The organism is Comamonas denitrificans, from assembly GCF_042654745.1.
Lineage (GTDB): Bacteria > Pseudomonadota > Gammaproteobacteria > Burkholderiales > Burkholderiaceae_C > Comamonas > Comamonas denitrificans.
In genome coordinates, this window is record NZ_JBHSEY010000002.1 from 1 (window position 1) to 54903 (window position 54903).

The 54903-nt window shown below is 56.0% G+C and carries 62 protein-coding genes and 1 pseudogene (1 of these 63 only partly in view); 44 read left to right on the forward strand and 19 right to left on the reverse strand.

The genetic code is table 11. The features are described 5' to 3' along the window. On the forward strand, positions 1 to 67 hold a 67-nt coding region (locus ACFO24_RS00855), incomplete at its 5' end, for a DUF1010 domain-containing protein (RefSeq protein ID WP_377736406.1). A gap of 5 nt (positions 68 to 72) precedes the next feature. Here ACFO24_RS00855 and ACFO24_RS00860 read toward each other — a convergent pair. After that, complete coding sequence (locus ACFO24_RS00860; RefSeq protein WP_377736252.1) at positions 73 to 471, reverse strand: C2H2-type zinc finger protein; 399 nt, start codon at positions 469 to 471, stop codon at positions 73 to 75. Between the two features lie 136 nt (positions 472 to 607). Here ACFO24_RS00860 and ACFO24_RS00865 point away from each other — a divergent pair, with 136 nt between their 5' ends. From ACFO24_RS00865 to ACFO24_RS00980, 24 genes are all read left to right on the forward strand, one after another. Continuing rightward, positions 608 to 883, forward strand: a complete 276-nt coding sequence (locus ACFO24_RS00865) for a DUF1010 domain-containing protein (RefSeq protein ID WP_377736410.1) — start codon at positions 608 to 610, stop codon at positions 881 to 883. Continuing rightward, on the forward strand, positions 856 to 1329 hold the full coding sequence (locus ACFO24_RS00870) for a PDDEXK family nuclease (protein ID WP_377736254.1): 474 nt from the start codon (positions 856 to 858) through the stop codon (positions 1327 to 1329). Before ACFO24_RS00865 ends, ACFO24_RS00870 begins: the two co-directional genes overlap by 28 nt. Before the next feature lie 72 nt (positions 1330 to 1401). After that, a complete protein-coding gene (locus ACFO24_RS00875; protein ID WP_377736256.1) occupies positions 1402 to 1650 on the forward strand; it encodes a hypothetical protein in 249 nt (82 codons plus the stop codon). Positions 1651 to 1827: 177 nt separating this feature from the next. Further along, positions 1828 to 2079 carry a DUF1010 domain-containing protein gene (locus ACFO24_RS00880; protein WP_377736258.1) on the forward strand — a complete coding sequence of 84 codons (252 nt, stop codon included), beginning with the start codon at positions 1828 to 1830 and terminating at the stop codon, positions 2077 to 2079. Continuing rightward, entirely contained in the window at positions 2048 to 2344 is a 297-nt protein-coding gene (locus ACFO24_RS00885; protein ID WP_377736261.1) for a helix-hairpin-helix domain-containing protein, read from the forward strand. Before ACFO24_RS00880 ends, ACFO24_RS00885 begins: the two co-directional genes overlap by 32 nt. A 135-nt stretch (positions 2345 to 2479) precedes the next feature. Further along, entirely contained in the window at positions 2480 to 2677 is a 198-nt protein-coding gene (locus ACFO24_RS00890; protein WP_377736263.1) for a DUF1010 domain-containing protein, read from the forward strand. A 20-nt stretch (positions 2678 to 2697) separates the two neighbouring features. Next, positions 2698 to 2943, forward strand: a complete 246-nt coding sequence (locus ACFO24_RS00895; protein WP_377736266.1) for a DUF1010 domain-containing protein — start codon at positions 2698 to 2700, stop codon at positions 2941 to 2943. 19 nt (positions 2944 to 2962) lie between these two features. After that, positions 2963 to 3262, forward strand: coding sequence for a DUF1010 domain-containing protein (locus ACFO24_RS00900; RefSeq protein ID WP_377736268.1), 300 nt, complete (start codon positions 2963 to 2965; stop codon positions 3260 to 3262). A 31-nt stretch (positions 3263 to 3293) separates the two neighbouring features. Next, the gene (locus tag ACFO24_RS00905) at positions 3294 to 4028 is read left to right on the forward strand and encodes a sulfite exporter TauE/SafE family protein (RefSeq protein WP_377736271.1); all 735 of its coding nucleotides are present in this window, start codon (positions 3294 to 3296) and stop codon (positions 4026 to 4028) included. A gap of 117 nt (positions 4029 to 4145) precedes the next feature. After that, a complete protein-coding gene (locus ACFO24_RS00910; protein WP_377736274.1) occupies positions 4146 to 4436 on the forward strand; it encodes a DUF1010 domain-containing protein in 291 nt (96 codons plus the stop codon). A gap of 19 nt (positions 4437 to 4455) precedes the next feature. Then, the gene (locus tag ACFO24_RS00915) at positions 4456 to 4755 is read left to right on the forward strand and encodes a DUF1010 domain-containing protein (RefSeq protein ID WP_377736276.1); all 300 of its coding nucleotides are present in this window, start codon (positions 4456 to 4458) and stop codon (positions 4753 to 4755) included. Between the two features lie 16 nt (positions 4756 to 4771). After that, positions 4772 to 5053 carry a DUF1010 domain-containing protein gene (locus tag ACFO24_RS00920; RefSeq protein ID WP_377736279.1) on the forward strand — a complete coding sequence of 94 codons (282 nt, stop codon included), beginning with the start codon at positions 4772 to 4774 and terminating at the stop codon, positions 5051 to 5053. Further along, positions 5054 to 5284, forward strand: coding sequence for a LapA family protein (locus ACFO24_RS00925; RefSeq protein ID WP_377736282.1), 231 nt, complete (start codon positions 5054 to 5056; stop codon positions 5282 to 5284). A 149-nt stretch (positions 5285 to 5433) separates the two neighbouring features. Next, on the forward strand, positions 5434 to 5709 hold the full coding sequence (locus ACFO24_RS00930; protein WP_377736284.1) for a DUF1010 domain-containing protein: 276 nt from the start codon (positions 5434 to 5436) through the stop codon (positions 5707 to 5709). Between the two features lie 47 nt (positions 5710 to 5756). Then, positions 5757 to 6104: a hypothetical protein gene (locus ACFO24_RS00935; protein ID WP_377736286.1), complete on the forward strand. Its 348-nt coding sequence runs from the start codon at positions 5757 to 5759 to the stop codon at positions 6102 to 6104. A gap of 78 nt (positions 6105 to 6182) precedes the next feature. After that, positions 6183 to 6581, forward strand: coding sequence for a hypothetical protein (locus ACFO24_RS00940; RefSeq protein WP_377736288.1), 399 nt, complete (start codon positions 6183 to 6185; stop codon positions 6579 to 6581). Further along, positions 6559 to 7230, forward strand: a complete 672-nt coding sequence (locus ACFO24_RS00945; protein WP_377736291.1) for a hypothetical protein — start codon at positions 6559 to 6561, stop codon at positions 7228 to 7230. Before ACFO24_RS00940 ends, ACFO24_RS00945 begins: the two co-directional genes overlap by 23 nt. A gap of 96 nt (positions 7231 to 7326) precedes the next feature. Continuing rightward, the gene (locus ACFO24_RS00950) at positions 7327 to 7695 is read left to right on the forward strand and encodes a NirD/YgiW/YdeI family stress tolerance protein (RefSeq protein ID WP_377736293.1); all 369 of its coding nucleotides are present in this window, start codon (positions 7327 to 7329) and stop codon (positions 7693 to 7695) included. An 87-nt stretch (positions 7696 to 7782) separates the two neighbouring features. Then, the gene (locus tag ACFO24_RS00955; RefSeq protein WP_377736296.1) at positions 7783 to 8499 is read left to right on the forward strand and encodes a hypothetical protein; all 717 of its coding nucleotides are present in this window, start codon (positions 7783 to 7785) and stop codon (positions 8497 to 8499) included. 15 nt (positions 8500 to 8514) lie between these two features. Next, a complete protein-coding gene (locus tag ACFO24_RS00960) occupies positions 8515 to 8634 on the forward strand; it encodes a DUF1010 domain-containing protein (RefSeq protein ID WP_377736411.1) in 120 nt (39 codons plus the stop codon). Between the two features lie 964 nt (positions 8635 to 9598). After that, positions 9599 to 10078, forward strand: coding sequence for a hypothetical protein (locus ACFO24_RS00965; protein ID WP_377736299.1), 480 nt, complete (start codon positions 9599 to 9601; stop codon positions 10076 to 10078). Between the two features lie 85 nt (positions 10079 to 10163). After that, positions 10164 to 11081: a hypothetical protein gene (locus ACFO24_RS00970; RefSeq protein ID WP_377736301.1), complete on the forward strand. Its 918-nt coding sequence runs from the start codon at positions 10164 to 10166 to the stop codon at positions 11079 to 11081. A gap of 20 nt (positions 11082 to 11101) precedes the next feature. Next, a complete protein-coding gene (locus tag ACFO24_RS00975; RefSeq protein ID WP_377736303.1) occupies positions 11102 to 11617 on the forward strand; it encodes an ankyrin repeat domain-containing protein in 516 nt (171 codons plus the stop codon). An 11-nt stretch (positions 11618 to 11628) separates the two neighbouring features. Next, positions 11629 to 11964, forward strand: a complete 336-nt coding sequence (locus tag ACFO24_RS00980) for a 5-carboxymethyl-2-hydroxymuconate Delta-isomerase (RefSeq protein ID WP_377736306.1) — start codon at positions 11629 to 11631, stop codon at positions 11962 to 11964. Between the two features lie 110 nt (positions 11965 to 12074). Here ACFO24_RS00980 and dapF read toward each other — a convergent pair whose 3' ends face one another. Both dapF and ACFO24_RS00990 read right to left on the reverse strand, forming a co-directional pair. Continuing rightward, complete coding sequence (gene dapF / locus ACFO24_RS00985) at positions 12075 to 12782, reverse strand: diaminopimelate epimerase (protein ID WP_377736412.1); 708 nt, start codon at positions 12780 to 12782, stop codon at positions 12075 to 12077. Between the two features lie 435 nt (positions 12783 to 13217). Further along, a complete protein-coding gene (locus ACFO24_RS00990) occupies positions 13218 to 14774 on the reverse strand; it encodes a Fic family protein (RefSeq protein ID WP_377736308.1) in 1557 nt (518 codons plus the stop codon). Between the two features lie 179 nt (positions 14775 to 14953). Here ACFO24_RS00990 and ACFO24_RS00995 point away from each other — a divergent pair, with 179 nt between their 5' ends. Continuing rightward, positions 14954 to 15850, forward strand: a complete 897-nt coding sequence (locus tag ACFO24_RS00995) for a LysR family transcriptional regulator (RefSeq protein WP_207575045.1) — start codon at positions 14954 to 14956, stop codon at positions 15848 to 15850. 61 nt (positions 15851 to 15911) lie between these two features. Here ACFO24_RS00995 and ACFO24_RS01000 read toward each other — a convergent pair whose 3' ends face one another. The 5 genes from ACFO24_RS01000 to msrB all read right to left on the reverse strand — a co-directional run bounded on the left by ACFO24_RS01000 (position 15912) and on the right by msrB (position 19139). Beyond that, the gene (locus ACFO24_RS01000) at positions 15912 to 16736 is read right to left on the reverse strand and encodes a type IV pili methyl-accepting chemotaxis transducer N-terminal domain-containing protein (RefSeq protein WP_377736311.1); all 825 of its coding nucleotides are present in this window, start codon (positions 16734 to 16736) and stop codon (positions 15912 to 15914) included. Between the two features lie 109 nt (positions 16737 to 16845). Continuing rightward, entirely contained in the window at positions 16846 to 17637 is a 792-nt protein-coding gene (locus tag ACFO24_RS01005; protein ID WP_377736313.1) for a peptidylprolyl isomerase, read from the reverse strand. 66 nt (positions 17638 to 17703) lie between these two features. Continuing rightward, positions 17704 to 18009: a BolA family protein gene (locus ACFO24_RS01010; protein ID WP_377736315.1), complete on the reverse strand. Its 306-nt coding sequence runs from the start codon at positions 18007 to 18009 to the stop codon at positions 17704 to 17706. Further along, a complete protein-coding gene (locus tag ACFO24_RS01015; protein WP_377736317.1) occupies positions 18006 to 18551 on the reverse strand; it encodes a septation protein A in 546 nt (181 codons plus the stop codon). The genes ACFO24_RS01010 and ACFO24_RS01015 overlap by 4 nt, the downstream gene beginning before the upstream one ends. Before the next feature lie 132 nt (positions 18552 to 18683). Then, positions 18684 to 19139 (reverse strand): peptide-methionine (R)-S-oxide reductase MsrB, encoded by a 456-nt coding sequence (msrB, locus tag ACFO24_RS01020; protein ID WP_207575040.1) that lies wholly within the window; start codon positions 19137 to 19139, stop codon positions 18684 to 18686. A gap of 305 nt (positions 19140 to 19444) precedes the next feature. Here msrB and ACFO24_RS01025 point away from each other — a divergent pair, with 305 nt between their 5' ends. The 3 genes from ACFO24_RS01025 to ACFO24_RS01035 all read left to right on the forward strand — a co-directional run bounded on the left by ACFO24_RS01025 (position 19445) and on the right by ACFO24_RS01035 (position 24533). Continuing rightward, a complete protein-coding gene (locus ACFO24_RS01025) occupies positions 19445 to 21688 on the forward strand; it encodes an NADP-dependent isocitrate dehydrogenase (RefSeq protein ID WP_377736323.1) in 2244 nt (747 codons plus the stop codon). A 162-nt stretch (positions 21689 to 21850) separates the two neighbouring features. After that, positions 21851 to 23206, forward strand: coding sequence for an alanine/glycine:cation symporter family protein (locus ACFO24_RS01030; protein WP_207575038.1), 1356 nt, complete (start codon positions 21851 to 21853; stop codon positions 23204 to 23206). An 85-nt stretch (positions 23207 to 23291) separates the two neighbouring features. Continuing rightward, positions 23292 to 24533 carry a PLP-dependent transferase gene (locus ACFO24_RS01035; RefSeq protein ID WP_377736326.1) on the forward strand — a complete coding sequence of 414 codons (1242 nt, stop codon included), beginning with the start codon at positions 23292 to 23294 and terminating at the stop codon, positions 24531 to 24533. 96 nt (positions 24534 to 24629) lie between these two features. Here ACFO24_RS01035 and ACFO24_RS01040 read toward each other — a convergent pair whose 3' ends face one another. Beyond that, positions 24630 to 25697 carry an FAD:protein FMN transferase gene (locus ACFO24_RS01040; RefSeq protein WP_377736329.1) on the reverse strand — a complete coding sequence of 356 codons (1068 nt, stop codon included), beginning with the start codon at positions 25695 to 25697 and terminating at the stop codon, positions 24630 to 24632. A gap of 58 nt (positions 25698 to 25755) precedes the next feature. Further along, a complete protein-coding gene (locus ACFO24_RS01045; RefSeq protein WP_377736331.1) occupies positions 25756 to 26235 on the reverse strand; it encodes a c-type cytochrome in 480 nt (159 codons plus the stop codon). A 245-nt stretch (positions 26236 to 26480) separates the two neighbouring features. Between ACFO24_RS01045 and nosZ the strand changes: the two genes are divergently transcribed. From nosZ to purL, 11 genes and pseudogenes are all read left to right on the forward strand, one after another. Continuing rightward, on the forward strand, positions 26481 to 28403 hold the full coding sequence (nosZ, locus tag ACFO24_RS01050; RefSeq protein ID WP_377736333.1) for a TAT-dependent nitrous-oxide reductase: 1923 nt from the start codon (positions 26481 to 26483) through the stop codon (positions 28401 to 28403). A 96-nt stretch (positions 28404 to 28499) separates the two neighbouring features. Next, positions 28500 to 31136, forward strand: a complete 2637-nt coding sequence (locus tag ACFO24_RS01055; RefSeq protein ID WP_377736335.1) for a 4Fe-4S binding protein — start codon at positions 28500 to 28502, stop codon at positions 31134 to 31136. Between the two features lie 107 nt (positions 31137 to 31243). Beyond that, entirely contained in the window at positions 31244 to 32467 is a 1224-nt protein-coding gene (locus ACFO24_RS01060; protein WP_207575082.1) for a nitrous oxide reductase family maturation protein NosD, read from the forward strand. After that, the gene (locus ACFO24_RS01065; protein WP_377736337.1) at positions 32442 to 33371 is read left to right on the forward strand and encodes an ABC transporter ATP-binding protein; all 930 of its coding nucleotides are present in this window, start codon (positions 32442 to 32444) and stop codon (positions 33369 to 33371) included. Before ACFO24_RS01060 ends, ACFO24_RS01065 begins: the two co-directional genes overlap by 26 nt. A gap of 32 nt (positions 33372 to 33403) precedes the next feature. Continuing rightward, the gene (locus ACFO24_RS01070) at positions 33404 to 34219 is read left to right on the forward strand and encodes an ABC transporter permease (protein ID WP_377736340.1); all 816 of its coding nucleotides are present in this window, start codon (positions 33404 to 33406) and stop codon (positions 34217 to 34219) included. After that, complete coding sequence (locus ACFO24_RS01075; protein ID WP_377736343.1) at positions 34216 to 34758, forward strand: nitrous oxide reductase accessory protein NosL; 543 nt, start codon at positions 34216 to 34218, stop codon at positions 34756 to 34758. The genes ACFO24_RS01070 and ACFO24_RS01075 overlap by 4 nt, the downstream gene beginning before the upstream one ends. Positions 34759 to 34777: 19 nt before the next feature. Beyond that, positions 34778 to 35416, forward strand: coding sequence for a nitrous oxide reductase accessory protein NosL (locus tag ACFO24_RS01080; RefSeq protein ID WP_377736345.1), 639 nt, complete (start codon positions 34778 to 34780; stop codon positions 35414 to 35416). Positions 35417 to 35554: 138 nt separating this feature from the next. Next, positions 35555 to 36205, forward strand: a complete 651-nt coding sequence (locus ACFO24_RS01085) for a PAS domain-containing protein (protein ID WP_377736347.1) — start codon at positions 35555 to 35557, stop codon at positions 36203 to 36205. Then, positions 36094 to 37026 (forward strand): diguanylate cyclase domain-containing protein, encoded by a 933-nt coding sequence (locus tag ACFO24_RS01090; protein WP_377736413.1) that lies wholly within the window; start codon positions 36094 to 36096, stop codon positions 37024 to 37026. The genes ACFO24_RS01085 and ACFO24_RS01090 overlap by 112 nt, the downstream gene beginning before the upstream one ends. 139 nt (positions 37027 to 37165) lie before the next feature. Then, positions 37166 to 37908, forward strand: a pseudogene (locus ACFO24_RS01095) (putative bifunctional diguanylate cyclase/phosphodiesterase); the annotation flags it as partial. 173 nt (positions 37909 to 38081) lie between these two features. Next, positions 38082 to 42095 carry a phosphoribosylformylglycinamidine synthase gene (gene purL / locus ACFO24_RS01100; protein ID WP_377736349.1) on the forward strand — a complete coding sequence of 1338 codons (4014 nt, stop codon included), beginning with the start codon at positions 38082 to 38084 and terminating at the stop codon, positions 42093 to 42095. Positions 42096 to 42194: 99 nt separating this feature from the next. Here the strand turns inward: purL and ACFO24_RS01105 are convergent, their stop codons facing one another. Beyond that, complete coding sequence (locus tag ACFO24_RS01105; RefSeq protein WP_207575026.1) at positions 42195 to 42416, reverse strand: hypothetical protein; 222 nt, start codon at positions 42414 to 42416, stop codon at positions 42195 to 42197. A gap of 219 nt (positions 42417 to 42635) precedes the next feature. On the opposite strand from ACFO24_RS01105, the gene ACFO24_RS01110 reads away from it, so the two are divergent. After that, positions 42636 to 43253 (forward strand): OmpW/AlkL family protein, encoded by a 618-nt coding sequence (locus tag ACFO24_RS01110; protein ID WP_377736414.1) that lies wholly within the window; start codon positions 42636 to 42638, stop codon positions 43251 to 43253. Between the two features lie 143 nt (positions 43254 to 43396). Here the strand turns inward: ACFO24_RS01110 and ACFO24_RS01115 are convergent, their stop codons facing one another. From ACFO24_RS01115 to sufB, 7 genes are all read right to left on the reverse strand, one after another. After that, positions 43397 to 44683, reverse strand: coding sequence for an O-acetylhomoserine aminocarboxypropyltransferase/cysteine synthase family protein (locus ACFO24_RS01115; protein WP_377736351.1), 1287 nt, complete (start codon positions 44681 to 44683; stop codon positions 43397 to 43399). 144 nt (positions 44684 to 44827) lie between these two features. Next, the gene (gene sufT / locus ACFO24_RS01120; RefSeq protein WP_207575024.1) at positions 44828 to 45382 is read right to left on the reverse strand and encodes a putative Fe-S cluster assembly protein SufT; all 555 of its coding nucleotides are present in this window, start codon (positions 45380 to 45382) and stop codon (positions 44828 to 44830) included. Continuing rightward, positions 45379 to 45861, reverse strand: a complete 483-nt coding sequence (sufU, locus tag ACFO24_RS01125; RefSeq protein ID WP_377736355.1) for a Fe-S cluster assembly sulfur transfer protein SufU — start codon at positions 45859 to 45861, stop codon at positions 45379 to 45381. The genes sufT and sufU overlap by 4 nt, the downstream gene beginning before the upstream one ends. Beyond that, positions 45858 to 47111 (reverse strand): aminotransferase class V-fold PLP-dependent enzyme, encoded by a 1254-nt coding sequence (locus ACFO24_RS01130; RefSeq protein ID WP_377736358.1) that lies wholly within the window; start codon positions 47109 to 47111, stop codon positions 45858 to 45860. Before ACFO24_RS01130 ends, sufU begins: the two co-directional genes overlap by 4 nt. Beyond that, positions 47108 to 48331 (reverse strand): SufD family Fe-S cluster assembly protein, encoded by a 1224-nt coding sequence (locus ACFO24_RS01135; protein ID WP_377736361.1) that lies wholly within the window; start codon positions 48329 to 48331, stop codon positions 47108 to 47110. Before ACFO24_RS01135 ends, ACFO24_RS01130 begins: the two co-directional genes overlap by 4 nt. A gap of 10 nt (positions 48332 to 48341) precedes the next feature. Next, complete coding sequence (gene sufC / locus ACFO24_RS01140) at positions 48342 to 49100, reverse strand: Fe-S cluster assembly ATPase SufC (protein WP_207575080.1); 759 nt, start codon at positions 49098 to 49100, stop codon at positions 48342 to 48344. A gap of 77 nt (positions 49101 to 49177) precedes the next feature. Next, on the reverse strand, positions 49178 to 50647 hold the full coding sequence (gene sufB, locus ACFO24_RS01145) for a Fe-S cluster assembly protein SufB (protein ID WP_377736415.1): 1470 nt from the start codon (positions 50645 to 50647) through the stop codon (positions 49178 to 49180). Between the two features lie 529 nt (positions 50648 to 51176). Between sufB and ACFO24_RS01150 the strand changes: the two genes are divergently transcribed. Continuing rightward, the gene (locus ACFO24_RS01150; protein WP_207575019.1) at positions 51177 to 51614 is read left to right on the forward strand and encodes a universal stress protein; all 438 of its coding nucleotides are present in this window, start codon (positions 51177 to 51179) and stop codon (positions 51612 to 51614) included. A 104-nt stretch (positions 51615 to 51718) separates the two neighbouring features. On the opposite strand, the gene ACFO24_RS01155 is transcribed toward ACFO24_RS01150, so the two are convergent. Further along, a complete protein-coding gene (locus ACFO24_RS01155; protein ID WP_377736364.1) occupies positions 51719 to 53272 on the reverse strand; it encodes a GGDEF domain-containing protein in 1554 nt (517 codons plus the stop codon). Between the two features lie 89 nt (positions 53273 to 53361). Between ACFO24_RS01155 and surE the strand changes: the two genes are divergently transcribed. Continuing rightward, on the forward strand, positions 53362 to 54141 hold the full coding sequence (surE, locus tag ACFO24_RS01160; protein WP_377736367.1) for a 5'/3'-nucleotidase SurE: 780 nt from the start codon (positions 53362 to 53364) through the stop codon (positions 54139 to 54141). Continuing rightward, positions 54138 to 54903, forward strand: the 5' portion of a protein-coding gene (locus tag ACFO24_RS01165) for a protein-L-isoaspartate(D-aspartate) O-methyltransferase (protein ID WP_377736369.1). It continues 14 nt past the right edge of the window; only the first 766 of its 780 coding nucleotides appear in the window; its start codon is at positions 54138 to 54140; its stop codon lies off the right edge, out of view. The genes surE and ACFO24_RS01165 overlap by 4 nt, the downstream gene beginning before the upstream one ends.

Consider the following 54903-nt stretch of genomic DNA (forward strand, 5'->3'; position numbering starts at 1 on the left):
GGCTTCTGGCTCTAACATTTCGGTCAAGCCGACCCGCATTCTGCGGTTGGCTTACCTCGCCCGTTAGGCCCATCAATATGGGTACTCACGCTCAGCCTGGGCGCTATTCCAGTCTGCCCACCAGTCGGCTTTTGCTTTCGTATAGCTCCACGACTCTCGTCCATCCTCGGGGCCAAGCACGCCGCCCGGCGTCTCAGCATCGCCCTTGAAGTTCTTGGTTCGCAGCGCGGACAAGATGCACGCCGGGCAGTTGTTCGCCAGTTCGCACATGGCCTTAAAGCCTTCGGCGTCCAGCGTATCCAACAGTATCGGAAGCGGCGGCGCAGGCTCCGGGCCGCCTTCGCGGGCCAGCATCGAGCACATACCGCAAATGCGCTGAGGGTTCGCGGTGCAGCCGCGCTCATGTCGGCGCATGGCGCTGGGGCTGCCGTTGCCCTTGTTGCAGTGGTCGCAGTAGTAGCGCGGTCTCATTGCCGTTCTCATGGGTTTCCTCTTCGTTCAACATGGTCTAACCGCCAGTTCAACTCGGACGCCTACGGCGCCGGTTAACTTATTGGTTAGCCTGCGCAAAACCCGCTTTATTTAGCCCCATGTTTTATTCACCGGCATTTACCTTCTCAAGCGTTTATTCGTTGGGTTTTGGGTTTCTTGCCGGGCTGCGCCTTTTGGTGCTGCGCCAGTTCTCAGCTTTTTTGCCAGCAGTGCGCCGCCTCCGTGGCGCAGTGCTTTTTCCCGGTTTGCGCCCGTCGTCAATCTGGGGCTTCCCATTTTGGCTTCTGTGGCTAACCGGGCAGTCAAGCCGACCCGCCTTCGGCGGGCGGCTTACTTTCGTTCGTTAGTCTTAAGAAACCGCTTATGCCACGCCATCAATGGAATAGCCTGAATACGCAACAAATCGGCGCATACGCTGAATACTTCGTGAAGATGGAACTAACAATGCACGGGTTTCAGGTCTACTCCACAGAGGTAGATGATCGCGGCATCGACTTTGTGGCACGGCGGGAGAGTGGGCCTTTTATTGAAGTTCAAGTGAAATCACTGCGCTCCATGGGGTACGTTTTCATGCAGAAAACGAAGTTTCCCCTGAGGCCGCACACGTACTTGGCGTTGTGCCTCTTTGCCGATGGACAGGAGCCAAAACTGTTCCTTATCCCGTCTGTTGCGTGGCTTACTCCGAATGCGATCTTCGTAGATCGAAAGTACGATGCTCAAGGTCAGACCAGCAAGCCTGAGTGGGGTCTAAATGTGTCCAAGCGGAATATGGCTGCCCTGTCTCCGTATTCCTTCGAATCAACAATCAAAAATTTCGCCGTTCAAATCGACGGGTAGCTATTCCTTCATGCATACACGCCTACGGCGTGCAGCTAAAGTCGAATGTAAATTTTTCAGCAGGAAATATTAATGGTGCCAGAATACTTAGCGTTGTTCAGCAACACAGGGAACATAACAATTCAGGTCCGCTTCAAAGATTCTGACAGCTCAGTCAGCGAGCAAAAAATGGACGTCGGTGAAGTACAAAAACTGATCAGTCCTGACGGAAAATCTTTTATTTCTAAGATGCGATTTGACGATCACTTGGCAGAAATTGAAAAAATGGAATTATTTATTCCAAAAAACCGTATAGTCTTGCATGCGCGATTATGCAAATAAACTGAAGGCACATCCGTCTAACCCAAAATTGCAGCCGACCGCCTGCGGCGGCGGCTGAAATCAGGCGTTAGCCGCTTAGAAACCCGCTTTATTCAGGCCCATGTTTTATTCACCGGCATTCACCTTCTCAAGCATTTATCCGCTGGGTTTTTGCCGTGTGCCGGGCTTCGCCTTGGGGTGCTGCGCCAGTTTCAAGCGTTTTTGGCCTCTAGCCCTTGTGCAGCAAGCGCTACCAGCTATCATTTTGCAAGCATTGCGCCGCCTCCGTGGCGCCGTGCTTTTTCGCAGTTTGCGCCCGTCGTCAAGCTGGGGTTTCCCGTGCTGGCTTCTGGGTCTAACTGTGCAGTCAAGCCGACCCGCCTTCGGCGGGCGGCTTACTTTCGTTCGTTAGATATTTTTGGAGCTTGCAATGCCATTCTTGCCATCTGAAAGAAAAGCCCTTCTTGCTGTCAAAGGCGTTGGCCCTACAGTTGTGGCTCGTCTTGAACAAATGGGGTATGAATCTTTATCGCATTTGAGCAAAGCCAATGTTCTTGATATTGTTTCAAAAGCATCTTCAATTGTTGGCTCAACATGTTGGAAAAATAGTCCGCAAGCTCGCGCAGCCATTCAGTCTGCCATTGCTCTCGCACAATCCCATCAGGCGCAAATGTCTAACATTTCGTCGCAGCCGACCGCCTACGGCGGCGGCTGAACTCAGGGCGTTAGCACCACTGAAAACCAATTTATTTTGCCCATGCTTATTCAAACGGCATTCAATTTCTCAAGCGTTGTGCAGCGCTTGGTTTGTCGTTTCTCTGGGCTTCGCCTGCTGGCGTTACGCTAGTTTGTGGTCTTTTTGGCCTCTGGCCCTTGTGCAGCAAGCGCAAGCAGCTATTTTTTTCGTAGTGCTGTGCCGCCTCGGTGGCGCCGTGCTTTTTCGCGGTTCGCGCCCGTCGCCAAATCCAAGTTATCGGTTTTGGCTTCTGGCTCTAACATTTCGGTCAAGCCGACCCGCATTCTGCGGTCGGCTTACCTCGCCCGTTAGTCCCTTCATATTCCCGCTTTATGCAGGCCGCTATTTATTCCAGCGCTTCGCTCTGTTCCAAAGGCTTCCAAGCCTTTTTGGCCTCCAGCGCTTGCCAGCCAAGCGCCACCAGCTATCCTTCTTGCAGCGCTGCGCCGCTTCCGTGGCCCAGCGCTTTTTCATGGGCCGCACCCGTCTTTAAGTTTGGGCGCTCCCTTCTGGCCTTCGGGTCTAACTCTGCGCTCAAGCGGACTGGCTTTCAGCCAGCCGCTTATCTTGGCCGTTAGTCCCTTCATATTCCGCTTTATGCAGGCCAGCATTTATTCCAGCGCTTCGCCAATCTCAAAGGTTTCTCCTTTGGGGTTTTGGCGCTGCGCCTGGCTTCGCCTGTCTGCACTGCGCAAGTTTCAAGCCTTTTTGGCCTCTGGCGCCCGTTTATCCAGCGCCACCTGCTATCTTTCTTGCAGCGCTGCGCCGCTTCCGTGGCCCAGCGCTTTTGCGTGGGTTGTGCCCGTCTTCAAGTCAGGGCGCCCCTTTTTGGCCTTCGGGTCTAACTCTGCGCTCAAGCGGACTGGCTTTCAGCCAGCCGCTTACCTTGGCCGTTAGGCCCCACAAACCACTCACCGCGAACCTCATAGTGCAGCCCGACCTCATCATTCTTTCCGCTGGCGTTTTCGTAGTTGCAGTGCTCTATTCCTCTGTGGGCCACGCAGGTGCAAGCGGGTACATCGCGGTGATGTCGCTGCTATCCATGGCGCCAACTGTCATAAAACCGACCGCGCTTGCTTTGAACATCTTGGTTGCATCAATAGCTACCGTTCAGTTCGCTCGGGCCGGGCACTTCTCTTGGCGCCTGTTCTGGCCGTTTGCGATCTTGGCCGTTCCAGCGGCATTTCTCGGAGGCTACCTCACTCTCCCGACCCATATGTTCAAGGTCGTCCTCGGGGTCGTGCTCATCTATTCAGCGTTTCGCTTTCTGTGGCAGTCGTCTGCAGAGAACCCGGTCCATCCGCCCACCCTGCTGCCGGCAATGGTCGCTGGCGCCGCAATAGGATTGCTGTCGGGCCTGACTGGCACTGGTGGCGGAATCTTCTTGACACCGCTGCTTCTATTCATGGGATGGGCCGCGCCTAAACCGGCAGCAGCAGTCTCTGCGCTGTTCATTCTAGTCAATTCGATAGCCGGCTTACTTGGCAACTTCTCCAGCACTAAACTAATCCCTGAGTTCATCTGGTATCCGCTGGCTGCGGCTGGCTTAGGTGGCATTCTTGGCGCCTTCCTCGGAAGCAGCAAGGTGCCAGCAAACTTCATCAAGCGCCTACTGGCGGCAGTGCTCATAATCGCTGGCGGCAAGCTCGTCCTAGCGCCGTGAGGCCTAACTGTTTGGTCAAGCTGACGCAAAAAGGCTTCGCCTTTTTGTTCCCTACGCTTCGCTTCGGCGCAGCTTACCGCGGGCGTTAGCACCGAAGAAAACCAATTTATTTCACCCATGCTTATTCAAACGGCATTCAATTTCTCAAGCGTTGTGCAGCGCTGGGTTTGTCGTTTGTCTGGGCTTCGCCTGCTGGCATTGCGTCGTTTTCCAGCCTTTTTGGCTTACAGCCCTTGCGTAGCAAGCGCAAGCAGCTATATTTTTGCAAGCGCTGTGCTGCTTCGGTCGCGCAGCGCTTTTTCACAGTTCGCGCCCGTCGCCAAGTCATGGCTACCCGTTTTGGCTTCTGGCTCTAACATTTCGGTCAAGCCGACCCGCATTCTGCGGTCGGCTTACCTCGCCCGTTAGTCCCTTCATATTCCGCTTTATGCAGGCCAGCATTTACTCCAGCGGTTCGCCTTTCTCACAGGTTTCTCCTTTGGGGTTTCGGCGCTGCGCCGGGCTTCGCCTGCATTCGCCGCGCAAGTTTCAAGCCTTTTTGGCCTCTAGCCCTTGTTCAGCAAGCGCTGCCAGCTATCATTCTTGCAGCGTTGCGCCGCTTCCGTGGCCCAGCGGTTTTTCGTGGGCTGCGCCCGTCTTCAAGGCTGGGCGTTCCCTTTTGGCCTTCGGGTCTAACTCTGCGGTCAAGCGGACCCGCCAAAGGCGGGCCGCTTACCTTGGCCGTTAGTCCCATCACCCGCTTTATGCGCGCAGCCACCTGTTCCAGCGCTCCGCCCTGTTCCAAAGGCTTTCAAGCCTTTTGGGCCCCCAGCGCTTGTGCAGCAAGCGCCACCAGCTATCCTTCTTGCAGCGCTGCGCCGCTTCCGTGGCGCAGCGCTTTTTCATGGGCTGCGCACGTCTTCAAGGCTGGGCGCTCCCTTTTGGCCTTCGGGTCTAACTCTGCGGTCAAGCGGACGGCTTCGCCGCCGCTTACCTTGGCTGTTAGGCTTTGCATCCAACAGTACGTAATCTTCAAGGAGAGCTAAATGCGCTATCTGTATCTTGCAATCGTCATCCTCATGACACTCGTCGTCGTCACATTCATGGTCCAAAATAGCGGCAGTGCGACGGTTTCCCTCCTTTCTTTTTCAGCGACGTTGCCTTTATCGCTGTTGACCTTCGGCACCTACTTCTTAGGCATGCTGACAGGTGGCATGCTCATTGCTTTCATTCGATCATTGGTTCGCGGCGCAACCAAGCCGCAACCAAATCAGTAGATGCAGGCATAGCCTAACAATTCGTTCAAGCCGAACTTGCTTCGTTACGCCGGCAACATGGCAGATTAAGCTTGCCATGTTGCCGGCTCCACTACGCAAGTCGGCTTAACTCAGGCGTTAGTCCCGCTGAACCCCGCTTTATCCAGGCCATGCTTTATTCACCGGCATTTAGTTTCTCAAGCGGTTATCCGCTGGGTTTTTTGCCGTGTGCCGGGCTTCGCCTTTGGGTGCAGCGCCAGTTTCAAGCCTTTTTGGCCTCCAGCGCTCGTGCAGTAAGCGCTATCAGCTATCATTTTGCAAGCGTTGCGTCGCCTCCGTGGCGCAGTGCGTTTTCGCAGTTCGCGCCCGTCGTCAAGTTGGGGTTTCCCGTTTTGGCGTCTGGGTCTAACTGTTCGTCGCAGCCGACCGCCTACGGCGGCGGCTGAACTCAGGGCGTTAGAAGATTAATTGCAATTTAATTTTTGGAGCATAAATGTTTGGTTTTAGGAATCGAAAAAAGTACAACGGCAGTGTTGATGAAAAGCTAAATTCAATTTACAAAATTGCAACGAGAGACAATCCAAAGTTCCCAGGCCTTATCAAGTATCTCGGCATGATCGATGAGGCTTGGAATGCAAAATTTACAGAAGAAGAAGCTTGTATGTTCATTGCAACACTCTATTACTCTGGTCTAAAAAGAGAAGGGCATGAAGAGGATGCCAGAGCACTCGCAAAGAAAATATCTGAGATCGGGCAATCAGACTTTTCAGCCGGAAAGATAGGGATGCAAAGACTGACCGCCTTTCTTGCTCATATAGAAAAAGCAAATGCAGGTCTCTAACCCGGCGCTCAAGCCGACCCGCCTTCGGCGGTCGGCTTAGCTTATTCGTTAGAAATTTTCAACCACCATGGAGAAGCAATGAAAATTCAGAAGATATTTTTTGCACTAGTTATCGCCGGATCTCTAAGTGGTTGCGCCACTTGGTCGACGAGCAGTATTAACAACAAAGATGTGAGCGCCCAAGAAAGCAGTCAAAGTGCTATTTCCAAGAAAGCCCCTTCACAAATTTATTTAACAGATCAAGATGTAGTTGATCGTCCGTACAAATCACTTGGTGATATTACTGTCACGGTAAATAAAACTACAATTTTCCACCCAAATCCAACACGCGAAATGGTAAATGAAAAATTGCAAAAAGAAGCATCTGAATTGGGGGCTGATGCAGTAATTTTGATTCGCTACGGCGACGGCGGCATATCTCTTATGAGTTGGGGCAGCCTGGAGGGTAAGGGTCGTGCAATCAAGTACATTAAGTAATTTTTCTGCGCTATGCGTCGTTATATTTCTTGCGGGGTGTGCGACATCCGCACCAGAAATACCACGACAAACCCAACGAGTAGAAGAAGTTGGATATTTAGTTGCGCCATCAAAATCAGCGAGTGAAGCAAAAGATACAACAGTATCTCAAATAAAAAAGTCCGCATTAATTACGAAATCCATATGGGAAAAACTCAGTGAGGCAGAAAAAATTTCCATTACTACAGACTACGATATAAAGATACTATCTCCAGACTCTTTTGGGGTTATAACTGACGTCCAAGGTGCAGACCAATCAAATCCCGGCACGAACGCAGGTGCCGCTCTTGGTGGTGCAGTTGCGAGTGCAGCATATCTCGATAGAGGATTAAGGGGCAACAACTACTCGGCAGGCGGTGCTTTGGCTATTGGCCTTCTTGGTGCAGCAATTGGATCAACCATGGATTCAGGCCCGTCTTCAAAATTTCAATTTAGATACACAGTGAAACTCGGAGATGGCGAAATTCAATATTTTGATGAAATAAAATCTACAAGCTTCCGTCATTCTATCGGTGTCTGCATTTTGGTTCCATCTCTAACCTTAATTAGCCAAAAAATCTGTAACCAAACCATAGAGGGCATCAGAGAAAAGTATATATTCACACAATAAAGGTCTGATATTTCTAACTTCGTCGCAGCTGACCACCTACGGCAGCAGCAGAAATTGTTAGTTATAAAGTTAAAAAATTTTCCAAAAGGATAAACATTGTCTAGCAATAAGTTCATCGCTATAGTTTTTTCAATCCTATTTTCTTTGGGGGCAACGACTGCTACTCAGGCTCAATATGTTGGGCCATCTGCACAAAAATCATTAGAGTCTGTTTCAGAAATTCTCAAAAATCCAATCGACGACCAGCGCGTTGTTTTGCGTGGTTATTTATTAAAACAAGTAGGGGTTGAAAAGTATTTGTTTTCTGATGACACTGGCGAAATTCGTGTAGAAATTGATGCGGAAGATTTTCGTGGGTTGACTTTAGATGAGAAAACCAGAGTTGAAATCATCGGTGAAGTTGAGAAAGAATTTTTAGAATCTCCTGAAATTGATGTTAATGTCATTAGTGTATCGCCAAATTAAATAAATTCATAACAAAGCAATCAAGTGGACTGGGCTAACGCACAACCGCTTACCTTAATATTTGGTCTAATTTTTCGCCTTTTTATCATGAATAAATACATATTTATTGGATTGATATTTCTGAGTTTCTCTGTTGCATCACAATCCAACATTCTTTTGGAAGCATGCAATAAAATTGATAATCAAGACAATCGACTCGCTTGCTTTAAAGAGGCTTACCAAGCATCCGCACAAAAAACAACAGCCATTGACGGGAAGAAAATTGCAATAGATTCGATAAAAAAAGAGTTTGCTGAATTACAGCAAATTATTAAAACAGGAGTATCTTACAACGCATATTTGGAAGCAATAATAAAACCCGCAATGAAACTTGGATCGCTAAAGCTAGAAGTTAATGGTGATATGCCTTATATGATACGCTCCCTAGAAGAGGCAATAGTTGCGTATAACGATGCGGGAACAGTATGGCACGCTAGCATTCATGATTCGATAGATGGTGGAATTTTGGTGGGTAAAATATTAAACCCAGAACAATCTGGATTAATGGGGATAGTAAAAAAGTATAACCTGCGATTAGATTCGAAATTGTTAAATACTCATCTCCCGCCAAACGAGGCAATTTTAAAGATTTTTGAATACGCAGAAGGCAAAACAAGAGATGCGTTTGCAGAAATCGTACCGTCGAAAAACAATACAAAAGAAGAAAAGATTGATACAAATTCTGTTATGAAAATTAACCCAGCAAGCGAAAAATGTAAAAGTATATACAACATAGATTACGACCCTCTTGTTTGCGAAAGATAAATAACCTTTGCACTACTGCAGCACCTCGGTGATACTGCTTTTTTATGGCTTGCGCCCGTCGTCAAGCTAGGGTTGCCTATCTCGGCATTTGGGTCTGAATTTTCATCGCAGTCTACCGCATTCGACGTTAGCTGAATTCTGGGCGTTAGGTTCTTTGAGGGTTAGATGAAGAATTTTTTTAACGGACTTGTTTTTTAATCATTATTGTTCAAGTTTGCGCAAAAAAGACACCCTATGGGTATATTCCCGAACAGATGCAGGTATATTAAGATCGTTATGAACGATCTCAACGATCGTATGATTTTGTTTGCTATCAAAAATCTCTTGAAAGAGAGTTTTAAAATTTTTATTAAATCTAACTATTAATCGCTGATCTAAAATATCAATCAAGCTGATCCGCATAATGCGGGCGGGTTTCTGGTCACCACTACGGCTTTGCCTCGCATTGTTTTGGCACTACCTATTTCTCCAATAGCCTATTCGAAACGTCATGAAAGTCGATGTATCCGCAAAATTCATATCCATTCCGCGCTGTTGCGCTTGTTGCGGAGATGCTCCCTCCGTCGAACTTGCCGCCCAAGCGTCGAAGCAGCGAGGTAGTACCCAATACACAAATAGCTGGTCGTTTCCATATTGTGCTCACTGTGCGGACCATATAGCAAGCCATAATTCGACAGTCCACATTCTCGTAGTTGGCTTAATCGCGGCGTTTTTGCTCATGTTCTTTGTTGGCTGGTGGAGTCTCCTTGTAGTTGGCCTATCCATTGCTGGCTGGGTAATTCAATCCAATCAAGCAAAGTCTAGTTGTGGCCCGAACTGTGCGTCGCCCGGTGCTGCTGTAACCTATCTTGGTTGGCATGGCACTTTGCATAGCTTCTTCTTTGCCTCGCGTGATTACGCCGGAAAGTTCATGGCAGCAAACTCAGGAAAGCTTGTCAACATGACAAGTGTCCACCATGACCTGCTCAATAATTTCCGTAGGTAAGCCAGAGCGCCAAGGCCCACCCCCTCGGTCAACTGGACCGCCTACCAGCTGCGCTTGCCGGCTCCCTCCGCGCTACGGTGGCCGGTTACCTCAAACGTTAGCCATCAGGAATTCATGCCTCCATACTTTCACGTCTTCTTGTCTATCGAGTCAGCACCAGAGGATCAACGGTGTGTCTTCAGCGATTTGGATGAAGCTGGACTAAAAGCTTCTTTCATTAAACCGTTCAAAGAAGGAAATAATATTCTTTGCGCAAACGAAGTCATTCCTTTTGAAAATATCCGCAAGTTCGTCATTACTGCTACGGATGAAAGAAGTGAAGATGTGCTGAACGAGTATCGAAAAAATTCAAGAGAGACATTTGAAAAATATAACAGGCAGTCAAGAAGCGTTGTCTTCATCGGTGGTCTTGGCTTTAGCAAAGACGATCTTGCTCGAATAGGCACGGACGTAACCTCAAAATTCATCCATGAGCCTCCGCCCAGGTTTCCAAATTCCCATCTTCACATTCGATTGCTCAACAACCCGTGGGTAGTAAGTATTGCTGGGGGAGTCATCGTCGCAGGCATAGTGGCCTGGCTAAAGTGGAACTGATGGTTAAAAATTCCATCGAGATGGGCGTCGCTAAGCAATGCCCTCACATCAACCGTTATGAGCTTAATGTGAGAAATTAGCAATCATGAAATATACGATTCGCGTATGGGCGATCGGTTCTTATCCAGAGCTCATTATTGACGAAGTTAGATTCAATACTCTCAAGCAAGCTAGACTTTGTTTGTCTGCTGCTTTAGCTATTGAAGAGAAGTACGAATTGCTTATTTCCAACTATTTGGATCTAGAAAAAGAGTGCCTGAATGTTACATCAGATTCTATGGTTCGAAGATCAAAAGATTATTCCGATTTTTTTGAAATCAGGTTGGCCTTCAATAGAAGAGTAGTAAATCTTTTAACTTCTACAAAACTGTACATTGATCAAATACAGCAGCATGTAAATTCATGTTTTCCGGATCGTTCGGATATTGGAAGTAATGTGAAATCATTTTTTTCGGATGAGTACGATAAGTTTTTTGAATATCGATTTATGGAAGCGTTGAGAAACTACGTTCAACACCGAGGCTTAGCTGTCCATTCAACTTCGTTAGATAGTAAGTGGACTTCCCAGGAAGAAGATGCTGAGCTGGAATTTAAGACCCGACTATTTACCCATAAAACAGAGGTTGATGGTGACAAGGCTTTTAAGAGGGAAGTTTTAAAGGAAATGCCAGAAAAAGTCGATCTACTTTATGCCGCAAGGGTTTATGTGGGTTTAATTAGTAAAATACATTGTGAAATTAGAAATTTGGTTGCGCCGGCTTCTGAATATTCCAGGCATAAAATTTCAGAGGCTATAAATGAATATGAATCTAGCAATGGAGAAAAGCTTGTGGGTTTAAATGTTATTAGTTCAGTTCCGAAGGAGTCAGTTGATGAAACGATTGAGAAATTTCCATTATTGCTTGAATGGGATGACATCCGTTTGAGTCTTATAAAGAAGAATAGGATTTTAGCCAATCTCAGTAAATGTTATGTCAGCAATAGCGCTAATAATTTTAATTAATTTTTTAAAGGATATTATTAATGGATGTTACATCAGTCTATTCATTCTCAGAGCTAATGATTTATATAGCTATTTCTGGAATTATTTTTGGGGTTGGGTCTGCAATTTCTGCTGCAAATAAAGGTAGGAGTATCTTTTTGTGGTTTTTAATAGGATTTTTAATAGGTCCGTTTGGTTTTATATTATCTTTAGTAGTGGCAAAAAATACAAATGCAATTGAGGAGAAAGCCATTAATTCTGGAGAGATGAGGAAGTGTCCATTTTGCGCAGAGATCGTGAAATCAGAGGCGAAAATATGCAAGCACTGTAGCAAAGAGCTTCCGGAAATTTCATTCGATTTGGCTTCTCAAAAAATACAAGTGAAGTCAATTCATGATGCAGTTTACGAAGGCAATTGGTCATTGGTAAACCAGCTTTTAAAAGAAGGCGTTGATGTAAATCAGATAAACCCGGAGGGAAAAACGCCGTTGGAAATAGCTAGAGAGCGTGGTGATAATTTAATAATTAAGCTACTTATATCAAATGGTGCAAAATAGGCACTGATAATATGCCCCACTGCATCATCGAGCACTCCCCCAATATCTCTCCAGATGGCTTAATTCATGCCGTTTTTGACGGTGCGCTTCACAGCCAGTTATTCCTGCCCGATGGTGCGGATATCAAAGTCCGTGCCATTGCCTATCAAAATTTCAAACTGGGCGATGGCAAAGCATCTTTTGTGCATGTGGTCGCCAAAATTCTGGCGGGCAGAACCGAGGTGCAAAAACACAGCTTGTCGCAGGCCATCGTGCACAAGCTCTCGGGCTTGGGCCATCAAGACATTTCCATCACCGTCGAGGTGGTGGATATGGAGCGCCAGAGTTACCAAAAACATTTGGCGTAGCTGTCGCCCTGGCTGTCTGCGCTTGGGGTAAGTTCTAAAAAAAATAGCTGCTCACGCTTGCTGGATAAGCGCTGGCAGCTATTTTTTTGGTTGATTTATGGCGTTGCTGCTCAGCTGCGTACCCCGGTGTGGGCAGCGGCGGTGTGCGATTTTTTCCTGGGCTGATCGGGCCAGAGCCACAGGCCGTCGTACACATGCACGGCGGGGCCTTGCATGAAGACGGGCTGGCCTTCTCCGGCCCAGCGGATGTGCAGGCGCCCGCCGGGCAGATCGACGGTAACGTCCTGGCCCAGCCAGCCCATGCGTTGCCCGGCTACGGCGGCGGCGCAGGCGCCGGTGCCGCAGGCCAGGGTTTCGCCCGCGCCGCGTTCGTGTACGCGCAGGCGGATATGGCTGGGCGAGAGCACTTGCACAAAGCCCACGTTGACGCGCGCCGGAAAGCGTGGGTGGTGTTCGAGGATGGGGCCCAGGCGTGGCACAGGGGCGCTGTCCACGTCGTCCACGCGCAGCACGGCGTGGGGGTTGCCCATGTTGACCACGGACAGTTGCACGGTCTCGTCGCTGCCTGCTTGCACGGCGACGGTGTGGCTGAGGGCGGCTTGCTCGGCAACAAAGGGGATCTGCTCAGGCAGCAGGCGCGGCACGCCCATGTTGACTTCGACGTCGCCGCTGTCGGTGATGCGCAGCACGATGGTGCCTGCGCGCGTTTGCACGCGGATGCTGTGTTTTTCGGTCAGGCCTTGGTCGAGCACAAAGCGGGCAAAGCAGCGCGCGCCGTTGCCGCATTGCTCCACTTCGGAGCCGTCGGCGTTGAAGATGCGGCGAAAAACAGGGACAGACCACGTTTAATATCGCCTAACATGGTGCTCCAGCCGAAGCCGGTTTCGCTCTCGCTCAACCGGCTCGGCTGAGCTTGACGTTAGTCTTTAATAAAAAATGAAAATTTTTCTTGCCGCTATGGTTTTCGTCATTTCATCTAATTCGGCTTGGGCTCATGGCGGTGGATGTAGAAAGTCGTCTCCTCCCGGTAAGTGCTGTCATATGGACAGAAAAGCTGGCAGCGTGCATTGCCATTGAAGTTCTTGGCCAATTTAATAATTTTTATAGCCTGCAGATCAAACCGATCTGAATATTATGTTCGGCTTATTTTCTCGTTAGGTTTCGCAGCCAAAAAATAATATTCCCCACTGCAGCATCCAACCCCCTCCCAATATTCTCCCTGAGGGCTGGGTACTGCTGGGGATAAAAATTCCTTAATCTTTTTCCGGTTCAAATGCCGCCCGCACGGCCTGGATGATGGGCGCGTGCAGGTCAAACCATGGCCCGTCTTCTTGGAAGAGCTGGGGGTATGCCTTGCGCAGCTTGTTGCTGATGGCCCAGTTTTCTTGCTTGAGTGAGCGGATGATGCGGTCGGCATCGGCGTCGGGCATTTCTATGACGGTTTTCAAGGCTTGCAGGGCGCTGTCGTACTGGCGCAGCAGTTGCGCTTCTGCGGTCATTTCGTGCTCCACGGTGTGGCGCAGTACTGCGCTGAGGTAATGCGTTTGGCCCGTTAAGTCTGGGTAGCGCCAGGCGTGTTGGGCATCTTCGATTTGCAAGAATTGAAAATTGCTCTCCACCCCATCGGGGCAGGTGCGGCGTGGGCCAAAGCGGTAGGCATCTGCATACCGGCGCATGAAGGGACGAGAAAACAGCTCCAGTGCGCTGTCGTAGTCGGCCCGCCCTTTGGCGCTGCCGGCAATGGTGGCCGACACCGGAACCACCAAGTTGGCGGGGACGGCGCCATCGGCAGCCAGCAGGTGGTGGATGAGGAAGCGGTGTACCCGCCCATTGCCGTCGGCCAGGGGGTGCAGATAGACAAAGGCAAACGACAGCGCGGCCGCTCTGGCCAAGGGGAGGGCACCACGGGTTTTGAGCTCATACGCCTGCAGTGCCGCCAGCATGCCGGGCACCATGGCGCAATCGGGGGCGATGTAATGCGCCACCTGTGCCCGGAAGCTGTTTTCCCCCACAAACACCGGCGACTGGCGGATGCCCAGCCGCAGGGCTTTGTCGCCGAGCACGGCTTTTTGCAGTGTGAGCAGGGCCGGGGTGGCCAGAGGCTCTGGCATGCGCCCGCTGAATTGGCGGATGGCGGCTGCAAAGCGCTGCACCCGGTCGGTTTTATTGGCTTCGTGCTCAATGGCAAAGCTGGCCCGAGATTCTTTGAACGTGAGCCAGGCGGCGCTGCGCAGCAAGAGTTCTGGGCCGTAAGCCGCATCCAGCGCTTGCACACTGGCGGCGATGTCAAAGAGCCAGTCTCTTTGCGCATCTGGCCCCAGGTACACCATGGGGCAAAACGCTGGCGTGCCCGGCAAGTTGTTGTTGATGCGCCAGCGGCGCACCCGCTCGGGCTTGGGGGCGCTGAGGTAGCTGCTGCTATCAATGGCATCCACATAGGCCACGTTGGCGGCGGTGTCGGGCACCGAGAGCGTTTGGCCCGTCAGCCATTCGTACAAGAAGGCGGTGCGCCGTGCATAGCGGCCCGTGGGTTCGTGTTGCACCCACGCCGTGATTTCGGCGGGGCCCAGGTGGGCAAACAGGCGCGAGCAAAACTCCAGATTCAGCCGCTCGTACTTCAGTCCAAACTCGAAATGGCCAGCAAAGTGCTTGGGTGGCGCGTATTGGGGGGGCCAAGTGAGTGTTTCGCCTTGTGGCGTGAGAGCACGCTGGCGCACCGCGCCCAACTGGCTCAGGCTGAACAGGGGTTGCACCAGTTCAATACCGTGCTGCTGTGCCAAGTGTTGAAAGCCTAAGAGTTGGTTTGCCATAAAGATTATTTTGCTAAAAGTTCTATTATTTTGATAAAAAAACGGTGGTTTTACACCAAAACGATATAGTTTCTTGAGGTTTACTCCTATAAAAGTAGCGGCTTGCGCTTGTGTGGTAAGCCTTTTGGCCTGTTTTTATAGATAAATAATCTGCTCTCAAGCACCGCTACACTCTGGCCATGGATTGGGATCACTTACGTTTTTTTGCTGCCTTGGTGCAGGCGGGTTCTTTGGCTGGGGCGGCGCGGCTCTTGCAGGTGGAGCACACCACGGTGGCGCGGCGTTTGCGGGCTTTAGAAAAGGTCATGGGCCAGGCGCTGTTTGTGCGCCATGCCGGGGCGTTCAAGCTGACCCAGGCGGGGCAGCAGTTGCTGCCTGCGGTGCAGACCATGGAAAAAGCGGTGCGCGGGGTGGAGCAGGCGGCCTTGCCCGAGGGGGTGGATGATGACCACCCGGCCGGCTTGGTGCGCGTGGGCGCAACCGAGGGGCTGGGCACGGTGCTGCTGGCCAACCAGTTGGCGCGGCTGACGCTGCGCTATCCGCAGCTTTCGGTGGATTTGCTGGCGCTGCCGCGTTTGCTGCATTTAAGCCGGCGCGAGGCGGACATTGTGATTTCGCTGGAGCGCCCCAAGCGCGGCTCGGTCATCGTGACCAAGTTGGCCGATTACCACCTGTATTTGTATGGCGAGCGCCAGTATTTGGCCCGTTTGCCGTTGGTGCGCAGCAGCGAGGATTTGCGCCACCATGGCTTTGTGCATTACGTGGACGATTTGTTGTTCTCTAAAGAGCTGCAGTTGCTGGACCAGGTGTTCAAGCCCGAGCGCTTTGTGTTTCGCAGCACCAGCATCGTGGCGCAGTACGAGGCGGTGCGCTGTGGTGTGGGGCTGGCGGTGCTGCCCGCGTTTATGGCAGACCGCGACCCAACGCTGCAGCGCGTGTTGCCCGAGCAGGCCCGCTTTACGCGCACGTTTTGGATGAGCATGCCGCAGGAGGCCAAGGCCGTGCCGCGCATTCAGGCGGTGTGGCGGTTTTTAAAAGATGTGGTGCGCGAGCAGCAAGGGCGTTTGTTGCCGTAAGCCCTTTGCCTTTTTGCGCCTTTGCCTCTTTGCGCTTTTACGCCTTTACTTCTTTACGCCTTTACTTCTTCGCACCCACTTGGGCGTACAGCCCGGCGATCAGGTCCAGCTGTTCGTAAATGCGTTCGGATGTGGTGGCGATGTCCAGGCTTTCTTTGCTGCCGGCTTGGGCGGGTTTGTCCAGCGCTTTATCAAAAAATACCCATTGCGACTCTACCAGGCTGAGGGCGCTGCGAATGGCGTTGGTGTTGGTTGTTTCTGCGCTCAGGGCGTGGTGGGCCTGGGCAAATTCTTGCCGGGCGGCCGTGATGGCTTGGCCGGTAGCGCTGTCGGCAATGCCCCAGGCTTGGGCTTGGTAGAGCTTGGCGATGTACTGCGAGAGCATGCGCTGGCGGCCCGAGAGATTGACCAGGCGGCCTGAGGCGGTGCCCAGGTGCGCTTCAAGCTGGGTAACGCCTTGGCTGGTTAGGCGCAGCATCATTTCTGACAGGGCCAGCACTTCTTTGCCGTTTTCGGGTTTGGGGTTTTCGGTGTTGAGCGCGGTTTTGTAGGCGTTCCAGTTTTGCGCCAGCTCTTGGTAGGTGTTTTTAATGGTGGGGGTGGGGGCAAAGGCCTGCAGGGCCGTCAGCTGGCGGTCAAAGGTGCCGATGGTGGTGTTCAAAACGGTGGTTGAGCGCTGGGTATCGACCTGCATGCCGATTTGCAAAAACGCTTTGGCCATGCGCTGGGACAGGCCCCGCTCTTTGCCCGCGATGTTGATGGCCGCGTGCGCGTCGGTGATGGTGGGCGTGGTGGCGGCTGGGCTGGCCAGTGGGCTGGTCAGGCAGAGGCTGCCCAGCAGCAGGCTGGAGGCTTGGCGGCGGTTGAGGAGGGCGAGCGTGGTCATGCAGCAGGTGAAAAATCCAAAAAAGAGCGATTCTAGTGGGCTGCCCATAGCAAAAAAGGTCCCTTTTTACAAAGAGACACCTTGTTGATCTGGCGCAGAAGGGGTGGCGTTATTCCACTTTGGCTTTGGCGCGCAGTTCGTCTTGGAATTTGCCCATTTTTTGCTGTTCCAGCTCTTGCTTGATTTGGGCTTTGACTTCTTCCAGCGGGGGCAGTTGGCCGTCGCGCACGTCTTCGATGCGGATGATGTGCCAGCCAAATTGGCTTTTGACCGGGGTGTCGGTCATGGCACCTTTGGCCAGCTGGGTCATGGCCTGGGCGAACTCGGGCACGTAGCTGTCGGGGGTGGACCAGCCCAGATCGCCGCCTTGGGCTCCTGAGCCGGGGTCTTTGGAGGCTTGTTTGGCGGCATCGGCAAATTTTTTCTTGCCGGCTTTGATGTCGGCAATCAGGGCTTTGGCTTGCTCTTCGGTTTCGACCAGGATGTGGCTGGTGCGGTATTCCTTGCCGCTGTTGCTGGCGGCCACTTTGTCGTATTCGGCTTTGATTTCTGCGTCGGTGACGGGGTTGGTTTTCTCAAAATTGACAAACAGCTCGCGAATCAGCAGCGTTTGGCGGGCCATTTCCAGGTTTTGCTTGTATTCGGGGGTGCGATCCAGGCCACGGCGGGCGGCTTCTTGCATGAAGATTTCGCGGGCGATTACTTCTTCTTTGAGTTGCGCCTCCATCTCGGCGGGCAGTTCGCGGCCACTGCGCTCTTCAATTTGCTGTTTTAGGAGCTCCATGCGCTGAACTGGTACGGGTTTTCCGTTCACAACAGCAATATTCTGCGCAGATACTGCGCAAGCAGCTACACCAAAGAGAGTGGCGACGGCGATTTTGGAAAGCATGTGTTTTTGCATAAAAGCTTCAGTGGGAAAGAAAAAAGAGGTGAAAGAAGAAATGCAGGGGCAGATGATGGGGGTGGATTAAGCCTCAATCGCCAAGGCGTGCAAGCCAGAATCGAAAAATGCTTGCAAGCAGGTGTAAACCATGCGGTGGCGGGCCACTTTGTTCAGGTTGGCAAACGCCGCGCATTCAATGCGCACGCGAAAGTGGGTGCCAAAGCCGGTGCCATTGGCACCAGCGTGGCCCTCGTGCAGGTGGCTTTCATCGATCACTTCAAGCCGGCTGGGGTTGAGCTGCGCACGCAAGGCCGCTTCAATGGCCGCAGCAGTGACGGCGATGGGGTTTTGTGTGGTTGGGGTAGTTGGGGAGTTTTGGGGGGTGTTCATTGGGAATCCTGGGGTTTTTCTTGCATAAAGCGGCTCATGTACACGGCTTGGACCAAGATAAACAAGAGCATCAACCCCAGGCCGCCGAACATTTTAAAGTTCACCCAGGTGTCGGTATCAAAGTGGTAGGCAATCCACAGATTCAAGCCGCCCATGGCCGCAAAAAAGCCGCTCCAGGCCCAGTTCAAGGTGTTCCAGGCGTGGTCGGGCAGTTGCACCTGGCCTCCCATCAGGCTTTTGATAAAGTTTTTGCGCAGCACCAACTGGCCCACCAAAAGCGCTGCGCCCATCAGCCAATACAGCACCGTGGGTTTCCATTTAATAAAGTTTTCATCCTGGGCCAGCAGCGTGGCACCCCCAAACAGCACGATCACCCCCAGGCTGACCCATTGCATGGGTTCGACCTTGCCCAATTTAAAGCGCAGGTAGGCAATTTGGACGATGGTGGCGACGATGGCCACCGCTGTGGCGGGGTAGATGCCCCAGAGTTTGAATACCGCAAAAAACAGGGCAATCGGGAAAAAATCAATCAGTAACTTCATAGCGCAAGGGGCTGTGCAGGAAGGGGCCAAGCATGCCACAGATCAGCCCTAGGCTGGACAGTGCCCGCTCCCCCCAGATGCGGGGGCGCGTGGCTGCAGGTGTGGCGCAGAGGGGAAGGTGGGGGGAGGGGGTTAGGCCGAGGTGTTTGGGGAGGTGGCGCTGTCACTGGCACCGTCGCTGGCGCTGTCGGTAAATGCCAGGGCGGCAGAGTTCATGCAGTAGCGCAGGCCCGTGGGGGCTGGGCCATCGGGGAAGACGTGGCCCAGGTGTGCACCGCATTGGCTGCACAGGGTTTCCACCCGCACCATGCCGTGGCTGCGGTCGGCACGCTCGGCAATGGCTTGGGGCAGGGCCTGGGTAAAGCTGGGCCAGCCGCAACCGGCATCGAATTTTGTCTCGGAGGTGAACAAGGCCGCCCCACAGCAAATGCAGTGGTACTGGCCAGCCTGCCAGTGCTGGTTGAAGCGGCCGGTAAACGGGCGCTCGGTGGCGGCTTGGCGGGTGACGGCGTAGGCGGCCGGCTCGGCCTGCTGCGCGGCCAAGTGGGCTTGCCATTCTTCAGCGGTTTTTTGGATGGGAAATTGCATGGCAGATGTTGAGCGGTTGGACAAGAGAAAGTTCCTACGTCCACGTGGGCACGGGGGCGCGTTTTGACCTGTGGCAGTCTTGTTGCAGTCTTATAGAAGATTTTGCCCAAGTCTTCTATAAGAGTTAGGAAAAATCGCCGTTAGCGGTTAGAATTTTGTATGGTGGAAGAAGCTTGCAGTAATGTGAAATACAGCCTGGTCACAAGCTAGACGCTGTATTCAAAATGCAAGACACTGCCAAGAAGGGCAGCGGGCACGGCCTGCGCCCTGATTCCGAGCAACCTAATTCAAGCCAAAAGCACGCAATGACGACACAACAACCGACCATCATCTACACCCTGACGGATGAAGCCCCTCGCTTGGCCACGGGTGCCTTCTTGCCTGTGGTGCAAGCGTTTGCTGCCACAGCCGGTGTCAAAGTGGAAACCAGCGATATCTCTGTCGCCACCCGCATCCTGGGTGAGTTCAGCGATCGCCTGCCCGAGAGCCAGCGGGTGCCCAACACCCTGGCCGAGCTGGGGCAAAAAACCCTGGAGCCTTCGGCCAACATCATCAAGCTGCCCAACATCAGCGCCTCGGTGGGCCAGCTTATTGCGGCCATCAAAGAGCTGCAGGGCAAGGGCTACGCGATTCCTGACTACCCGGAAAACCCCACCACCGACGAAGAAAAAGACATCAAGGCCCGCTACGCCAAGTGCCTGGGCTCGGCCGTGAACCCCGTGCTGCGCGAGGGCAACTCCGACCGCCGCGCCCCGGCAGCGGTGAAGAACTACGCCAAAAAGCATCCGCACTCGATGGGTGAATGGAAGCAGTGGTCGCAAACCCACTGCTCGCACATGCACGAGGGCGACTTCTACCACGGCGAAAAATCCATGACGCTGGACAAAGCGCGTGATGTGAAGATGGTGCTGGAGACCAAATCCGGCCAGACTGTGGTGCTCAAAGAGAAAGTCAAGCTGCTCGAAGGCGAGATCATCGACTCCATGTTCATGAGCAAAAAAGCCCTGTGCGAGTTCTACGAGCGCGAGTTGGAAGACTGCAAAGAGGCAGGCATTTTGTTCTCCCTGCACGTCAAGGCGACGATGATGAAAGTCTCGCACCCCATCGTGTTTGGCCACTGCGTGAAGATTTACTACAAGGATGCGTTTGCCAAGCACGGCAAGCTGTTCGAAGAGCTGGGCATCAACGTGAACAATGGCATGGCCACGCTGTACGAAAAAATCCAGACCCTGCCCACTTCGCTGCGCGAAGAAATCATCCAAGACCTGCACGCTTGCCACGAGCACCGCCCCGAGCTGGCCATGGTCGATTCGGCCAAGGGCATTACCAACTTCCACTCGCCCAACGACATCATCGTGGATGCCTCCATGCCCGCCATGATCCGCAACGGCGGCAAGATGTGGGGCTCGGACGGCAAGCCGTACGACTGCAAGGCCGTGATGCCCGAGTCCACCTTTGCCCGCATCTACCAGGAGATGATCAACTTCTGCAAGTGGCACGGCAACTTTGACCCGCGCACCATGGGCACCGTGCCCAACGTGGGCCTGATGGCACAAAAGGCCGAGGAATACGGCAGCCACGACAAGACCTTTGAAATCCAGGAAGACGGTGTGGCCAACATCGTGGACATTGCCACCGGCGAAGTGCTGCTGACGCAAAACGTTGAGCAGGGCGACATCTGGCGCATGTGCCAGGTCAAAGATGCGCCCATTCGCGACTGGGTGAAGCTGGCCGTGACCCGTGCCCGCAACTCGGGCATGCCCGCTATCTTCTGGCTGGACCCCTACCGTCCGCACGAGAACGAGCTGATCAAGAAGGTCGAGAAGTACCTGAAGGACCACGACACTACCGGCCTGAACATCCAGATCATGAGCCAGGTGCGTGCCATGCGCTTCACGCTGGAGCGCGTGGCCCGTGGGCTGGACACCATCTCGGTGACCGGCAACATCCTGCGCGACTACCTGACCGACCTGTTCCCCATTCTGGAGCTGGGCACCAGCGCCAAGATGCTCTCCATCGTGCCCCTGATGGCCGGTGGCGGCATGTACGAAACCGGCGCGGGCGGCTCGGCCCCCAAGCACGTGCAGCAGCTGGTGGAAGAAAACTACCTGCGTTGGGATTCGTTGGGCGAATTTTTGGCCCTGGCGGTTTCGCTGGAAGACCTGGGCATCAAAAACAACAATGCCCAGGCCAAGCTGCTGGCCAAGACGCTGGACCAAGCCACGGGCAAGTTGCTTGATGAGAACAAGTCCCCCGCCCGCCGCGTCGGCCAGATCGACAACCGGGGCAGCCAGTTCTACCTGGCGATGTACTGGGCCCAGGCCTTGGCTGCGCAAACCGAAGATGCTGCCCTGGCGGCCAAGTTTGCCCCGATTGCCAAGCAGCTGACCGACAACGAAGCGGCCATCGTGGCCGAGCTGGCAGCGGTGCAGGGCAAGCCGGCCGACATCGGTGGCTACTACCAGCCCGACTTGGCCAAGCTGGATGCGGTGATGCGCCCAAGCGCTACTTTTAATGCAGCTATTGACGCTGTTGCCGCCTTGGCTTAAGCCTTTTTAGGCTCTAAAAAACGCCGCGTTCTGCGGCGTTTTTTTATGGAACGAGCGTGTTTTTCCGGTGGTAAGCTCGCGCGGTTAAAAAAACTCCCCCAAGTCATGGACCGTGCGGCCCGTGACTTTTTTTGTTGTTAATCGGTAAAAAAAATAGGTGCTATGGCGCAACTAACCCAGTGGCTCAACGCAGTCAATGCCTTGGTATGGGGCATCCCCATGGTGGTGCTGATTTTGGGCACAGGCTTGTATTTACAGCTGCGGCTGGGACTGCTGCCATTGCGCAAAATTGGCTACGGCTTTCGCATGATTTGGCAAAGCCGCCGGGTGAAGGAGGGCCAAGCGGGCGATATTTCGCCCTATGCGGCGCTGATGACGGCGCTGTCGGCCACCGTGGGCACGGGCAATATTGCCGGCGTGGCCACGGCGATTGCTGTGGGCGGCCCGGGCGCTTTGTTTTGGATGTGGATGACGGCCCTGGTGGGCATGGCCACCAAGTACGCTGAGGTGGTGCTGGCCGTGCGCTTTCGCGAGCAAAACGCCCAGGGGCGCTGGGTGGGCGGCCCGATGTATGCCATTAAAAATGGCCTGGGCCCGCATTGGCGCTGGCTGGGCACGGCGTTTGCCGTGTTTGGGGGGCTGGCCGGTTTTGGGATTGGTGCCATGGTGCAATCCAATGGCATTGCCACGGCCATGGAAGGGGCGTTTGCGCTGCCCTTGTGGGTCAGTGGGGTGGTGCTGGCGGCGCTGACGGCGGCGGTCATTCTGGGCGGCATTACCCGTATTGGCGCGGTCGCAGAAAAGCTGGTACCAGCCATGTGCGTGCTCTACATCGTGTGCGTGCTGTGGGTGCTGGGGGTGTTTTTTGACCGCATTCCGGCCGCGTTCGAGCTGATCATCACCCAAGCCTTTGCCCCCACGGCGGCGGTGGGCGGCTTTGCCGGTTCCACCATGCTGATGGCCATGCGCATGGGGGTGGCGCGGGGTATTTTCTCTAACGAGGCGGGGCTGGGCACGGCCGGCATTGCCCAGGCGGCCGGACAAAGCACCAGCCCGGTGTTTTCCGGTCTGGTGGGCATGATGGGCACCTTTATCGACACCATCATTGTCTGCACCATGACTGGGTTGGCCATTGTGGTCAGTGGGGTGTGGAACAGCGGTGCCAGCGGCGCGTTGCTCAGTACCCAGGGGTTTGAGGCCGCCATGCCCGGCGTGGGCAAGTATGTGCTGGCCCTGTCACTGGCGGTGTTTGCCTTTACCACCATTTTGGGCTGGGCCTATTACGGCGAAAAATGCTGGGATTACTTGGTGGGCACCAGGGCAGAAAAACCGTTTCGCCTGGCGTGGGTGCTGGCGGTGTTTTGTGGTGCGGTGGTCACGCTGGATTTTGCCTGGTTGGTGGCCGATACTCTGAACGCCTTGATGGCCATCCCCAACTTGCTCTCGTTGCTGCTGCTCTCGCCGGTGATCGTGCAGCTGACGCGAGAGTATTTCTCTGACCAACAAACCAACAATTAAGGAGCTGTTTGCGCTGATATATCTTTACTTTTAAAGATATTTTTTATAAAAACATTGATATCAAAGCGCAAAGTGCTATTGTTTTATGACTAATCCGCATTTAAGCACCCACCTTATCCACCATCCCTATGCCGCGCCGACCGAGTTTTCTGCACCGCAGCAGCCGGTGCACAAGGCTTCGACCGTGTTCTTTCCGGATGTGGCCACCATGCGCAGCCGCCGCTGGCTGGACAAAAGTGGCTACACCTATGGCCTGCACGGCACGCCCACGTCCTTCACCTTGGAAGAGCGTTTATGCGCGCTCGAAGGCGGGCAGCAATGCTTGCTGGTGCCCAGCGGTTTGGCGGCCATCAGCACCGTTTCGCTGGCGCTGCTCAGCCAGGGCGATGAGGTGTTGATTCCTGACAACGCTTACGGCCCGAACAAGGATTTTGCCCAGCATGAGTTGGCCCGTTATGGCATTCGCTATGCCTTCTTCAATCCCATGGATGTAGAGGATTTGCGCAGCAAACTGAGCCCCGCCACCAAGCTGGTGTGGCTGGAAGCGCCCGGTTCGGTCACCATGGAATTTCCGGATTTGCTCGCCCAGGTGCAGCTGGTGCGCCAGCACGGGGCCCTGTCAGCGCTGGACAACACCTGGGGCGCTGGTTTGGCATTTTTGCCCTTTGATTTGCTGCGCGACGGCGGCAGTGTGCAGGTCGATATTTCGGCCCATGCCCTGACCAAATACCCCAGTGGCGGGGGCGATGTGCTCATGGGCAGCATCATCACCCGCGATAACGCTTTGCACATGCGCTTAAAGCTGGCGCATATGCGCCTGGGGCTGGGCGTGGGCATGAACGATGTGGAGCTGGTGCTGCGCTCCTTGCCCAGCACCGCTTTGCGCTACCACGCGCAAGACAAAACAGCCCGCCAATTGGCTGCGGCCCTGCAGCGCCAAAATGCGGTCAAGCAGCTGCTGCACCCAGCGTTTGCCAGCAGCCCTGGCCATGCCCATTGGCAGCAGCTGTGTGCCACGCCAGAAAATCCTGCAGGCGCGGCGGCCGGTATTTTTAGTGTGGTGTTCGATGCGCCGCAAAGCCAGGTGGATGATTTTTGCAATCGCCTGCAGCTGTTCAAACTGGGCTACAGCTGGGGCGGCCATATCAGTTTGGTGATGCCGTATGCCCTGGATGAAATGCGCGATTTAGGCCGGGGGGCCGTGCTGCCTGGCTGCCTGGTCCGGCTGTGCATTGGCCTTGAAGAGGCTGCAGACTTAGAGCGGGATGTGGCCCAAGCCTACGGCCAGGCCTTTGGGCACGCGTGGCGCGGGCAAGGCGTGCACTGATTCGTTAAGGCCAGCACAGCGCCTCCAGCAAAAAAGCCCATCTGTAATGCAGATGGGCTTTTGCAGATGGGCTTTTTTACCAGGGGCGCAGGTGATTTATGCCGTTTGCAACTGCTGCGCCATGCTGGCGTTTTGCCACACTTGGCCGTCGCGGTCAGCAAGCAAAAGGGCCACTTCGGGGTGCCGCTGGCTCCAGGCGGGGGCCGCTGCTGGGCCTTGCACCATCAGTGCGGTGCCCCAGCCATTGACCGCCGCAACATCGCGGGCGACCAAGGCAACACCATGCACCTGGGTGGTCGGCCAGCCGGTGCGGGGGTTGAGTACGTGGTGGTAGCGCTGGCCATCGCGCTCAAAACAGCGCTCGTAATCGCCCGAGGAGGCCACCACGCCTTGGCCTTCAATGGCCACAGCGCCCAATAGTTGGCTTGGTTGGCGTGGGTCGCGGATGCCGATGCGCCAGGCTTTGCCTTGGTTCAGGCCCATGGTGACGACATCGCCGCCGCCATTGATGAGGGCGTTTTCAACCCCCTGGGCTTGGAGTGCTTCCAGGCCGGCCGCCAAGATGGGCAGTTTGGCAATGCCGCCCAAATCCAGGGCCATGCCCGATTGGGTGAGGCGGGCGGTGTTGTTCGAGGCAGAGAGCTGCAGTTTATCGGCTCCGATGTGCTGCAGCGCTTGAGAAATTTGGGCCGTGCTGGGCATGGCCTGCACCCCAGGCTCAAAGCGCCAGGCAGCCAAAGCACCCACCGTGGGGTCAAACGCGCCGTTGCTGGCGTGCCAAACGCTGCGGGCCTGTTCCAGCACCGCCATCATTTCTGGCGGAACGGTAACGGCCGCCTTGCCTGCTTGTGCATTGATTTGCTGCAGCACGCTGTCGCTGCGAAAGCGGCTCATCATGGCTTCAAGCGTTTGCATGTGGGCAAATGCCCGCTCCATGGCCGCTTGCAGCGCTGGGGCCGAGGAGGACGCACCATAAACCACCATATCCACCTGGGTGCCCATCAGCACGCGGCTGGCGCGTTGCAAAGGGGCGGCGGCATGGGCATGGGCAGCGTTGGCCCATACCGAAGGGGTGGCCAGCAACCCCAGGCTGCCCAGCATGGGGACGGCCAGCGCAAAGCGCCGCCGAGAAATCTGTCCTGCAGGGATGCCGGAGTCTGCCATGGTGCGTTTCCTTTCTTAAGCAGCCATTCGTTGATGACTGGATGGCTGGATGGCCTGATTACTTCGATTGAGCAACCATGAAATCAACGGCCGCCTTCATTTCATCGTCGGTCAGCTTGGGGTTGCCACCACGGGCGGGCATCATGCCGCTGTTGCCTGTGTAGCCTTCAATAGAGTGCTTGTACATGGTCTCGGTGCCTTGGGCGATGCGCGGAGCCCAGTTTTCTTTATCGCCCGGTTTGGGAGCACCTGCTACGCCAGCGGCGTGGCACATGGAGCAGGTTTTGTTGTAAACGCTTTTGCCATCGATGCTGGCGGTTGCTTCCGCTTTGGGTGCTTCAGCCGCAGCGGGTGCAGCAGCAGGCGCAGCCTCTGCCGCCTTAGGCGCTTCAGCGGCCGGTGCTTCAACTTTAGGGGCCTCAGCAGCAGGGGCAGCAGCCGGAGCCGCAGCAGGTGCTTCGGCTTTAGGGGCTTCTTTACCGCAGGCAGCCAGCAGCAATGCAGCCGAGATAGCCACGGCAAGAGGAAGTTTTTTCATATTCGACTTTCTTTAAATATTGAGATAACAACAAAAACGGAGTGCGCTTTGCAATCGGCACTTGGCCGACACTGGCAGTACGCAGGCCCCGTTGGATGCGTCGTAGTTTGAACGACTTTGAAGAATATACATTTGATATGCATCAATGTGCAAAATCCGGGGCCATGGACACTAGTACTTGCCCTAAGGTCATTTCCCTAGGGATATTTGGCCCTAGAGGCTTAACTACATAGATATAAAACACCATGAGTCAATCGAACCGTCCCGAAACAGAGGCCGTACCGGCCCGTCGTAAGTTCCTTAACACTGCTGCGCTGGCTGGGCTGGCAGGTGTTGTAGGGTGTACCGAAAAAGCCGCGCCTGCCGCTGCCCCTGCGGCCGCGCCAGCTGCCTCCGCAGCGACATCCTCTGCAGCGTCGGGGATTCACCTCAAACCTGGTGAACTTGATAGCTACTACGGCTTGTGGAGCGGCGGTCACAACGGTGATGTGCGTGTACTTGGCATGCCATCTGGGCGCGAGCTGCTACGCATTCCTTGCTTCCGCCCCGATGCGTTGGTTGGCTGGGGGATTACCAATGAATCCCTGGATGTAATGGGGCGTAATGCCCAAGGCGGCCCTCTGTACAACGTGGCCGACACGCACCACTTGCACGCTTCGTACAAGGACGGCAACTACGATGGTCGTTACGCATGGGTGAACGACAAGCTCAACAGCCGCATTGCCCGTATTCGCTTGGATTATTTTGTTTGCGACAAGATCACGACGCTGCCTAACGTCCAGGGTTTCCACGGAATTTTCCCCGACAAGGCCGATCCGGTCGATCCCGCCATCAACTACACCACCCGAGTTTTTTGCGGTGCCGAGTTCTCCGTGCCCCTGCCCAACGATGGCACCGATGCCAACACCCCGGAAAAATACCGTTCGCTGTTCACGTGTGTGGATGCCGAAACCATGGAAGTGCGCTGGCAAGTATTGATCGACGGCAACTGCGACTTGACCGCCACCTCCTACGACGGCAAGTTGGCTGCAACCAACCAGTACAACGTGGAAATGGGCGTGCACTACGAAGACATGATGTCGGCAGAGCGCGATGCTTGCCTGTTCTTCAACATCGCCCGCATTGAAGAAGCCGTGAAGGCCGGCAAGTTCACCACCTATGGCACGTCCAAAGTGCCGGTGGTGGACGGCACCCAGGCAGCGAACAAGGATCCGCTGACCGCCCTGACTGGCTACGTGTCCGTACCGAAAAACCCCCATGGTGTAAACGCCTCGCCCGATGGCAAGTACTTCATTTGCGCAGGCAAGCTCTCGCCCACCACCACCACCATCGAGTTGAGCAAAGTGCTGGACTGGTTCGATGGCAAGCTGCAAAACATTGACGATTCGATCGTTGCTGAAGTGGAAGTCGGCTTGGGCCCACTGCACACCGCCTTTGACGGCCGTGGCAACGCCTACACGACGCTGTTCTTGGACAGCCAGATGGTCAAGTGGAACGTGGAAAAAGCCATCGCTTATCACAATGGCGATAAAACGGCTGAATACATCATTGACCGCTTGGACGTGCATTACCAGCCCGGCCACACCAACGCCACACAATCTGAAACCAGGGCCGCTGACGGCAAATACTTGGCCGTGGGGTGCAAATTCTCTAAAGACCGCTTCCTGCCGGTGGGGCCTTTCCACCCTGAGAACGAGCAGATTGTTGATATTTCCGGCGACAAAATGGTCTTGTTGGCCGATCACCCCGTGCGTGGTGAGCCGCATGACTTTATCATCTTTAAGCGCGATATTATCAAAACCAAGCAAGTCTATGACTTGGATGAATCCCCGCTGGCCATTAAAGATCCGAAAGAATCGGGTGTTTTCCGTGATGGCAAAAAAGTAACCGTAAAAATCACCTCGCAAGCACCTGCATTCTCGATGCGAGAATTTACCTTGAAAAAAGGTGATGAAGTGACTTTGATTTTGACCAACTTGGACAAAATTGAAGACTTGACCCACGGTTTTGCTATTCCAAAGTACAACATTCAGTTTGTTATTAACCCGCTGGAAACTAAATCGGTAACCTTTGTGGCAGATAAACCCGGTGTGTTCTGGGCATATTGCTCAACCTTCTGCCACGCTTTGCACCTTGAAATGCGTACACGGATGATTGTTGAGGCTTAAGCGGCTCTCGTGATTTCCCCCGCTCGGTGTTGGTGGGGGAAATGAGCGGTTTTTTCACAGGCACCCCGTGGTGCCTGTTATCTATTGGATAGTCAGATGTTTTCTCTGCGTCATCGGTTTACTGCCTGGTTATTTTTTTTGTTTTTGGCTGTGGTAGCGGCAGGGACTTCTCCCCATGCCTTGGCTGCCTCGTCCACTGCGTATGAGGCAGAGCTGCCGGCTAATTTAGCGACCACACCCGATATGTGCTCGCTGTTGCCGTGCACCGATGTTTTTCCTGGTGCAACGCATTTCTCAAAGCGCAAAGGACAGCCTCCTTATGTTGAGGCATATGACAACGATTCTGCCCAGAAAAAATTACTGGGCTATGTCATGCTGTCCACGGATATTACTGATACTCCGGCTTACTCTGGCAAGCCAGTGGTAACACTCATTGGTATGGATACCCAAGGTAAATATGTGGGTGTCAAAGTGCTCAAGCATTCTGAGCCTATTTTGCTATTGGGTATTCCTGAATCTGCCCTGATTAATTTCAATAACCAGTACCTGGGTAAATCAGCAAGTGACAATATTGAGGTTGGTCCTTCACGCCCTGATGAGAATATCTTGGGTGTTGATGCCATTTCAGGTGCGACCGTCACCGTGATTGCACAAAACCAAGTGATTCAGCTTTCGGGTCAGGCTGTGGGACGGCAAACTGGAATTATTGAGCCAACTGTTCGTGATCCGGCTAAATTTATTACTACAGAAAAAAAATATACTTGGGATGATTTGGTAAAACTGGGTGCCGTTCAGCGCCTTTTGGTAAAGCCTGAGCAAGTGGGCTTGCCGCGCAGCACGGAGCCATTTATCGAGTTATGGTTTGGTGATTTGAACCATCCGGATATCGGTATCAGCCTGATCGGTAAAAATAATTTTGAACGTTTGCAATCTGACCTCAAAGAGGGAGAGAATGCATTCTTTATTATTAAAACCGCAGGTCAAGAGTCTTTTAAAGGTTCCGGATTTGTGCGTGGTGGTATTTTTGACCGCGTGCAAGTCAAACAAGGTGCGGATGCCTTTACCTTCCGTGATTTGGATTATTTAAACCTCTACGGTTTAGATGCTGAAAATGCACCGCGCTATAACGAAGCGGGTATTTTTATCATTCGTTCCCATGCTTTCTCTGCTGCTTACCCCTGGCGCTTGGCTTTTTTAGGCAATCGGATAGATCGTGCCACTGGGCATCGCAGCTTTGCAGTTTTTGAATCCAAATACTGGCTTCCTGAAAAAATGCTGGAGGGTGGCCGTCCAAAAGTTCAAGAGCCTGATGCCCCCTGGGTGCGTGTCTGGAAAACGCAAGCGGTAAAAATTGCCCTGTTCGCTTTTATCTTGGTGGCAGTGACGATTGTGTATGCCTTCCGTGAAAAACTAACGCGCTTATCAACCCATAAAAATAAATGGCCGGTGAACGGATTTAAATATATTTTCTGGGCCATCAGCATGGGTTGGATCGGTTTTGTGCTGATGGCGCAGCCGTCGATCACCCAGGTATTGACATGGTTTCACGCGTTATTATTTCAGTGGACGTGGTCATTGTTCTTGTCGGATCCGTTTATTTTCTTATTCTGGCTCTTTATTATCGTAACGGTGTTCTTATTTGGCCGTGGCTTGTTCTGCGGGTGGATGTGTCCGTTTGGTTCTTTGCAAGAATCGATTTATAAAATCGCCAAAGCGATTGGTTTTAAACGCTTTCAAACTCAGCTGCCCCAAAAATGGCATGACCGTTTGAAGTGGGGCAAGTACATCGTCTTTTTCTTTCTGCTCACGGTTTCGTTGTTCTCGATGGGGTGGGCTGAGAAGCTCTCTGAAGTCGAACCGTTTAAAACAACTTTCCTTGTTGGGGTAATGAACCGTTCGTGGCCCTACGGTTTGTTCGTGGCGGTTATTTTGGGTGTCTCTATCTTTATTGAACGCCCTTATTGCAAATACATTTGCCCCTTGGGTGCTTCGCTGGCCATTCCCAGCACCTTCCGCTGGTTTGGCTTAAAGCGCAAACAAGACTGTAATAGCTGCAAAGCTTGTGCTGTTGGCTGCGGTGCTCAGGCGATCGATGTGGATGGCCGTATTGACCATCGCGAGTGCTTGCACTGCCTCGATTGCATGATTTTGTACACCGATACCAAAGGCTGCCCACCCTTGGCCAAAGAGCGCAAACGCCGCGAGCGCGATGGTTTGGAAATCACGCCCATTGGTAAGAATGGTTACTTTATTCCTATCCATCCGGCCAAGTTTGAAGATCAGATTTCGCCCAAAGCCAAAAACGGTGTGGATCCGCGCATGCCTACCGACCCCACTCTGCCAGCGCATAAGCGTGACGTTGGGCTATTCAAGTGGGTGCTGCTCGAGGTACGCGATCACCTGTGGCCTTGGAGCAGCGAAGGCTGGCGCAGCAAGCGTGCTTTGCAGATGGCGGGCATTGCCTTGGCCGTGGCCGCCACTGTGGCGTGGGTGATGACGGCCATGGGGCACCTCTCTTCGGGGGCCATTATTGGCTGGTGGTTTGGCTGGAGCGTGTACGAAGTGCTGATCAGGATGTCTGGTCGTCGCTACGTCAAAGATGGCCTGTGGTGGCACGACCATTACCGTGTTGCGGGTTGGTTTGACATGATGAGCTACGTTGCCTTTAAGAATTTAATGATTGGTGCTGCCCTGTTTCTGGTGCTGCAAGCATTGGGGCTGTTTACGCCGTGAAGAATGTGATACCTATTTTCAATTTTTATAGCTTTTCACGCTTCATTGACGCTGGATTAAAGGCTTTTTACTCTAAAAAAATAGCCCCGCTTGGGCTTGCGCTGACCATGTGCAGTGTGGGTCAAGCGGCCACCATTTCGGTGCACCCAGGGGATGATTTGGCGGCAGCGGTGGCCGCCGCCGCCCCTGGCGATGTCGTGGAGGTGGCGCGCGGCAAGTACCTGGTCAATCTGCTGATTGATAAGCCGCTGACCTTGCGCGGTATTGATCGGCCGACGATCAGCGGTGGTAATACAGGTGACACCATCCGGGTGACCGCACCGGATGTGGTGCTTGAAGGTTTGATTGTTAGCGACTCTGGCGATAGCTTGAAAAATCAAAATTCCGGTATTTACCTTTATCCTGGTTCGCACCGCGCAATTGTGCGCAATTGCTATCTGTCTTATAACCTTTTTGGTTTGTGGATAGAAAAAGCAAATGATGTTCTTATTGAAAATAATAATATTACTGGTAAGCGCGAATACAATTCACCTTTGCGAGGCAATGGGGTACAACTGTACAACACCAAAGGCGCGAAAATTCTGAATAATAGAATTAGTTATGTGCGCGATGCGCTGTATGTGGATGTTTCGCACCATGCTATTTTTAAAGGGAATAAGCTGCACAATAGCCGTTATGGTACCCACTATATGAACTCCTATTATAATGTTTGGGAGGATAATGACACTTACTATAATCGAGGTGGTTTGGCGCTGATGGAAGTGCGCAACCAAGAGGTGAGAAATAACCGTGCGTGGGGTAATTCTGATCATGGAATTATGTTGCGTACCTTGCAAGATTCTGTGATTGAAGGCAATGTGGTTGCAGGTAATAACCGTGGTTTTTTTATTTATGATGTTGAGTACACAAAAATAACAAATAATATTGTTGTTGATAATTTTGTAGGCGTTCATTTGGCCGGTTCGGCACGCAATGAAATTGAAGGCAATGACTTCATCTCTAACCGTGAGCAAGTGCGCTTTGTCGGTTCGCGTGATCAAATTTGGGGTGAACGTAGTGGCAATCATTGGAGTAATTACATTGGCTGGGATCGCGATGGCAATGAAATTGGCGATGTTCCTTACGAAGCCAACGATATGGTCGATCGCCTGACGTGGCGGCACCCTAGTGTCAAGCTTTTGATGGCCAGCCCAGCGGTGCAGGCGCTGCGCTTAGTCAGTCAGCAATTCCCAATTTTGCGTGTGCCTTCGGTGGTGGATCCCCTCCCGCGCATGCGCCCTCAATACGAAGAATGGAGTAAATGGCGTGGCAAACACTTCCCCGGCCAATGAAAAACAATCAGCCATTGTTTTGCGCGATGTGCGCAAACATTATGGCGCCGTGCATGCTGTTGATGGTGTTGATTTAAAAATACCGCAAGGCCAGGTTTTTGGTTTGATTGGTCATAACGGCGCTGGTAAAAGCACTTTATTCAAAATGATGCTGGGGCTGGAGCGTCCCACATCCGGGCATATTACGGTGGCGGGTGCCGATGTGGCCGGGCCTAACTTTCGTGCCGCGCGTCGAAAATTGGGTTATTTACCAGAGAATGTTGTTCTCTACGATAACTTAAGCGGTTTGGAAACCCTGAATTTTTTTGCCCGCCTCAAAGGAGCCTCTTTGCAGGAGTGTCCATCGCTTCTGGACAAGGTGGGCTTATCGCATGCCGGCAAGCGGGCCGTTCGCGAGTATTCCAAAGGCATGCGCCAGCGGCTGGGTTTTGCCCAGGCGTTGCTTGGCAAGCCGGAAGTGCTGTTTTTGGATGAGCCAACCAATGGTCTGGATCCGCAAGCAATTCGTGATTTTTATTTCACCTTGCGCGAGTTACAGCAAACCGGCGTGACGATTGTTATTACCTCACATATTCTTTCGGAATTGCAAGAGCGGGTAGATAGTTTGGCGATTTTAGCCGCTGGAAAATTACAAGCCCAAGGCAGTGTTCAGCAATTGCGGGAAGATACCGGTTTGCCTTTGGTGGTGGAGGTGGATGTTGCTGCTGAGCGGCAAAGCCAAGTGATTGAAGCTGTGCGCACCCTGGTGCAGGCCGAGCCGGTGATGCTGCCCCAGGGCGTGCGTTTTGAGTGCTCCCGGGAGCAAAAAATGGCGGTTTTGGCGGTGCTGGCACCATTGGCTTTGCAAGATATCCGTTTGCTGGAGCCTTCTTTGGAAGATATGTTTTTTGGATTCTCGGGGTAAAAACCTCAGTATTTAAAGATTAAGTTGTATTCATGGAATTTAAACCTGTTCTTACTGTTGCTTCCAAAGAATTTTGGGACCGTATTCGCAATCGCTGGGTGCTGGCCGTGGCTTTGGTGTTTGCCGCGTTTTCTGTGGTCATTGCTTATTTTGGCAGTGCCCAGCAAGGCATGGTTGGTTTTCGCTCGATTGAGGTGACGATTGCCAGCCTGGTCAGCTTGGTCATTTATTTGATTCCTTTGATTGCCTTGCTCTTGGGATTTGATGCGATTGTGGGCGAGCGTGAGCGGGGCTCTTTGGGTTTGTTGCTGGCCTTGCCAATTACCCGGTTTGAGCTGATGTTGGGCAAGTATTTGGGTTTGGCCCTGGCTTTAACCTTATCAACCTTGATTGGTTTTGGGGTGGTGGCCGTGTTGCTTTGGCAGCATATGGATGCCAATGCCTTGTTCCATTATTTTGGATTTATTTTTAGTTCCGTTTTACTGGGTTTGGCGTTTCTCAGTATTGCGGTGTTGATTTCTGTCATTGCCGGTGACCGTACCCGTGCTTCTGGCATGGCGATTGCGACCTGGTTTTTCTTTGTACTGGTGTTTGATTTGATTTTGTTAGGAATTTTGGTTACCACAGGCGGCAAGTTTGCTGGTGATTCGTTTGCCTGGATGTTGTTGTTAAATCCAGCGGATGTGTTTCGTATTTTGAATGTTTTCTCTTTGGAAGATGTTCGTACTTTGTATGGATTGGCCAGTGTGATGCCGGCTTCTTTGGGCAACCCGCTCAAAATGGGTGGCGTTATGTTGGCGTGGATTGTTTTGCCCCTGGCTGTGGCAAATTGGAGGTTTAAACCATGAGTTTTTCTTTAAATATTGCGCGTTCCGCATCGTTGGCTTTGGTCTTGGCTTTAGGGGGTGGGGTTTTGACGGGCTGCAGTGACGAAGCGGTGCAAGCGCAGGCCTTGGCCCCGGTGGAGATTGACCGTGCAACCTCCTGCGAACTTGATGGCATGCTGCTCATTGACTATGCGGGCCCGAAAGCGCAAATCCATTACGCCGGACAAGAAAAACCATCTTTTTTCTGCGATACGGTTGAACTCTTTAACACCTTGTTGGCTGGGGAGCAGGTGCGTGCAGTGCGCATGGTGTATGTGCAGGACATGGGCAAAGCCGATTGGGAGCACCCCGAGGGCCATTGGATTGATGCCAAAACAGCCGTTTACGTCGTGGGCAGCAAGCGCCATGGCTCTATGGGTACCACCATTGCCAGTTTTGCGCAGAAAGCGGATGCGGAAAAATTTGCTGGCGAATATGGTGGCACTGTTTATCCCTACGACGGCATCAAGCTGGACATGGTCGATTTGACCGGCGGTGCTTTGCACGACACGCGCATGTAAAGTCAGCGAGGGCGGTGCTATGGCGTACTGTTGCGCACGGCGCAAGGCTTTAGGCGGGATGCTGCTGGCCGGGATCACTGTTGGCACGGGTGTTGTCGGGTGGAAGCGGTTTGCCGCTGCGCCTGTAGAACTGCCCGAGGCCGAGGTGTGCCTGGATGCGCCCCCTTCTGCTTACGATCCTGCATCGGGGCTGGCCTTGAGCGCTGCCCGCCCGATCCCTGTCGATGCCCGTTGCCCGGTGTGTGGCATGTTTCCGGCACGTTCCAAAGAGTGGGCAGCGCAGGTGATTTTTAACAATGGCGATGCCCATTTTTTTGATTCCCCGGTGTCTTTTTTCCTGTTTGTGCAGAACATGGAGCGCTTCATGCCGGGGCGGGGGGTGCAAGAGGTTGTGGCCGCTTACGTTACGGACAGTGCCCAACCAACCCCGCCAGCGTGGATTGCTGCAGAATCGGCCTTTTATGTGCACGGCTCGAACGCCTTGGGGCCCATGCGCTCGGGCAATTTGCCGGCGTTTTCTGATGCTGGTGCTGCCCAGGCTTTTGCCCAGCGCCGTGGGGGGCAGGTGTTGGCGTATGCGCAGGTGGATGCGCAAATCGTCGCCTCGTTAGCCCCGGCAGGCAGCCACCAGCATGCAGAAATTGATAAAAAACCTTGATTAGATTCTGTCTTTGATGGGGGTCAAACAGTTGGTTATTGGTTTTGTGACATTATTTTACGGTTGTAAACAATTCTAAAGTAGCACCGACCCATGACGGATGATCAATTAGTGGCAAAGGGCTCTCTTGCGTGCGAGATGGAGGTGGCCGTTGCCTTGGCTCGTGCGCTGCGCGAGCAACAGACTTTGTTACAAAGTACGGACATCGGTGTAGCGTTTATTCAAAAACGGGCCATACAGCGCTGCAACCAGCAATTTGCTGAAATTTTTGGCTTTCCTGACAGCGCATCCTTGCTGGGGCAGGCCAGCTACTTATTGCATCCGTCGCGCGATGCGTTTCGGGCGCTGGGGCGCGATGCTTTTGCCGAAATGGCGCAAGGGCGCACCTTCCGCAGCGTTCGGCAAATGCGGCGCAAAGATGGCAGTTTGTTTTGGGCCAGTTTGACCGGGCGGCTCATTAATTCAGAAGCCCCTTCCGAAGGCGCTATATGGACTTTGGACGATGTGGATGCGCAAATACTTATGCGTTCACAGCTTGATGCTATTCAATTGCAAACCCAAATCTTGCTCGATCACGCCATGGTGGGGGTGGCCTATGTGCGCGAGCACAAGGTGGTGCAGTGCAATCGGCATGCTGAGCAAATGCTGAGCAAATGCTGGGGTACGCCCCAGGGCAGTTGTGCGGCCAGGCGGCACGAGACTGGTTTGCCAGCGACAGCGACTGGGCTGTGCAACTGGCCGATTACGCCCCCACGCTGGCGACGGGCAAAGTGTTTGCCGCTGAGCTGAACTTGCGCCGCCAAGATGGGGCCGAGCTGATTTGCGAGACCCGCAGCAAGGCCTTGGACGATGGCAGCACGGTATGGATTTTTATGGACATTACCGAGCGCCGCCAGACCCAGGAAGCCCTGCGCCAAGCCCATGCCGAACTGAAGCGGGTGGTCTCTGAACGCACCCATGCGTTGGTCAATACGACCAAGAATTTGGACAAAGAAATCCAAGAGCGCAAATACGACCGGGAGCACATTTATTGGCTGGCCCATTACGACCCGCTTACCGGCCTGCCCAATCGCTCTTTGTTGGCCGAGCGCAGTCAGCAGGCGATTGCACAAGCGCAGTGCAGCAACACACCGCTGGCGGTGCTGTTTTTGGACTTGGACCACTTCAAGCACATCAACGACTCCCTGGGGCACAAAGTTGGGGACAGCCTGCTGACCCACATCGCCAAACGATTGAGTCAAACCGTGCGCGAATACGACACCGTGGCCCGCTTGGGCGGCGACGAATTTGTGCTGCTGCTACCCCGTGCGAATGCGGCCGGGGCCCAGCGGGTGGCGGGCAAAGTGGCCCAGGCCTTTAATGCGCCCTTTCAAGTGGGGCCGCACGAGCTGACCTTGGGCTGCTCGGTTGGTGTGGCTTTGTACCCGCAGGATGGGCGCGATTTTGATGCCCTGGTGCAGTCGGCCGATATGGCCATGTATGGTGCCAAGCGCCAAGGGCGCAATACCTACCGTTTTTTCACTTCGCAGATGCAGGCCCAGTCGATGCGGGCCCTGGAGCTGGAAAACGCGTTGCGCCGTGCCTTAGAACGTGTTCATGATCTCGAATGAAGGTGTGGGGGATGCGGTTGGGGATGGGTTGCGAGGCGCAAACCACAGCAATAGCTTGGCTATTGCGAGGATTTGCAACGACGCAGACCGCCCGAAGCCACGCCCGCACACCCATGAGGAGATCGTGAACACGTTCTTAGAGCGTGAGCAACTGTGCTTGCACTACCAGCCGCAGGTCGATGCCAACACCGGCAAGATCTGGGCGTGGAGGCGTTGCTGCGCTGGCAGCATCCGAAGCTGGGTGCCGTCTCCCCGGCTGAATTTATTCCGATTGCAGAAAGCAGTGGCTTGATTTTGCCCATCGGTCAGTGGGTCATGGCCACAGCGGCCCAGCAGCTCAAAGCGTGGCGCGACAAAGGCTTGCTGCACTTGACCATGTCGGTGAACTTGTCGGCCCGGCAGTTTCACCAGCCCCAGCTGCCCGATTTGGTGCGCCAGGTGCTGGAGCAGGCCAACATCCCTGCCTAGGTCTTGGAGCTCGAACTCACCGAAAGCGCGGCCATGAGCGAGGTGATGGCCGTTGAGCAGACCGTGGCCGAACTGCAAAAGCTGGGCGTGCGCCTGTCGATTGATGACTTTGGCACCGGGTATGCATCGCTGACCCAGCTCAAGCGCCTGCCCACTTACAAGCTCAAAATTGACCAGTCTTTTGTGCGCGATATGGACAATGGCGATGCCGATAAAGCCATGGTCAATGCCATTGTGCGCATGGCCCAGGCCATGGGCTTGCGCATTACCGCCGAAGGGGTGGAGACCCAGGAGCAGCTGAAATTTCTGCAAGCCCTGGGCTGTGATGAAGCCCAGGGCTACTACTTCAGCCGCCCGCGCTTGCCCCATGAGCTGGAGCCATTTTTGTTGCAAGATAGCTGGAAAGCCTGCTAATCCTTTGGCCCATGCGCCGGTGTGGGCGCAGTGCGGGCGTTGCCCCGGTAAAATGCGTGGTTTCCCCAATGCTTCATTGCCGGGCCCCGTCTTGCACAGGGGCCGGGTGTGGTTCACCTGCGTTTTGCCCTTTTCTTTTCCACTTCCATTCTTTTTTGCCCATAGGCCGTCTTGTGACTTTGCATCTGACACAGTTTGAGGGCGCAAACGCCCTGAGCGCGTTTCGCAGCCAACAGCTTTTGACCGACCTGGTCGCCATTCACCCCAAAATCACCGGGATCACGGCCCGTTTTGTCCACTTGGTGGCGAGCCAAAGCGCCCCCGACAGTGCTTTGCAGCAGCGCTTGCAGGCCTTGCTGACGTATGGTGAGTCGGCCGCGGCGCCAGGGCAGGGCGATGCGGTGTTTGTCGTCACCCCGCGCCTGGGCACGATTTCGCCATGGGCCTCCAAGGCCACGGACATTGCCCGCAACTGCGGCCTGGACGTGTTCCGGATAGAGCGCATCACCGAATACGCCATCGCCCTGAAGGGCGGGCTGCTGGGGGGCAAGGCCGAGCTGTCCGCCGCGCAGCGCGAGCACATTGCCGCCTTGCTGCACGACCGCATGACCGAATCGGTGTTTGCCACCCGCGCTGAGGCCGAGCAGCTGTTCAGCACCCTGCAAGCTGCGCCGATGGAGTTCGTCGATGTGCTGGGCGGTGGCCGCGCCGCCCTGGAACGCGCCAATACTGCCTGGGGCCTGGCCCTGGCCGACGACGAAATTGACTACCTGGTCGATGCCTTCACCAAGCTGGGGCGCAACCCCACGGATGTAGAGCTGATGATGTTCGCCCAGGCCAATAGCGAACATTGCCGCCACAAAATCTTCAACGCCCAGTTCACCATCGACGGCGTGGCGCAGGAGAAATCGCTGTTTGGCATGATTCGCCACACCGAGGCCACCTCGCCCCAGCACACCATCGTGGCCTATGCCGACAACGCCTCCATCATGGAAGGCCATGAGGTCGAGCGTTTTATAGCCAAATACGATGGAAACGCAGAGCAGGCAAGCGCTCCTAGCTATCAAAAAGAAAAAGCCTTGCACCATGTGCTGATGAAGGTGGAAACGCACAACCACCCCACGGCCATCTCGCCCTTTCCCGGCGCATCGACCGGCGCGGGCGGCGAAATCCGCGACGAGGGCGCTACCGGCCGGGGCTCCAAGCCCAAGGCGGGGCTGACGGGCTTTACGGTGTCCAAACTCTGGGGCAGCGACGTGGGCAAACCGGCGCACATTGCCAGCCCCTTGCAGATCATGGTCGAAGGCCCGCTGGGCGGCGCAGCGTTCAACAACGAGTTTGGCCGCCCTAATTTGACCGGCTATTTCCGCGAGTACGAGCAGCAGGTGGGCGAGGTGGTGCGTGGCTACCACAAGCCCATCATGATTGCCGGCGGCCTGGGCGTGATTGAGGCGCAGCAGACCAAGAAAATCGCATTTCCCGCCGGCACGCTGCTCATCCAACTGGGCGGCCCCGGCATGCGCATTGGCATGGGCGGGGGCGCGGCCAGCTCCATGGCCACGGGCACCAATGCCGCCGAGCTGGATTTTGACTCGGTGCAGCGCGGCAACCCCGAGATCGAGCGCCGGGCGCAAGAGGTCATCAACCACTGCTGGCAGCAAGGCGCGGCCAACCCCATCCTGGCCATTCACGACGTGGGCGCGGGCGGCCTGTCCAACGCCTTCCCCGAGCTGACCAACGATGCCGGGCGCGGTGCCCGCTTTGACCTGCGGGCCGTGCAACTCGAAGAATCGGGCTTGGCACCCAAGGAAATCTGGAGCAACGAAAGCCAAGAGCGCTACGTGCTGGCGATTGCCCCTGAATCGCTGCCGCAGTTCCAGGCCTTCTGCGAGCGCGAGCGCTGCCCGTTTGCCGTCATCGGCGTGGCCACCGAACAGCGCCAACTGGTGCTGGAAGACACGGCGGTGGAGTCTGGCGACCAGAAATTCCCCGTCGATATGCCCATGGACGTGCTGCTGGGCAAGCCGCCCAAGATGGTCAAAGACGTGACCAGCGTGCAGCGCACCCTGCCGGCCATGGACCTGACCGGCGTACCGCTGGAAAAAGCCGTGATTGACGTGCTGGCCCACCCCACGGTGGCGAGCAAGCGCTTTTTGATCACCATTGGCGACCGCGCCGTGGGGGGCCTCACGCACCGCGACCAGATGGTGGGCCCCTGGCAGGTGCCGGTGGCCGATGTGGCCGTCACCCTGGCCGATTTCACCGGCTTCAAGGGTGAAGCCATGGCCATGGGCGAGCGCACCCCGCTGGCGGCCATCAACGCCCCGGCCTCGGGCCGCATGGCGGTGGCCGAAGCCATCACCAACATGCTGGCCGCGCCGATCGAACTGTCCAAAGTCAAGCTCTCGGCCAACTGGATGGCCGCGTGCGGCGAGCCGGGTGAAGATGCCGATCTGTACGCCACTGTCAAAGCCGTGGGCATGGAGCTGTGCCCGCAACTGGGCATTTCCATCCCTGTGGGCAAGGACAGCCTGTCCATGCGCACCCAATGGCAAGAGGACGGAGTGCTGAAAAAAGTCACCTCGCCCGTCAGCTTGATCATTACCGGCTTTGCCGCCATCGACGACGTGCGCGGCACGCTCACGCCGCAGCTCGATGCGCAGGAGCCGGACAGCTCGCTGGTCTTGATCGACCTGGGCCGGGGGCAAAACCGCATGGGTGGCTCCATCCTGGGGCAGGTGCTGGGCCAAAGCGGCAATACCACGCCCGACCTGGACAATGCCGACGATTTGAAGGCCCTGGTGGCCGCCGTAAACGCCTTGCGCCAGCAAGGCCTGATCTTGGCCTACCACGACCGGGGCGACGGCGGCCTGCTGGCCACGGTGGCCGAAATGGCCTTTGCCGGGCACGTTGGCGTGGCGCTGAACGTGGACATGCTGGTGACCGAAGGCGACGGCATTACCGATGGCCGCATGGATTCGGGCGAGGGCAAAAACTGGGGCCAGCAGATTGCCGGCCGCCGCGAAGACCTGACCCTGCGGGCCCTGTTCAACGAAGAACTGGGTGCGGTGCTGCAAATTCGCACCGCCGACCGCAGCCAAGTCATGCAGGTGCTGCGTGAGCATGGCCTGATTCAGTGCAGCCACATCATCGGTAAAACCCGCCCGGCCTCCAGCCCGGTGGACATGGGCAAGGGCGAGCTGCAAATCTGGCGCGATGCGCAAAAAGTCTTTGGGGCCAGCTTGGAAAACCTGCACCAGGTGTGGGATGCCGTGAGCTGGAAAATCGCCCAGCAACGCGACAACCCCGCCTGCGCCGACAGCGAACATGCCGCCGCTGGCGCGGCCAACGACCCCGGCATGCACGTGCACCTGACGTTCGACCCGCAGGACGACGTGGCCGCCCCCTACTTGAACCTGCAAGCCCAGCCGCGCGTGGCCATCCTGCGCGAGCAGGGCGTGAACTCGCAGGTGGAAATGGGCTTTGCCTTTGCCGCAGCCGGCTTTGATGCGGTGGATGTCCACATGAGCGACCTGCAAGCGGGGCGGGCGCACTTGCAAGACTTTGCGGGCATCGTTGCCTGCGGGGGCTTTAGCTACGGCGACACCCTGGGTGCGGGCATTGGCTGGGCGCGCTCCATCACCTTCAATGAACGCCTGTCCGAGCAGTTCCAGCAATTCTTTGGCCGGGGTGACACCTTTGCCCTGGGCGTGTGCAACGGCTGCCAGATGTTTGCCGAGCTGGCCGACATCATCCCCGGTGCCCAGGCTTGGCCGCGCTTCACCCAAAACCAAAGCCACCGCTTTGAGGCGCGTCTGTCCATGGTCGAAGTGCTGGACAGCCCCAGCATCTTCCTGCAAGGCATGGCGGGCAGCCGCCTGCCCATTGTTGTCTCGCACGGCGAGGGTTTTGCCAACTTTGCCGCACGCGGTAACGCCGATCAGGTGGTGCAGGCCATGCGCTATGTTGATAACCACGGCCAGCCCACCGAGGTCTATCCCTTCAACCCCAACGGCAGCGCCGGCGGCCTGACGGCGGTGACCACGGCCGACGGGCGCTTCACGGCCATGATGCCGCACCCCGAGCGCGTGTTCCGCAATATCCAAATGAGCTGGACCAGCGGCGACCCCAGCGCGGCCAGCCCCTGGATGCGCGTCTGGCGCAATGCCCGCAAGTGGTTGGGGTAAAAAAATAGTGGCCAGGATGGGCTACTAAAAAAAGAGCTTCTAACGCTTTATTGGTAAGCGTTAGAAGCTCTTTTACTACCGTGCGTGTGTGCGTGGTGCTTAGGCAAACAAATTGAGTTTGGTGCCCAAGTTGCCATACGCGGCCAACTGGGGTTGCAGCAGCGCCATCTGGGTGGCGCTGGGCGCGGTCACCATTTTGACGGTGGGTTCCTCTTGCGGTGCGCGGCGGCGCAGCTCTTGCAAGGTAATGGCATCGGTAGTGTGGTTTTGGGCCCAGGCCGTGCTGGCATCGCGCAAGGCTCTGGCGTAACGAAGGTCCATAGCAGTGGCTCCAAAAGAGTGCGATGGGGCCACTGTAGGCGCAAGGTGGCCGGCTCAATCGGCGAAAAAACGGGGTGTTTGTGGCGGTTGGACGAAATGTTACAAAACTAAGGGGAATTACCAGTTCTTGATGCAAAGCAATATTGACCGTTTGACTCATGGGCCTAATACGCAGCACGGGGGCCGTCCCCGGATAACACTTGAAAACCTTTCACCATGATGAAGAAAACCCTGCTGGCTGCTGCCGCTTTGTGTGCACTGACTTCTGGCGCTGCCATGGCGCAAAACTACCCTCAAGATGGCAAATGGATGGTACGCGCCCGCGCTGTGCATTTGGATAGCGCTAACAAAGACAGCACTCCTTTGGATTTGTCGGTGAACAACAAGATGATTCCCGAGCTGGACATCTCCTACTTCTTCACCCCCAACTTTGCCGCTGAGCTGATCCTGACCTATCCGCAAAAGCATGATGTACGTGCTGGTGGTGCCAAGATCGGTAGCCTCAAGCATCTGCCCCCCACCTTGCTGGCCCAATACCACTTCACCCAGCTGGGCGCGTTCAAGCCCTACGTGGGCGTTGGTATTAACTACACCCGCTTTTCCAGCGTGAAGTTTGATCCTGCCGTTGACGCTGCCCTGAACCCTTCCGTGAAGAAAAACAGCTTTGGCCCAGCCCTGCAGATTGGTTTTGACTACGCGCTGGACAAAAACTGGTCGATCAACTTTGACGTGAAAAAGGTCTATATCAAGACTGATGTGCGTTCGTTCGGCACCAAAGTCGGTACTTTCAAGGTCGATCCCCTGCTGGTGGGCGTGGGCCTGGGCTACCGCTTCTAAGAACGCCCTTCCTGCTAAGACTCCAAGCAAAAACGCCACCTGCAAAGGTGGCTTTTTTTATAGCTGTTTACGCTTATTTTTAAAGGATTGAATGCTGTAATAGCCTTCAATCCTTTTGTTTATCAGCGCAGACTGCTCTTTTTTTAAACGGCTTGCAGGGCGCGGTTCAGGTCTTCCAGCAGGTCGTCGATGTGTTCAATGCCAATCGACAGGCGCACCATGCCCTCGGTCACGCCGGCCTTGGCCAGCTCTTCGGGGTTGAGCTGGCGGTGCGTGGTCGAGGCCGGATGCGTGGCCAGCGACTTGGCATCGCCAATGTTCACCAGGCGCAGGAAGAGCTGCAGCGCATCCAGGAAGCGGGCACCGGCGGCGCGCGCGTCTTCGCCGGGGGCGGTTTTCAGGCTGAACGACAAAATGCCCGAGGCCTTGCCACCCATCTGGCGCTGCACCAGAGCGTGGTCGGGGTGGTCGCTCAAGCCGGCGTAGCGCACCCATTCCACCTTGGGGTGGTTTTGCAGGGTTTCGGCAATTTTTTGGGCGTTTTCGCAGATGCGGTCCATGCGCAGGGGCAGGGTTTCAATGCCTTGCAGTGTCGCCCAGGCGTTGAAGGGCGACAGCGCCGCGCCCATGTTGCGCAGTGGCACCACGCGCGCGCGGGCGATGTAGGCGGCTGCGCCCAGGGCTTCGGTATAGACCACGCCGTGGTAGCTCACGTCCGGCTCGTTCAGGCGCTTGAAGCGCTCTTTGTGCTCGGCCCAGGGGAACTTGCCGCTATCGACGATGACACCGCCGATGCTGTTGCCGTGGCCGTTCATGTATTTGGTCAGGGCGTGGACGACGATGTCCGCACCATGCTCAAACGGGCGGCACAGGTAGGGGCTGGGCACGGTGTTATCGACGATCAGCGGCAGGCCATGGGCGTGGGCCACATCGGCCAGGGCGCGGATGTCGGTCACATTGCCCAGGGGGTTGCCAATCGATTCGCAGAACACGGCTTTGGTGCGCGCGTCGATCAGTTTGGCGAAGCTGGCCGGGTCGCGCGGATCGGCAAAGCGCACTTCGATGCCTTGCTGCGGGAAGGTGTGGGCAAACAGGTTGTAGGTGCCGCCGTACAGGGTGCTGGCGCTGATGATGTTGTCCCCGGTCTCGGCAATGGTCTGGATGGCAGCGGTAATGGCCGCCATGCCCGAGGCCATGGCCAGGGCACCGATGCCGCCTTCCAGCGCGGCCACGCGCTGCTCCAGCACGTCGGTGGTGGGGTTCATGATGCGGGTGTAGATGTTGCCGGCCACTTTCAGGTCGAACAGGTCGGCACCGTGCTGGGCGTTGTCGAAGGTGTACGAGGTGGTCTGGTACAGCGGCACAGCGGCCGAGCGGGTGGTGGGTTCGGTTTTATAGCCCGCGTGGACGGCCAGGGTTTCGAGGCGCATGGGATGTGTCTCCAAAAAAAGAAAAGGCAAAAATAAAAATGCCGGACAAGCGGCCGATTGTGAAGCAATTGGGCAGTTTGTCCGGCGTGGAGCACCTTCGCCGTTCAAGGGCAGGGGCAGGGGCAGGGGCGCTTGAGAACGTGTTTACAACCCCAGGGTCAGTTGCGCCTCTTCGCTCATCATGGAGCGCGTCCAGGGTGGGTCAAACACCAGGTTTACGGTGATGTCCTCGACCTTGGGCAGGGCCAGCACCTTGTCGCACACCTCGTTGGCAATGGCCTCGCCCATGCCGCAGCCGGGGGCGGTGAGGGTCATGTCGATTACCACCTGCACATCGCCGTGGGCATCAATGGGGGTGACTTCACAGCGATAAATCAGGCCCAGATCCACGATATTGACGGGGATTTCGGGGTCGTAGCAGGATTTCAGGGTTTCCCAAATCAGCGGCTCAATGTCGGCGGTAGAGACGTTCTCGGGCACGACGATGCTCTCAGGCGGCTCTTTACCAATGGCATCGGCATCGTCCCCGCGCAGGCGCACCAGCTGGCCTTCGACCACCAGGGTGAACGAGCTGCCCAGGGCCTGGGTGATTTGCGCCAGCTGTCCTTCCTGCAGTTCAAAAGGCTGGCCACTGGGAATGGTTTCCACGGTGACCGTGCGGCGGACCAAAACGTCTTCGCGTTGGCGGCGGTTCATCATGCAACGCCTCCTTCGGTGGCGGGGATGCCATCTTCGGTATTGGCCGCTTCTTGGTTGCCAGCAATGGCGTGCATCAGCGCGTGCCAGCCCAGCAGGGCGCATTTGATGCGGCTGGGGTATTGGCGCACGCCGGCCAGGCTGACCAGCTTGCCCAGCGGGGCTTCTTCGGGGTCTTCTTCGCCCGTCAGAACCGCGCGAAAGTGCTGTTGCAGCGCTTGGGCGAGGGCCACATCCTGGCCTTTGACCGCTTCGGTCATCATCGAGGTGGAGGCCATGCAGATGGCACAACCCTGGCCGCTGAAGCGGATGTCCTGCACGGTGTTGCCATCGAGCAGCAATTCGACGGCCACACGGTCGCCGCATGAGGGGTTGGTGCCCTGGGCCTGGTGGCTGGGGTGATCCAAGTGGCCGAAGTTGCGCGGGGCACGTTTGTGCTCCATCACCACTTCTTGGTAGAGATCGTTTTCTACAGAACTCATCGTAAAACTTTCAGTGCATGGGCGATGCCGTCGATCAGGCGGCTCACCTCGGCTGCGGTGTTGTATAGGGCAAATGAGGCACGGGTGGTTGGCCCCAGCCCAAAGTGGTTGTGCAGTGGTTCGGCGCAGTGGTGGCCGGTGCGCACGGCAATGCCGCGCTCGTCCAGCAGAGTGCCGATATCGTGCGGGTGCACATCCTGCACAACAAAAGAAACCAATGCCGCCTGTGGGGCCTGGGGGGCCAGGATGGTGATGCCGTCCAGCGCCTGCAAGCCCGCCACGGCCTGCGCGCGCAAAGCGTGAAGGTGCGCATCAATGCGGCTGCGGCCTATCTGGTCGATAAAGCGGGCGGCCGCGGCCAGGCCGACGGCCCCAGTGACATTGGGGGTGCCGCCTTCCAGGCGGGTGGGCACGGCGGCATAACCGGCGCGGTCGTATTCGACCCACTCGACCATGTCACCACCCAGGCGCAGGGGGTATAAAAGTTCTAGCGCTTTGCGCTTACCAGCCAAGGCCCCGGTGCCCATTGGACCGTACATTTTGTGGCCAGAGAAGGCCATAAAGTCGGCATCCAGATCACGCAAATCAGGCATGGCGTGGCCGACGGCTTGGGCGGCATCGAGCACCGTCAGCGCCCCGGCTTGCTTGGCCAGGGTGAGCATGGCCTCGAAGGGCGGGCGCTCGCCAGTCGCGTTGGCCCCAGCGGTCAGGGCCAGCACGCGGGTGTGCGGCGTGATCAGGGCTTGCAGGTCGGCCAGGTGCAGGCGGCCTTGGGTATCGGGCATCAAAATGCGCAGCTTGGCCCCGGTCATGCGGGCCGCGTGTTGCCAGGGCACCAGGTTGGCGTGGTGCTCCAGGCCGCTGACGATGATTTCATCGCCCGGGCGCAGCCAGGCTTTGCCCGGCCCAGCCCCCCACAGGCCAAAGGCGACGGTGTTGAGCGCCTCGGTGGTGCCGCTGGTAAAGGCCAGTTCGTGCTCTTGGCCTGCGCCAATAAAGGCTTTCACCGTGCTGCGGGCGGCTTCAAAGGCATCGGTGGCGCGTTGGCTTAAGGTGTGTACCCCCCGGTGGATGTTGGCGCGGTCATGCTGCTCAAAATCGAGCATGGCCTGCTGCACCGGCAGCGGGGTTTGGGTGGTGGCGGCGTTGTCCAAATACGCCAGCGGCTGGCCCTTGACCTGCTGCTGCAGCACGGGAAACAGGCTGCGCAGCAGTTCGGGCTGGAGCAGGGCAGGGGCTTGGTCGGTCATGCGCTTTCCTGAAGGGTGGTGGCGGCCAGGTGGGCGTTGATGGCCTGGGGCAGCCAGTCGCCCTCGAGCCAGGCGCTCAAGAGGCTGCTGCTGGCCTCGCCTTCGCCATCGCTTTCGATGTTGGGCAGGGCGCGTTCGAGCAGGGCGCGGGCTTTGCCCTCGATGATCAGGCTGCGGGCGGTGTCGGGGGCCAGACCACGCTGCTGGGCGTAGAACAGGGCATCTTCCGGCAAGGCACCCCAGGTGGCCCCGTGCACGGCGGCAACCTGGTCGTGCAGGATTTCTAGGTGCGGGCGCAGGATCAGGCGCGGCTGGCCATCCAGCGCAATGCCCCACAGGCGCTGGTGCACGTTGGCATCGCGGGCACCGGGGGCAATGTAGGTGAAGGCATTGGCCACGCTGCGCGATTTGCCGCTGGCCAGGGCCAGCATTTGCACGTGGCTGTCGGTATCGGGCGCGTTGTGGCGGGTGTAGATCTGGTGGTCCACATTGTGCGTGCCCGTCAGCAGCAGGCCGGCGTGGCGCACGCAGGCACCGGGGCCATGCAGGTCGATATCGCTGCGCTGCAGTTGGTAGGCGCAGCCGCTGGTGCACAGGGCCTGGTGGTAGTGTGCGTGGCCTTGTACGTCCACATTTTGCGTGTGGGCCAGGTGGTCGGCGGTGCGCACATCGGCAATGCGCAGGTGCTGCAGCACCGCACCTTCACCCACGCGAATGTGCATGTGCAGGTTTTGCGTGATTTGCTGCAGATTGCCGCTGCGGCTGTGCGTGTGCAGCAGCAGGCAGCGGGCGCCGGGGGCCACGTCTAGCACCACCAAGGGTGCATCCACGGCGGTATGGGCTGTGTGGTGGATATGCAGGCGCACTGGGGCGGCATTGGCCCCGTTGGCGGCGACCTGGATGCGCAGCCCTTGGCGGCACAGGGCGCGGTGCGCCCAGGCAAAGGGGGCGGCCTCGCCCTGGGGGGCGGGCAGGTCGGCAAACAGGGTGGCGCGTTCTGCGGCGTTCAGGGCGCTCAAGTGCTGCACTTGCACGCTGGCCGCGCCGTCTTGCACGGTGACTTGCCAGTCCTGGGTGCTGGCCACGGCGGCGGGCTCGGTGCCAAGCCAGGTCTCTAAGGCCGGTGGGGGCAGGTGGTGAAAGGCTTCGCTCTTGCGGGCAATCCAGCCGTGGGTTTGCAGCTGGGCTTGCGCTTGGGTGATGTCCAAAATCTCGCTCATGCCGGCTCCCTTAAGCCGTAGCGCGGGTAAAGCCGGTTTCGGCAATGCTGCGGGCCAGCTCCAGGCCACCGGTCTCGGCAATGCGGCCCTGGTCTAAGCGCAGCACTTGGTCGGGCTGCAGCGATTCAATCATTTGCAAATAGTGCGAGACGACGATAAAGGCCGTGCCTTGGGCCCGCATGCGCTGCACCAGCTCGACCACGGCACGCACGCCGTCCACGTCCAGGCCGGAGTCGATTTCATCGAGCAGGGCCACGCGGGGGTTGAGCTGGGTCAGTTGCAGCAGCTCGTTGCGCTTGCGCTCGCCGCCGGAGAAGCCTTCATTGACGGGGCGATTGAGCATGGTGATGGGCATGCCCAAGGTTTTTGCCCCTTGTTTGGCACCGCTCAAAAAGTCAAACGCATCCAGTGGTGCTTCGCCCTTGGATTCGCGCACGGCATTCAAGGCGGTGCGGATGAACAGGTTGTTTTTGACGCCCGGAATATCGGGCGGTGATTGAAACGACAGGAAAAACCCGGTGCGGGCGCGCTCGTGGGCGGGTAGCTGGATCAGGTCTTTGCCGTCCAGAATGGCTTGCCCAGCGGTGACCTTGTAGTGCGGGTGGCCGGCCAAGGCCATGCCCAGGGTGCTTTTGCCACTGCCGTTGGCCCCCATCAGCACGGTGAGGCTGCCGGGTTGCACATCCAGCGTGATCGATTGCAGCACGGTGCGCTCGCCAATATCAACGCGCAGATCACGAACTTGTAAAACAGGGGTGCTCATAAATATCCTTAATTCTTTAATCTGATAGCTGCTGGCGCTTGTATTTAAAGCATTTCAGCATGGTTTATGTCTTTAATTGTTGTCTAGCCTACGGAGCCTTCTAGCGAAACTGAGAGCAAGGCCTTGGCCTCCAGGGCAAATTCCATGGGCAGCTCTTCGAGCACCGCCTGGCAAAAGCCGCCGACGATGAGCGAGGTGGCCTCTTCAGGATCAATGCCGCGCTGCTGGCAGTAAAACAGCCGCTCTTCCGAGATGCGGGTGGTGGTGGCCTCGTGCTCCACCATGGCATCGCTGCGGGCAGTATCGACATAGGGGAAGGTGTGGGCCCCGCACTCGCTGCCGATCAGCAGGGAATCGCATTGCGTATGGTTTTGCGCCCCTTCGGCCCCGGCGTTGATGCGCACCAGTCCGCGGTAGCTGTTGTGCGCCCGGCCCGCACTGATGCCTTTGGAGACAATGCGGCTGGTGGTGTTCTTGCCGATATGGATCATCTTGGTGCCCGTATCGGCTTGCTGGCGGTGGTTGGAGACGGCGATGGAATAGAACTCGCCGCTGGAGTTATCACCGCGCAGGATGCAGGAGGGGTATTTCCAGGTGATGGCCGAGCCGGTTTCAATCTGCGTCCAGGCAATGCGCGAGCGCTTGCCAGCGGCCAGGCCGCGCTTGGTCACAAAGTTGTAGATGCCGCCCACACCGTTTTCATCGCCGGGGTACCAGTTTTGCACGGTGGAGTATTTGATGTAGGCATCGTCGTGGGCGATCAGCTCGACCACGGCAGCGTGCAGCTGGTTTTCATCGCGCTGGGGGGCGGTGCAGCCTTCCAGGTAGCTCACTTCGCTGCCTTCTTCGGCAATGATCAGCGTGCGCTCGAACTGGCCGGTGCCCTGGGCGTTGATGCGAAAGTACGAGGACAGCTCCATCGGGCACTTCACGCCCTTGGGGATATAGACAAACGAGCCGTCGGAGAACACGGCCGAGTTCAGCGCTGCATAGTAGTTATCGGTTTGCGGCACCACGGTGCCCAGGTATTTCTCGATCAATTCGGGGTGGGTGTGTACTGCGTGCGAGAACGAGCAAAAAATCACGCCAACATCGGCCAATTGCTTGCGAAAAGTCGTGCCCACCGAGACCGAGTCGAACACGGCATCCACCGCCACACCGGCCAGCTTGGCGCGTTCGTGCAGCGGCACGCCCAGTTTTTCGTAGGTTTCCAGCAACTTGGGATCGACTTCATCTAGGCTCTTGGGCCGGTCTTTGAGCGACTTGGGGGCCGAGTAATACGACAGCGCTTGCAAATCAATCGGGCTGATTTGTAAGCGCGCCCATTCGGGCAATTCCATGCCTTGCCAGCGTTTTAATGCGGCCAAGCGCCAATTGAGCAAAAACTCTGGCTCTTTTTTGATGCGGGAGATGGCGCGAATCGTGTCCTCGTTCAAGCCAGGGGGCAGACTCTCGGACTCGACATCGGTCACAAAACCATGCTGGTAGGGACGCTGCAAGGCCTGGTTCAAAGCCTCTTCCTGGGGCTTGTCCGGGCTGATGGGGGAGGTCATGTCTGGAGAAGATGCCATGGAGTTGTACTTTATAAAATAAACATGAATATCATATGTATCTTTGCAATCCTCTGTGCAAAGTTACCGGGAGCCCGCAATTTTTTTATGGGGATTGCACAGGGCTGCACAAAAGGACTGGCCCCATGGTTTAAAAAATGAGCTAAAGCAGCCCATTTTAAAGAGGATAGGGGCATAGATTTTTTATCTAGACGAGGTCTGCACAAAGCACTTGCCTGTGCGCAAGTTGTATGGGCAAGGTTCCGATGATTTTCCATCGCCAAATGCAGTCTGTGATTAGTGCTGAGCGATAACCGCATCATGCATGAGACCTTTCCCGGCCTGCTCCTGAATATCCGCCAGTCTGGCTATCGCAATACGCATGGGGCAGTCGCTGCAGAAAAGGGATGTTTTTGGCCTTAGAAAAACAAAAAGGGCGCATAAATCAAGTCAAGCGGTTTGATTTTGCGCTGATGGCACATCGATTTGTTCTATGCTGGTGCCATCCATAGATTTCATTTAGGAGGTGCGTATGTTTAAACACATTTTGGTTCCGGTCGATGGTTCGGCCACTTCAATGCAGGCCGTTGGCAAGGCAGCCGGCTTGGCCAAGGCATTTGGCAGCGAGGTGACGGCGGTGTATGTGCTCGATCCTTATCCATTCACCGGTGTGGGGGCAGACTTTGCGTATGGTCAGGCTCAGTACCTGAGTGCTGCTACGGCCGAGGCCAACAAAGCCCTTGAAGACGTGAAAAAGCTTTTGGATGAAGCTGGCGTGTCCACTAAGACCTTGGTGGGTGAAGGCCATGCCATTCATGAAGGCGTGGTGCGCGTGGCAGAAAACGTTGGGGCTGACCTGATTGTGATGGGTTCGCACGGCCGCCGAGGGCTGGAAAAACTGGTGTTGGGCAGTGTTGCGCAACGCGTTTTGCAAGCTGCGCACATTCCGGTGCTGGTCGTGCGCTCGTAAGCGATCTGCGTGTTCCAGAAAAAACGGCCTGCAATGCAGGCCGTTTTGTTTTTTGGCACCAGTGCCTGGCGGCGGGCCAAGGTGTGGGATGGGCCCACATCTATTTAATTAAGCACGACGCGCTGGCCGCCCATGCGGATGGCTTGGCGCAGTGCTTGGGCGGCGCGTTGCAGGGTTTGTTGTGGTGTCTCTTGGGGTAGTTTTTGTACTACGCCAGCGCTCAGCGCCATGGCCAGGCAATCATCGGCGTAGAGCAGGGGGGTTTGTGCCAGTTCCTGCTGCAGCCGTGCCAGGGCTTGGCTGGCTTGGGGGGCGGCGCTGTCGGGGAAAATCAGCACCAGATTTTGTTCGCTAGAGCGGCCAATCGCATCTTGGGGGCGCAGCGTGCTGCGCGCAATTTGTACCAGGTGCCGTAGCGCCATTTCATGCGTTGCGTGCAGGCCATCGCCAACAGAGGGCAGGGGGCTGGTGGTTTCTTGTTCCGCAGGGGTTTGCACTTGCAGCACAGCAATGCTCAGGGGGCTGTTCAGGCGGGTGCTGCGGGCGGCTTCAGCCAAAAAGGTTTCTTGCAGGCCTTGGGTGTTGAGGGCTTCGGTGCTGGGATCGTGGCGGCTGGCATCTTGCATGCGCTGCAAGTTGTGGCTGAGTTGGTAGATTTGTTGTTCTTGCGCCAAGGCTTGCTCTTGCAAATCACGCATGGTGACAACGGCCTGCTTGCTTTCGCGGGCTAAGCGACTGCCTGAGGCGACGACGGCTTCCAGCAGCGGGGTGAGGGTGGGCAAATCAGGGGCTTGCTCGATTTTTTCGGCGTAATGGCTCAGCTGCTCCTGGTGCTGCTGGCTGTTGCCGCTCAGGTCTGCCATGTGCTGCGCGTATTGGGCCAGCAGCTCTTTAAAGCGGTTGTGGGCTTCTTCATGGCTGCTGTGCAGCTCAAAGTGGCGAAACAGCAGGCTTTTCAATTGGATTTGAATTTGTTGCAGCTGGGGCGCTGTCCAAGGGCTGGCAATGCCTTCTTTCAATTTTTCGGCCAGCCTCTGCAGCAACGGGTCTTGCGTGCTGATGGCGCGTAAATGCTCCACTGTCATACTCAACATCTGGGCAATTTGGTGCGCCCGCTGGGCCTGTTCTTGGCTGAGGAAGGACAGGCGAAAGCTGTAGTTTTGCAGCATTTGCTCCAGCGCCTGGGGCCGTGGTGGTGCTTGGCGCAAAAAATCGACCAGCTGTAGCGAAATCTCTTGCGTGCGCTGGTCTTCTGGGCCCAGAGCCCCCACCGTGTTTTCAATCAAGCGGGCCAGCTGCTCGGCCAAGCTGGCGGGCAGCACCTCGATCGGGGTGCTGGGGCAGGACAGCACCGTGGCTTGGGCGCTGCCGGTCAGCTCCAACTGGGCGTACTCGACCACGGCCGTTTGCAGTTGGAGCCAGTCTTTGGCTTCCACGGCTTGTAAAAAGGCCTGAGTGAGCTGTTTTTGCCGGGGGGTTTGAGAGGGCAGCAGCGTGCCAATGTGGCGCAAGCGCCGTTGAGGGAAAGCTTCTTGCGGGAGCAGGCCGGCCACTTCTTCATACACCGCTTGGTAATTCTCGGGGGTGGGCGGCAGACGGCGTTGGGCCAAAATTTGCAAGCTTTGGCGGGCAATTTCAGCAGGGGAGCGGGAGCGCATAACAGGTTGCAGCGAGGGCGTAAGGTAAAAGCACGGGGACAGGGGCAGCGGCAACCTACAATCGGCAGCCGGTATCTATTTAGCCAGACATGAAAATACTTATTTCTAACGACGATGGATTTCAAGCCCCTGGTATTGTGGCCCTGCACCAGGCCATTGCCCAAATTGAGGGGGTGCAAGTGGAGGTCGTGGCCCCTGAGCACAATAACAGTGCCAAATCCAATGCCTTGACTTTGAACGCGCCTTTGTACGTGCACCGTGCAGCCAATGGATTTCGGTATGTGAATGGTACGCCGGCCGATTGTGTGCACATTGCTTTGACGGGGCTGCTGGGCTATCGGCCTGATTTGGTGCTGTCCGGCATTAACAATGGCGCAAATATGGGCGATGACACCATTTATTCGGGCACCGTGGGTGCGGCGATGGAAGGTTTTTTGTTCGGCATTCCCGCAATTGCCTTTTCGCAAGTGGAAAGCGGCTGGGCCCACTTAGAGGCGGCGGCTGACAAAGCACGCGCCATGGTCGCGCAACTGCGCCAGCAGCAATTGGTGGGCAGTGCGCCGTGGTTGCTGAATGTCAATATTCCCAACCGCTCGCGCGATGCGCTGGGCGCTTTAAAGCTGTGCCGGCTGGGCCGCCGCCATGCCGCAGAGCCAGTGATTACCCAAATCAGCCCTCGGGGGGAGACGATGTACTGGATTGGCAGCGCAGGGGCCGCCAAGGATGAAGCCGAAGGCACCGATTTTCATGCTACGGCCCATGGCCATATCGCAGTCACCCCGCTGAAGGTCGATTTAACTGATTATCAAAATCTGGGCTATTGGGGGCAAACCGCCGCCCGATTGCAAACCGCTATGGAGAGCGTATGAGCGCTGCCCCTCCGCCGCCGCGCCGCCCGGGTTTTCCGGCCCGCTTGCCTTCATTGGGCCATGCCCAATCCTCCCCCTCGGTGCGTGCGGCGGCCCCGGCTGCGGCCCCGGCCTCTGGCTGGGGGTTGGATTCAGCCGCCGTGCGCCAGCGCATGGTGCAACGCTTGGCTGCCGGGGGGATTCAATCGCCCTTGGTTCTGCAGGCCATGGGGCAGGTGCCGCGCCATGGGTTTGTCGATAGCGCCTTGGTGGCCCAAGCGTATGAGGACACCAGCTTGCCCATTGGCTGGCAGCAAACCATCTCCAAACCCAGCGTGGTAGCCCGCATGATTGAGTTGCTGCTGGGTGCCCCGCTGGCCCAGCAGCACGGCTTGGGGCGGGTGCTGGAGATTGGCACCGGCTGCGGCTACCAGGCAGCGGTGCTGTCTCAAGTGGCGCGAGAGGTGTACTCGATCGAGCGGCTGCGCAATTTGCATGAAAAATCTCGTAGCAATCTGCGCCCGCTGCGCTTGGCAAACGTCCATTTATTACTGGGAGACGGCATGCTTGGCTATGCCCAAGGCGGCCCGTATGCGGGAATCATTTCTGCTGCGGGGGGACAAAGCCTGCCCCAGGCGTGGCGTGATCAGTTGGCGGTGGGAGGGCGCTTGGTGGCCCCTGTTGCGCAAGAAAATGGCCAACAAATGCTGCTGGTGCTTGAGCGCAGCGAACAGGGTTTTACAGAATCGGTATTAGAAGCAGTGCATTTTGTCCCCTTAAAAT

Excerpts from the sequence above, each read along its gene's own strand:
- ACFO24_RS00860 (WP_377736252.1), bottom strand. The coding sequence starts at position 471 with ATGAGACCGCGCTACTACTGCGACCACTGCAACAAGGGCAACGGCAGC.
- ACFO24_RS00870 (WP_377736254.1), top strand. The coding sequence starts at position 856 with ATGCCACGCCATCAATGGAATAGCCTGAATACGCAACAAATCGGCGCA.
- ACFO24_RS00875 (WP_377736256.1), top strand. The coding sequence starts at position 1,402 with ATGGTGCCAGAATACTTAGCGTTGTTCAGCAACACAGGGAACATAACA.
- ACFO24_RS00895 (WP_377736266.1), top strand. The coding sequence starts at position 2,698 with ATGCAGGCCGCTATTTATTCCAGCGCTTCGCTCTGTTCCAAAGGCTTC.
- ACFO24_RS00900 (WP_377736268.1), top strand. The coding sequence starts at position 2,963 with ATGCAGGCCAGCATTTATTCCAGCGCTTCGCCAATCTCAAAGGTTTCT.
- ACFO24_RS00910 (WP_377736274.1), top strand. The coding sequence starts at position 4,146 with ATGCTTATTCAAACGGCATTCAATTTCTCAAGCGTTGTGCAGCGCTGG.
- ACFO24_RS00915 (WP_377736276.1), top strand. The coding sequence starts at position 4,456 with ATGCAGGCCAGCATTTACTCCAGCGGTTCGCCTTTCTCACAGGTTTCT.
- ACFO24_RS00920 (WP_377736279.1), top strand. The coding sequence starts at position 4,772 with ATGCGCGCAGCCACCTGTTCCAGCGCTCCGCCCTGTTCCAAAGGCTTT.
- ACFO24_RS00925 (WP_377736282.1), top strand. The coding sequence starts at position 5,054 with ATGCGCTATCTGTATCTTGCAATCGTCATCCTCATGACACTCGTCGTC.
- ACFO24_RS00930 (WP_377736284.1), top strand. The coding sequence starts at position 5,434 with ATGCTTTATTCACCGGCATTTAGTTTCTCAAGCGGTTATCCGCTGGGT.
- ACFO24_RS00935 (WP_377736286.1), top strand. The coding sequence starts at position 5,757 with ATGTTTGGTTTTAGGAATCGAAAAAAGTACAACGGCAGTGTTGATGAA.
- ACFO24_RS00940 (WP_377736288.1), top strand. The coding sequence starts at position 6,183 with ATGAAAATTCAGAAGATATTTTTTGCACTAGTTATCGCCGGATCTCTA.
- ACFO24_RS00955 (WP_377736296.1), top strand. The coding sequence starts at position 7,783 with ATGAATAAATACATATTTATTGGATTGATATTTCTGAGTTTCTCTGTT.
- ACFO24_RS00965 (WP_377736299.1), top strand. The coding sequence starts at position 9,599 with ATGCCTCCATACTTTCACGTCTTCTTGTCTATCGAGTCAGCACCAGAG.
- ACFO24_RS00970 (WP_377736301.1), top strand. The coding sequence starts at position 10,164 with ATGAAATATACGATTCGCGTATGGGCGATCGGTTCTTATCCAGAGCTC.
- ACFO24_RS00975 (WP_377736303.1), top strand. The coding sequence starts at position 11,102 with ATGGATGTTACATCAGTCTATTCATTCTCAGAGCTAATGATTTATATA.
- ACFO24_RS00980 (WP_377736306.1), top strand. The coding sequence starts at position 11,629 with ATGCCCCACTGCATCATCGAGCACTCCCCCAATATCTCTCCAGATGGC.
- ACFO24_RS00990 (WP_377736308.1), bottom strand. The coding sequence starts at position 14,774 with ATGGCAAACCAACTCTTAGGCTTTCAACACTTGGCACAGCAGCACGGT.
- ACFO24_RS00995 (WP_207575045.1), top strand. The coding sequence starts at position 14,954 with ATGGATTGGGATCACTTACGTTTTTTTGCTGCCTTGGTGCAGGCGGGT.
- ACFO24_RS01000 (WP_377736311.1), bottom strand. The coding sequence starts at position 16,736 with ATGACCACGCTCGCCCTCCTCAACCGCCGCCAAGCCTCCAGCCTGCTG.
- ACFO24_RS01005 (WP_377736313.1), bottom strand. The coding sequence starts at position 17,637 with ATGCAAAAACACATGCTTTCCAAAATCGCCGTCGCCACTCTCTTTGGT.
- ACFO24_RS01010 (WP_377736315.1), bottom strand. The coding sequence starts at position 18,009 with ATGAACACCCCCCAAAACTCCCCAACTACCCCAACCACACAAAACCCC.
- ACFO24_RS01015 (WP_377736317.1), bottom strand. The coding sequence starts at position 18,551 with ATGAAGTTACTGATTGATTTTTTCCCGATTGCCCTGTTTTTTGCGGTA.
- msrB (WP_207575040.1), bottom strand. The coding sequence starts at position 19,139 with ATGCAATTTCCCATCCAAAAAACCGCTGAAGAATGGCAAGCCCACTTG.
- ACFO24_RS01025 (WP_377736323.1), top strand. The coding sequence starts at position 19,445 with ATGACGACACAACAACCGACCATCATCTACACCCTGACGGATGAAGCC.
- ACFO24_RS01030 (WP_207575038.1), top strand. The coding sequence starts at position 21,851 with ATGGCGCAACTAACCCAGTGGCTCAACGCAGTCAATGCCTTGGTATGG.
- ACFO24_RS01035 (WP_377736326.1), top strand. The coding sequence starts at position 23,292 with ATGACTAATCCGCATTTAAGCACCCACCTTATCCACCATCCCTATGCC.
- ACFO24_RS01040 (WP_377736329.1), bottom strand. The coding sequence starts at position 25,697 with ATGGCAGACTCCGGCATCCCTGCAGGACAGATTTCTCGGCGGCGCTTT.
- ACFO24_RS01045 (WP_377736331.1), bottom strand. The coding sequence starts at position 26,235 with ATGAAAAAACTTCCTCTTGCCGTGGCTATCTCGGCTGCATTGCTGCTG.
- nosZ (WP_377736333.1), top strand. The coding sequence starts at position 26,481 with ATGAGTCAATCGAACCGTCCCGAAACAGAGGCCGTACCGGCCCGTCGT.
- ACFO24_RS01055 (WP_377736335.1), top strand. The coding sequence starts at position 28,500 with ATGTTTTCTCTGCGTCATCGGTTTACTGCCTGGTTATTTTTTTTGTTT.
- ACFO24_RS01060 (WP_207575082.1), top strand. The coding sequence starts at position 31,244 with ATGTGCAGTGTGGGTCAAGCGGCCACCATTTCGGTGCACCCAGGGGAT.
- ACFO24_RS01070 (WP_377736340.1), top strand. The coding sequence starts at position 33,404 with ATGGAATTTAAACCTGTTCTTACTGTTGCTTCCAAAGAATTTTGGGAC.
- ACFO24_RS01075 (WP_377736343.1), top strand. The coding sequence starts at position 34,216 with ATGAGTTTTTCTTTAAATATTGCGCGTTCCGCATCGTTGGCTTTGGTC.
- ACFO24_RS01080 (WP_377736345.1), top strand. The coding sequence starts at position 34,778 with ATGGCGTACTGTTGCGCACGGCGCAAGGCTTTAGGCGGGATGCTGCTG.
- ACFO24_RS01085 (WP_377736347.1), top strand. The coding sequence starts at position 35,555 with ATGGAGGTGGCCGTTGCCTTGGCTCGTGCGCTGCGCGAGCAACAGACT.
- ACFO24_RS01105 (WP_207575026.1), bottom strand. The coding sequence starts at position 42,416 with ATGGACCTTCGTTACGCCAGAGCCTTGCGCGATGCCAGCACGGCCTGG.
- ACFO24_RS01110 (WP_377736414.1), top strand. The coding sequence starts at position 42,636 with ATGAAGAAAACCCTGCTGGCTGCTGCCGCTTTGTGTGCACTGACTTCT.
- ACFO24_RS01115 (WP_377736351.1), bottom strand. The coding sequence starts at position 44,683 with ATGCGCCTCGAAACCCTGGCCGTCCACGCGGGCTATAAAACCGAACCC.
- sufT (WP_207575024.1), bottom strand. The coding sequence starts at position 45,382 with ATGATGAACCGCCGCCAACGCGAAGACGTTTTGGTCCGCCGCACGGTC.
- sufU (WP_377736355.1), bottom strand. The coding sequence starts at position 45,861 with ATGAGTTCTGTAGAAAACGATCTCTACCAAGAAGTGGTGATGGAGCAC.
- ACFO24_RS01130 (WP_377736358.1), bottom strand. The coding sequence starts at position 47,111 with ATGACCGACCAAGCCCCTGCCCTGCTCCAGCCCGAACTGCTGCGCAGC.
- ACFO24_RS01135 (WP_377736361.1), bottom strand. The coding sequence starts at position 48,331 with ATGAGCGAGATTTTGGACATCACCCAAGCGCAAGCCCAGCTGCAAACC.
- sufB (WP_377736415.1), bottom strand. The coding sequence starts at position 50,647 with ATGACCTCCCCCATCAGCCCGGACAAGCCCCAGGAAGAGGCTTTGAAC.
- ACFO24_RS01150 (WP_207575019.1), top strand. The coding sequence starts at position 51,177 with ATGTTTAAACACATTTTGGTTCCGGTCGATGGTTCGGCCACTTCAATG.
- ACFO24_RS01155 (WP_377736364.1), bottom strand. The coding sequence starts at position 53,272 with ATGCGCTCCCGCTCCCCTGCTGAAATTGCCCGCCAAAGCTTGCAAATT.
- surE (WP_377736367.1), top strand. The coding sequence starts at position 53,362 with ATGAAAATACTTATTTCTAACGACGATGGATTTCAAGCCCCTGGTATT.